At 59.4% G+C, this 45,095-nt stretch carries 34 protein-coding genes and 3 pseudogenes; 12 read left to right on the top strand and 25 right to left on the bottom strand.

Features of this window, described 5'->3' with window-relative positions; all coding sequences use genetic code 11:
* Positions 1 to 89: 89 nt before the first annotated feature.
* Positions 90 to 548, top strand: a pseudogene (locus tag WNE31_RS17245) (DDE-type integrase/transposase/recombinase); the annotation flags it as partial.
* 140 nt (positions 549 to 688) lie between these two features.
* Here WNE31_RS17245 and WNE31_RS17250 read toward each other — a convergent pair.
* The 3 genes from WNE31_RS17250 to WNE31_RS17260 form a co-directional block, all read right to left on the bottom strand.
* The gene (locus WNE31_RS17250) at positions 689 to 3,106 is read right to left on the bottom strand and encodes a GcvT family protein (protein WP_349981195.1); all 2,418 of its coding nucleotides are present in this window, start codon (positions 3,104 to 3,106) and stop codon (positions 689 to 691) included.
* Positions 3,103 to 4,605 (bottom strand): trimethylamine methyltransferase family protein, encoded by a 1,503-nt coding sequence (locus tag WNE31_RS17255; RefSeq protein ID WP_349981196.1) that lies wholly within the window; start codon positions 4,603 to 4,605, stop codon positions 3,103 to 3,105. Before WNE31_RS17255 ends, WNE31_RS17250 begins: the two co-directional genes overlap by 4 nt.
* 90 nt (positions 4,606 to 4,695) lie before the next feature.
* Positions 4,696 to 5,655 carry a GlxA family transcriptional regulator gene (locus WNE31_RS17260; protein WP_349981197.1) on the bottom strand — a complete coding sequence of 320 codons (960 nt, stop codon included), beginning with the start codon at positions 5,653 to 5,655 and terminating at the stop codon, positions 4,696 to 4,698.
* A 407-nt stretch (positions 5,656 to 6,062) separates the two neighbouring features.
* Between WNE31_RS17260 and WNE31_RS17265 the strand changes: the two are divergent.
* A pseudogene (locus WNE31_RS17265) lies at positions 6,063 to 6,209 on the top strand (IS6 family transposase); the annotation flags it as partial.
* A gap of 97 nt (positions 6,210 to 6,306) precedes the next feature.
* Here WNE31_RS17265 and WNE31_RS17270 read toward each other — a convergent pair.
* On the bottom strand, positions 6,307 to 7,212 hold the full coding sequence (locus WNE31_RS17270; RefSeq protein WP_349981198.1) for a LysR family transcriptional regulator: 906 nt from the start codon (positions 7,210 to 7,212) through the stop codon (positions 6,307 to 6,309).
* Positions 7,213 to 7,356: 144 nt separating this feature from the next.
* Between WNE31_RS17270 and WNE31_RS17275 the strand changes: the two genes are divergently transcribed.
* The 8 genes and pseudogenes from WNE31_RS17275 to WNE31_RS17310 form a co-directional block, all read left to right on the top strand.
* On the top strand, positions 7,357 to 8,163 hold the full coding sequence (locus WNE31_RS17275) for a gamma-glutamyl-gamma-aminobutyrate hydrolase family protein (RefSeq protein ID WP_349981199.1): 807 nt from the start codon (positions 7,357 to 7,359) through the stop codon (positions 8,161 to 8,163).
* 2 nt (positions 8,164 to 8,165) lie between these two features.
* Positions 8,166 to 9,758, top strand: a complete 1,593-nt coding sequence (locus WNE31_RS17280) for a peptide ABC transporter substrate-binding protein (RefSeq protein WP_349981200.1) — start codon at positions 8,166 to 8,168, stop codon at positions 9,756 to 9,758.
* 69 nt (positions 9,759 to 9,827) lie between these two features.
* Positions 9,828 to 10,766, top strand: coding sequence for an ABC transporter permease (locus WNE31_RS17285; protein WP_349981201.1), 939 nt, complete (start codon positions 9,828 to 9,830; stop codon positions 10,764 to 10,766).
* Positions 10,759 to 11,886 carry an ABC transporter permease gene (locus WNE31_RS17290; RefSeq protein ID WP_349981202.1) on the top strand — a complete coding sequence of 376 codons (1,128 nt, stop codon included), beginning with the start codon at positions 10,759 to 10,761 and terminating at the stop codon, positions 11,884 to 11,886. The genes WNE31_RS17285 and WNE31_RS17290 overlap by 8 nt, the downstream gene beginning before the upstream one ends.
* A 7-nt stretch (positions 11,887 to 11,893) precedes the next feature.
* Positions 11,894 to 12,805: a serine hydrolase gene (locus tag WNE31_RS17295; RefSeq protein WP_349981203.1), complete on the top strand. Its 912-nt coding sequence runs from the start codon at positions 11,894 to 11,896 to the stop codon at positions 12,803 to 12,805.
* Positions 12,802 to 14,415, top strand: a complete 1,614-nt coding sequence (locus tag WNE31_RS17300) for an ABC transporter ATP-binding protein (RefSeq protein ID WP_349981204.1) — start codon at positions 12,802 to 12,804, stop codon at positions 14,413 to 14,415. The genes WNE31_RS17295 and WNE31_RS17300 overlap by 4 nt, the downstream gene beginning before the upstream one ends.
* A gap of 515 nt (positions 14,416 to 14,930) precedes the next feature.
* A protein-coding gene (locus WNE31_RS17305; protein WP_349981205.1) for an IS3 family transposase occupies positions 14,931 to 16,057 on the top strand; the annotation gives its coding sequence in 2 pieces (ribosomal slippage) (positions 14,931 to 15,195 and positions 15,195 to 16,057; 1,128 coding nt in all).
* Positions 16,058 to 16,090: 33 nt separating this feature from the next.
* Positions 16,091 to 17,404 (top strand): annotated as a pseudogene (locus WNE31_RS17310) (FAD-dependent monooxygenase); the annotation flags it as partial.
* A gap of 13 nt (positions 17,405 to 17,417) precedes the next feature.
* On the opposite strand, the gene WNE31_RS17315 reads toward WNE31_RS17310, so the two are convergent.
* The 3 genes from WNE31_RS17315 to WNE31_RS17325 all read right to left on the bottom strand — a co-directional run bounded on the left by WNE31_RS17315 (position 17,418) and on the right by WNE31_RS17325 (position 21,660).
* The gene (locus WNE31_RS17315; RefSeq protein ID WP_349981206.1) at positions 17,418 to 18,446 is read right to left on the bottom strand and encodes an Lnb N-terminal periplasmic domain-containing protein; all 1,029 of its coding nucleotides are present in this window, start codon (positions 18,444 to 18,446) and stop codon (positions 17,418 to 17,420) included.
* A 116-nt stretch (positions 18,447 to 18,562) separates the two neighbouring features.
* Positions 18,563 to 21,148, bottom strand: a complete 2,586-nt coding sequence (locus tag WNE31_RS17320; RefSeq protein WP_349981207.1) for a hybrid sensor histidine kinase/response regulator — start codon at positions 21,146 to 21,148, stop codon at positions 18,563 to 18,565.
* A 29-nt stretch (positions 21,149 to 21,177) separates the two neighbouring features.
* Positions 21,178 to 21,660 carry a putative pterin-binding protein gene (locus WNE31_RS17325; protein WP_349981208.1) on the bottom strand — a complete coding sequence of 161 codons (483 nt, stop codon included), beginning with the start codon at positions 21,658 to 21,660 and terminating at the stop codon, positions 21,178 to 21,180.
* 300 nt (positions 21,661 to 21,960) lie between these two features.
* On the opposite strand from WNE31_RS17325, the gene WNE31_RS17330 reads away from it, so the two are divergent.
* Positions 21,961 to 22,560, top strand: coding sequence for a response regulator transcription factor (locus tag WNE31_RS17330; protein ID WP_349981209.1), 600 nt, complete (start codon positions 21,961 to 21,963; stop codon positions 22,558 to 22,560).
* A gap of 36 nt (positions 22,561 to 22,596) precedes the next feature.
* On the opposite strand, the gene WNE31_RS17335 is transcribed toward WNE31_RS17330, so the two are convergent.
* The 18 genes from WNE31_RS17335 to WNE31_RS17420 all read right to left on the bottom strand — a co-directional run bounded on the left by WNE31_RS17335 (position 22,597) and on the right by WNE31_RS17420 (position 43,550).
* Positions 22,597 to 23,241, bottom strand: a complete 645-nt coding sequence (locus tag WNE31_RS17335; protein WP_349981210.1) for a sugar transferase — start codon at positions 23,239 to 23,241, stop codon at positions 22,597 to 22,599.
* A gap of 26 nt (positions 23,242 to 23,267) precedes the next feature.
* The gene (locus WNE31_RS17340; protein WP_349981211.1) at positions 23,268 to 25,325 is read right to left on the bottom strand and encodes a GumC domain-containing protein; all 2,058 of its coding nucleotides are present in this window, start codon (positions 25,323 to 25,325) and stop codon (positions 23,268 to 23,270) included.
* 4 nt (positions 25,326 to 25,329) lie between these two features.
* On the bottom strand, positions 25,330 to 26,172 hold the full coding sequence (locus WNE31_RS17345) for a glycosyltransferase family 2 protein (protein WP_349981212.1): 843 nt from the start codon (positions 26,170 to 26,172) through the stop codon (positions 25,330 to 25,332).
* A complete protein-coding gene (locus WNE31_RS17350; RefSeq protein ID WP_349981213.1) occupies positions 26,169 to 26,708 on the bottom strand; it encodes a glycosyltransferase in 540 nt (179 codons plus the stop codon). The genes WNE31_RS17345 and WNE31_RS17350 overlap by 4 nt, the downstream gene beginning before the upstream one ends.
* A gap of 25 nt (positions 26,709 to 26,733) precedes the next feature.
* Positions 26,734 to 27,201: a UDP-N-acetylglucosamine--LPS N-acetylglucosamine transferase gene (locus tag WNE31_RS17355; RefSeq protein ID WP_349981214.1), complete on the bottom strand. Its 468-nt coding sequence runs from the start codon at positions 27,199 to 27,201 to the stop codon at positions 26,734 to 26,736.
* A 115-nt stretch (positions 27,202 to 27,316) separates the two neighbouring features.
* Entirely contained in the window at positions 27,317 to 28,543 is a 1,227-nt protein-coding gene (locus tag WNE31_RS17360) for a glycosyltransferase family 4 protein (RefSeq protein ID WP_349981215.1), read from the bottom strand.
* Entirely contained in the window at positions 28,540 to 29,475 is a 936-nt protein-coding gene (locus WNE31_RS17365) for a glycosyltransferase family 2 protein (protein ID WP_349981216.1), read from the bottom strand. Before WNE31_RS17365 ends, WNE31_RS17360 begins: the two co-directional genes overlap by 4 nt.
* A 21-nt stretch (positions 29,476 to 29,496) precedes the next feature.
* On the bottom strand, positions 29,497 to 30,798 hold the full coding sequence (locus WNE31_RS17370; RefSeq protein ID WP_349981217.1) for a hypothetical protein: 1,302 nt from the start codon (positions 30,796 to 30,798) through the stop codon (positions 29,497 to 29,499).
* A gap of 3 nt (positions 30,799 to 30,801) precedes the next feature.
* Entirely contained in the window at positions 30,802 to 31,782 is a 981-nt protein-coding gene (locus tag WNE31_RS17375) for an acyltransferase family protein (RefSeq protein ID WP_349981218.1), read from the bottom strand.
* On the bottom strand, positions 31,779 to 33,038 hold the full coding sequence (locus WNE31_RS17380) for a Coenzyme F420 hydrogenase/dehydrogenase, beta subunit C-terminal domain (protein ID WP_349981219.1): 1,260 nt from the start codon (positions 33,036 to 33,038) through the stop codon (positions 31,779 to 31,781). The genes WNE31_RS17375 and WNE31_RS17380 overlap by 4 nt, the downstream gene beginning before the upstream one ends.
* The gene (locus WNE31_RS17385; protein ID WP_349981220.1) at positions 33,035 to 34,315 is read right to left on the bottom strand and encodes an oligosaccharide flippase family protein; all 1,281 of its coding nucleotides are present in this window, start codon (positions 34,313 to 34,315) and stop codon (positions 33,035 to 33,037) included. The genes WNE31_RS17380 and WNE31_RS17385 overlap by 4 nt, the downstream gene beginning before the upstream one ends.
* Entirely contained in the window at positions 34,278 to 35,525 is a 1,248-nt protein-coding gene (locus WNE31_RS17390; RefSeq protein ID WP_349981221.1) for a polysaccharide pyruvyl transferase family protein, read from the bottom strand. Before WNE31_RS17390 ends, WNE31_RS17385 begins: the two co-directional genes overlap by 38 nt.
* 134 nt (positions 35,526 to 35,659) lie before the next feature.
* Positions 35,660 to 38,650 (bottom strand): calcium-binding protein, encoded by a 2,991-nt coding sequence (locus WNE31_RS17395; RefSeq protein WP_349981222.1) that lies wholly within the window; start codon positions 38,648 to 38,650, stop codon positions 35,660 to 35,662.
* A 303-nt stretch (positions 38,651 to 38,953) separates the two neighbouring features.
* Entirely contained in the window at positions 38,954 to 40,204 is a 1,251-nt protein-coding gene (locus WNE31_RS17400; protein ID WP_349981223.1) for an ABC transporter permease, read from the bottom strand.
* A complete protein-coding gene (locus tag WNE31_RS17405) occupies positions 40,201 to 40,896 on the bottom strand; it encodes an ABC transporter ATP-binding protein (protein WP_349981224.1) in 696 nt (231 codons plus the stop codon). The genes WNE31_RS17400 and WNE31_RS17405 overlap by 4 nt, the downstream gene beginning before the upstream one ends.
* A 6-nt stretch (positions 40,897 to 40,902) precedes the next feature.
* Positions 40,903 to 41,586, bottom strand: coding sequence for a zinc uptake protein ZrgA (gene zrgA / locus WNE31_RS17410; protein WP_349981225.1), 684 nt, complete (start codon positions 41,584 to 41,586; stop codon positions 40,903 to 40,905).
* A 226-nt stretch (positions 41,587 to 41,812) separates the two neighbouring features.
* Positions 41,813 to 42,922 carry a CaiB/BaiF CoA transferase family protein gene (locus tag WNE31_RS17415; protein ID WP_349981226.1) on the bottom strand — a complete coding sequence of 370 codons (1,110 nt, stop codon included), beginning with the start codon at positions 42,920 to 42,922 and terminating at the stop codon, positions 41,813 to 41,815.
* A 46-nt stretch (positions 42,923 to 42,968) separates the two neighbouring features.
* Positions 42,969 to 43,550, bottom strand: coding sequence for a cupin domain-containing protein (locus WNE31_RS17420; RefSeq protein ID WP_349981227.1), 582 nt, complete (start codon positions 43,548 to 43,550; stop codon positions 42,969 to 42,971).
* A 133-nt stretch (positions 43,551 to 43,683) separates the two neighbouring features.
* On the opposite strand from WNE31_RS17420, the gene gabT reads away from it, so the two are divergent.
* The gene (gabT, locus tag WNE31_RS17425) at positions 43,684 to 44,988 is read left to right on the top strand and encodes a 4-aminobutyrate--2-oxoglutarate transaminase (protein WP_349981228.1); all 1,305 of its coding nucleotides are present in this window, start codon (positions 43,684 to 43,686) and stop codon (positions 44,986 to 44,988) included.
* Positions 44,989 to 45,095: the final 107 nt, after the last annotated feature.

Genomic DNA, 45,095 nt, shown 5'->3' on the forward strand with positions numbered 1-45,095 from the left:
GTGACAATCTCTTCCGGCTTGTGTCGTTTGATTCCCATGTTTGATCCTCCGTTTCCCAACTATAGGGGCGGACCACTTCAGTGGGGGAGGATCAGATGTTCGTGAAGACTAACGGCGAACGGCACTACCTTTGGCGGGCCGTCGATCACGAAGGTGAAGTCCCGGAAAGCTTTGTGACAAAGAGGAGGGATAAGAAGGCGGCATTGAAAACTCTCAAGAAATCAATGTGCAGATTTGGTCGACCCGAAGTCATCGTAACTGACAAACTCCGCTCCTACGGTGCCTTGATGAAGGAAATCGGTAATGCAGACCGACAGGAAACTGGCCGCTGGCTAAACAATCGGGCCGAGAATTCTCATCTGCCATTTCGACGAAGGGAGAGGGCAATGCAGCGTTTCAGGAGATTGCGAAGTCTGCAGAAATTTGCTTCCGTCCACGCTTCTGCCCTCAACCTCTTCAATTTGGAACGCAGCCTCTATTCCAGACCCCATTTCAAGCTGAACCGTGCCGCTGGTCTCGCCGAGTGGCGCGGTCTCTGCGCAGAATAAAGGGCAGCATTTCTGTCCAAGCTGAGACTAGTTCGAATCGGTCTGACAGCACCTAGCAAGGTGATAGAGCGTCGAGCATCCCATGATGCCGCCACCGATCACAACAACAGAGGCGTGAGAAGGAAAAGATGTCATGGCGTTTATCCCAAGAGAAATTCGTTGTTCGGATCGTAGATCGGGTCGGCGGCGGCAGTTGCTGAATAGGTTTTTTTCAAGACCTGAACCTCAAGCGCCCCTCCTGTCTGCACCTCAGCTGCCTCGACAAAGGCCACGGCTAGCATCTTGCCGCTGCGCCAGCCCATGCCACCCGAAGTGACATAGCCGATCAGTTCACCGTTCTTCAGAACCGGTTCGGTACCCCAGCACGGGGGGGCTGCGGGGTCGACCTCTAGTGTAACAAGGCGTTTTTTCGGTGGTGTGCGACGCTGTCGATCAACGGCCGCGCGGCCGATGTAGTCCTTCTTGGAAGAGCAGAACCGTTCCAGCCCAGCAGCGTGAGGCGTGATTTCCGGAGTCATTTCCGCCCCCCAACTGCGATAACCCTTTTCAAGCCTGAGCATCCCCATGGCTCTCCCACCCATCAGAACCAACCCGTGATTGTTCCCTTCTTCCATCAGCGCATCAAACAACGCCTTCTGGTTCAGCATGGGGCAATGGAGCTCCCAACCCAATTCACCGGAGAAAGAGATGCGTATCGCTTTGCAACGTACGCGCCCGATCTCAACCTCCTTAGAAGTCATGAATGGGAAGTCTTCAAAAGCGCCACCAGATAATGCGTTCAGCAAAGCCCGGGAATTTGGCCCTGCGATACCGATGGCGGCATAGTGGTCGGTTATGTTTTCGATCACCACATCAAGATCACCTGTGTGATCCTCCATCCAACGCTGATAAAGCGCCACGCCCAGTGTCGCGCCTACGCAATAGAAACTGCCCTCGCCAGAATTTTCGATGGTGATATCCCCCACAATACCGCCGCGGTCATTCAGCATCAGAGAGAGTGCCATGCGGCCCGGTTTGCTCGGTACCTTGGCGGAACCGATATGGTTCAGGAAGGCTTCTGCGTCCGGGCCGGAAATCCGGAACTTTCCGTAAGATGACATTTCCGAAAGACCGCATCCTTTGGCCATTGCCTTGGCCTCGTCGCCAACATGGTCCCACCAATTGGGCCTCTGGAAACTGGGTTCATCCTTGGGTTCGACACCGTCAGGTGCGTACCAGAGCGGGCGCTCCCATCCATAGGCCTGTCCCATGACCGCACCGCGGCTTAGCAAATCGGCATAGATTGGAGTCGTCTTTAGAGGTCGCCCGGTTTTTCGTTCAATGCCGGGATAGATCAACTCATATCGGATCGGCAGGATTTCATGGGTGCGCTCGCGGGCGAATTCGCGCGTTGTCCAGTCACCGAAACGGGCAACATCGATAAAATGCAGATCCAGTTCGCTTTCACCTTCCAAGATCCATTGGCTCATCGCGAGACCAATCCCGCCGCCTTGCGCGATCCCTCCTAGAAAACCGCACGCCACAAAGAACCCCGGCACGCCCGGCATAGGTCCTATGATCGGGCGTCCGTCCGGGGCAAAGCTGATCGCGCCATTCACACCGCGCTTGATGCCTGTGCTTTCGAGAGCCGGAATACGATGGAAAATCGCAGCCAGACCGTCTTCCAGACGTTCCCAGTCGTCTTCGAACAACTCCTGCCCAAAAGACCACGGCGCGCGGCCTTTGTCGCGCTGCCAGGCAAGCCGGCAATCCTGCTCCCAGGGGCCAAGGAGCAGGCCGTGACCCTCTTGGCGCAGGTAATACTGGCTGTCGCAATCGCGGATCATCGGGAGCTCATACCCAAGTTTTTCAACCTCGGGCATGGTATCCGTTACCAGATACTGGTGTTCCATATTGGTGATTGGAAGGCGGGTGCCGACCATTTCGGCGACTTCATTTGCCCAGAAACCCGCGCAGTTGACGATGATCTCACATTCAAACACCTCGTCGCCCGCGGTCAATCGCCAATGGCCGGAAGGTAAACGCATGATGTTGTCAATCTGCGTGTTACGACGGATTTTGCCGCCGTATTTCCGCGCGCCTGCCGCCAGCCCCATCGTGACCGAGTATGGGTCGACATAGCCTTCTTCGGGATCCCATGCGCCGCCTTCAAGGTCGGAAACATTAAGCAATGGGTATTTATCTTTCATCTCGGACGGGGAGACCAGTTCATATTCCAGTCCCAGCGCGCGGAACTTACCGGCAAGGTGCTTGAACTCTTCCATCCGTTCTTTGGTTTGCGCGAGAAAAAAGCCCCCGACAACGTGGCTGCCAACCTCTTGGCCGACTTCCTCGGCCAGGCCATCGTACAGACGCAGCGAGTACGCCTGAAGAGCCGAGAGGTTGGCATAGGCGCTTTGCGTGTGAACGTTTCCGGCTGCGTGCCAGGTAGCCCCCGCCGTCAGTTCGCGGCGTTCCAACAGCAGCGCATCCTTTTCACCTGCTTTGGCCAAGTGATAGAGTGTCGAAACACCAACGATTCCGCCACCGATTATGATGATCCGAGCATGAGTGGTCATAGCAGTTCCTCTTTGCGCTTGGCGACATAGGTGTCGAGTTCTTCGCGGATTGAAGCTTCCATCGGCGGCGCTTCGAATTCGTTCAACAGCTGTGTGGCGATTTCGCCCGCCCGTGTTGTGGCGTCCTTTGCGCCAGCTTCGACCCAGCCGTCATAGGGTTTCCAGTCGCTCAGCATTGGCTCCCAGAAGGCGGTTTCATAGCGATCCAGCGTCATCGGGTCCGCGAAGAAATGTCCGCCCGGTCCGACCCGAGCGATGGCTTCAACGCCAAGTGCTTCATTCGAAAGATCCATAGGAGAGACCAGAGCCTGCATCATGCGCAGCATTTCTGCATCGATCACCGCTTTCTCGAAGTTGAAGGTCAGACCGGATTCCAACCAGCCGATTCCGTGCGCCATCACGTTGCAATGGCCCATATGCGTTGCCCAGAGTGCGTTCATGCTTTCGTAGGCCGCCTGCGCGTCAGGCGCGTTCGAGCTGTTTACGTTGGATGATTTGTAGGGCACGCCATAACGGCGGGCGAGTTGTCCTCCGGCAATTGCCGCCTGGGCATATTCCGGGGTGCCAAGCGCCACGGCCCCCGAGCGCATGTGCACATTCGATGTGAAGGCGCCATAGATTACAGGTGCCCCCGGTTTCACCAACTGGGTCAGGACCATACCGGCCAGACATTCGGCATTCTGTTCGACCAGCGCGCCGGCCATGGTGATCGGCGCCATGGCACCGGCCATGGTGAATGCCGAGATCACTACCGGCTGACCCCGAGATGACATCGCGATCAATCCGTTGCACATCGGCTCGTCGATCTTCAAAGGAGAGTTGGTGTTGCAATTCAGCATGAGGCTGGGTTCCGCCTCGAACTGTTCGGCGCTCACGCCCCTCGCGATGCGGGCGATTTCCATCGCATCGGTCATGTCCGACAAGGCATAGGCGCGCCACACCTTGTCGGATTGCGTGGCCAACGTGTGATAGGCATCGAGGTGGCGGGAAATGACGGGCAGATCCTGGGGTTCAACCGGATAGCCGTAAAAGAAATGCATCTGGTCGATGGACTGGCAAAGCTGCACTGCTTTTGTGAAAGTCTCCAAGCTGCCCGGCTGTCGTTGGAGCCCGGGCCCGCTGACATAAGGGGGAGTCGTGGCGTTGCAGTATGCCAGCCAATTGCCGCCGATCGGGACATTGCGCGCAGGGTTGCGGGCATGAAAAACCCACTCTGACGGGCAGGTCGCAATCTGGGCTTCGACAAGTTCCGGCGCAAGGCGCACACGCTCCGACGCCTCGTCCACTTCGGCCCCGGCTTCCCTGAACAGGGCGCGCGCAGGTGCCGACATGATCTCGATACCAGTTTCCTGCAACACTCTCAGGGATGCGTCATGGATCGCCTCGACCTGATCTGAACTGAGGATGGAAACCGGCGCCAGGCTAGACCGCACAGGCGCGGTCTTTCCTGATAAGCTTGGCGCGCCGCGATTTCTGCGCCGCTGTCTTCTTTTGGCCATGTCTACCTCCGTCAATCATTTCGAAGGTAGGTAACTAGGCCGAACTCTAAGCGGTCATTCTCGACGTCAATGCCGCCACATTACGACATATCAGGGGCAGTTTTTTCGATCTTCAGATGGAAGCACACCGAAGACACGACAATAGACCTTGCTGAAATTTCCTGCCTGATATCCGTAATCCATCGCAATATCGATCAAGGAGCGGTGCCCCGCCAAAACCTCTTGCCGCGCTTCATCCATACGAAGCTCCGCGTAAACCTTGGATGGTGTTTTTTGAAACTCCGTGCGGAACAGGCGTTCCAACTGGCGTTGTGAGACTCCGACTTCGCGGGCAATCTCATGCAACGAGAGAGCATCAAAGAGGTTTCTCTCCATAAGGCGAACCGCGGCAAAAACCGTCTTGTTCGATGTTTCAAAGCGCATTTGGGCGGGCAACGACTGTCTGAGCCGTCCATCCCGAACACCATCTATCACCAAGCGTGATGCAATGTCCTCTACCATTCCTGATGGGGCGTTGTGCTCAACAAACCTCAGCATCAGATCTGCCGCCGCTCCCCCGCCTGAGCAGGTTGGATGGCGTCCGTTATCAACAAATAGCGAAGTAGATATCCCGACTTTTGGATGATGCTCTCTCAGATACGGCACATCTTCCCAATGAGGCGCAACTGTGCAGTCATCAATAAGGCCTGCCTGGGCGAGCCGAACGACGCCCGAAGACAACGCCCAGATCGGACGGTTCTGCCGGGACCAATACCGCAATTTGGCAATCAACGCGGGGTTGGGATGCCTGTCCGCGCCCGCACCTGATACGATGACCAGAATGGCGTTTTTGGGCAGATTGTTGATGTTCCCATCAGGAACAATTGCGATGTCGTTGGAAGCCACCACAGGTTCGTGTTCCAGGGCGCAAACGGAATACGAAAAAAGGTCTGTGGCTCCAAGCTTTCGCCCGACACGCAGAACTTCGACAGCCGAGGAAAACGCCTGCATCGTGAAGCCGTTTTCGACGACAAAGACAAAGTGTGTCTTGGAACCGCATGTTTTGTTCACGACGAAGTTCCTATTTTGAAAAGCCGTGAGCATTACCCTAGTCAAACTAAGTGTTGTCAAGCAGCAAGGACAGCCGAGGCTTTGTCAGAGTATTGACCCTTGGGGTGAGAAAGGTGGAGAAGTAGTGTTCGGGCATGACCGCGAAATTGCCCATCTCCTGTCTCCATGCCGCGCCAGAATTCATCCGCCTGGCAGTCGTGATGTACCGCCGGTTTCTGCTTTCCCATAAACTGTGAAAGACTTGCTGCACGCACGACTCATCAACGCAAGCAATGACACAGTGCGCTTTCGATGGCAGCCAGTTTTCCCAAAGTTCGCTGCTGAAATCTGCAAGAAGCGATCTCAATCGAGGCGCAGGGTCTTGTCGGAGAAACTGGCTTGAGATGGGGGGCACATAGCGTCTCGCGATGACCAAACGCTCACCATTCCGCTACTTCAAAACCGGTCCGGAGATCATGTGATTGGCAGGGATGATATATATTAGATTTCCGCTTGCGCTTCGCAATGTTGAGGATCTCTTGCATAGGGACAGTCACACAGTCCAAACAGAAACCGGGTCGAATCCGTCTGACACTTGCCCGAGACAAGTTCGCATTCGTCGGCAAGCGCCTTTCGCATTCGGTCGATGAAATGCTCGTGTGTTGTTCAATCTCAGAGCGCTTCAACTCTGGCTTTCACGTCGGAGCAGGTTGTGCGCAGTGCTTCGATCAATTCTTCAACGGGTGGGGGTAAGGCACGGTTGGCAGGGCGCAACAGCGTCACCCGAAACGGCGAACTGACCGTGAAGCGGCGGACAATCATGTTTTCATCCTGTAGGTCGAAGGCGCTGAACGGATTGACGATGGCAATACCAAACCCCCGACGCACAAGGGCGCAGGCCGTAGCAGCACTTGTCGACTCGGCCGCGATGCGACGCTCGACATTGGCCGCGGCAAATACCTCGTCCAATCGCTTTCGATAAGGGTCGGTCGGTGAAAGAAAGACGAAGTCCTGCCCGTGCAAATCCTCGGGCGCAATCTCGGATTGGGTGGCCAAGGGATGCGCTGTGGGAAGGACGCAGACCTCGTCAACTTCTACCAATGTTTCAGCGATTGTCCCCGGTAAGGCGCGTTCGACTTCGACGATTCCGAGATCGAACGCGCGATCCGATATCTTTTCATCCAGCAAGTCAGCCGTTTCGATGGCCACGGTAATCTGACGCGGTTTGCTGTGAAACTGGGCGAGGGCCGCAGGAAGCATCGACTGCGCAAGCGCAGGTAGGCAGGTAATGGTGACGCTGCCCAGTTCGTTTTGGCGCAGGGCGGTGATCGTGCGCTGAATATTGTCCAGCCCTCGATAGGACCGCTTGACCTGTTCCAGCAATGAAAGGGCCTGCGTGGTAGGATACAGCTTTCCTCCGCGCCGATGAAACAAGGAGAAACCAGCAAGATCTTCAAGGCGCTTGAGGTCGCGGCTGACCGTGGGTTGCGAAGAGTTCATCAACCTTGCTGCGGCCGTCACGCTGCCTGCCATCATAACGGATCTGAAGACTTCGATTTGTCGGAACGAGATGGGCATGAGTGAGCTATCCTTTTCTTGACCCATATCAGAAATGAATAGGATGAGGAAGTTTTGTCATTTGCTGGATGGAGGTGTTGTCGCTAGCTTTTTGTAGACCAAAGCACGACGACCCTGTCGGCGATTTCTCTTCTGGAGGTAGGAGTGACCAAGACAAGACCGATTATTGGCGTAACGCTCGACTCGGAAGATGCGGGAGGCTACGCGTCCAGCCCTTGGTACGCGCTGCGCCAAAATTATTGCGGCAGCCTTGCGAACGAGGGCGGAATTCCCGTTGCCTTGCCGCATCAGCCTGACCTCGTTTTCGACTATTTGGACATGGTCGACGGGATCGTTGTCACGGGTGGTGGATTTGATATTTCCCCCGAGATGTTCGGTCAGTCGGGTATTCACCCGACGGTGCGTCTCAAGCCGGGACGGACCGAGTTTGAGCTGGCATTGGCCCGCGAAGCCTTGAAGCGGGACATGCCGGTACTTGGCATCTGTGGTGGACATCAGTTGCTGGGCGTCATTCTGGGCACGGGTATCGTGCAGCACATTCCGGATGAGATCGAAAACGCACTGGATCACAATCCGGGACAAAAGCTGCACGATCTGCTTGTCGGAGCGACGGGCCACGCGGTGCAAGTACAGCCGGGTACGCTTTTGGCGGAAATCTGCGGAACAAACGACATAACGACAAATACCTCGCATCATCAGGCGCTTTTGGGCCCGGCAGGCTCGGGTGCCGTTATCAACGCGGTTGCCGGAGACGGCGTCGTAGAGGGGATCGAAAGCTCGCGTCATCGGTTTTGCCTAGGGGTGCAGTGGCACCCTGAATATGCAGGCACAGAGCATGATCGACGCATCATTCAAGCATTTGTCAGTGCCTGTTCCGTCAGTGCGTTGACCCAGGAAACTGACATGCTGGCCACCGGGACGGCCGGTAACAAGAACCGAACAGGAGGATGAAGATGTTCTATCTATCAAAATCCCTGAAGGCTGCCGCTGTTCTGGCGCTTTTGGGTACAAGCGGAACCTTTGGGGCGGCGCAGGCCGAGACGGTTTTGAATCGTGACATGGGTGTTGAGTTAAAAACACTCGATATTCAAAAGATGCACTTGCTGGCAGAGCACGAGTTTGCAGCGGACTTGTTCGATGGGTTGCTGATCCGCGATGCGGACGGAAACATCAAGCCGGGCGTCGCTGAAAGCTGGGATGTCAGCGAAGACGGGTTGATCTACACGTTCAAGTTGCGTGATAGCCAGTGGTCGAATGGTGATGCGGTCACCGCAGGTGACTTTGTGTTTGCAATCCGCCGGATTTTGTCGCCGGAACTGGCGTCTAAATATGCCAGCACACTTTATCCAATCACCGGTGCCAAGGCTTTCAACAAAGGTGAATCCGCCGACCCGGACACCATCGGCGCTGAGGCCATTGACGACAAGACGCTCAAAATCACATTGAGCAGCCCGACCTCGTATTTCCTTGATGTGGTGACGACGACGGCGATGCTGCCCCTTCATCAGGCTTCGGTCAGCGCGTTGGGAAGCGAATACGCCCAGCCGGGCAAACTGATCTCGAACGGGCCGTTTCTGTTGACGGAGTCCCGTCCCAAAGAGTTTGCTCTTCTGACGAAGAACGAAGCTTACTGGGATGCCGCCGAGGTCGCACTGGACAAGGTGTACTACTACCAGATCACGGACGAAGCGACCGCCGTGCGCAAGTTCCGTGCCGGCGAGGTGGACATCACCCGCGGCTCGCAAGGCGACAACAACGCCTGGGCCAGCCAGAACATGCCCGAGGCTGTACAGAATGCCACGATCCTTGGGACCGAGTGGTACGATCTGGGGCATGCGACCCCTGCCATTCAGGACAGCCGTGTACGTCGTGCGATCAATATGGCGATCGACCGTTTTGCCCTGACCGAGGACATTCTGCAAACGGGAGAACAGCCTGCATTCGGTTTGGTTCCTCCGGGAATTCCAGGATACGAAAACGCGAGCGCCGACTGGGCCGACCTGTCCTATATCGAGCGGCTGGAAGAAGCGCGAAAACTGATGGAAGAGGCCGGATATGGCCCCGACAAAAAGCTCGAATTTACCATCAACTTCAACAGTTCCGAGTTGCATCGGAAAAGTGCGGTGGCCTTGGCGGACATGTTGGGTGAAATCTATATCGACGCCTCGCCGTACAATCGGGACAGCTCTGCCTATTGGGATTGGCTGATCTCAGCGCGGGGTGAATATGGTCTGGCGCGCGACAGCTGGGTTGCTGACTACCCTGATCCGGTCGTGTTCCTTGAACTTTACATGGGGCCGCTGGTCGCTGATGTGAACGGAAATATCGATGAAACCTATGATGCCCTGATGAACGCCGCATTGGCAGAAACCGATACCGCGAAACGGATGGCTGGACTCGCCGCGGCAGAGGCGCGTCTGATGGAAGTCGATACAATCGTTCCACTGTATCACTACAATTCGGTACGCCTTGTGAATCCGCAGTTGACGGGCTGGGGTAACAACCCCTATGCGATGCACCCCTCGCGCTATATCGCGTTCAAGTAAGTGATACTCTGAGCCCTGTCGCCCGCCCTTTTCCGGGTGGGCGATTTTGACACCTTCTGGGGGACATGGATGAACATCCTCATACTTCTGATACGCAGGGCTTTCTCGGCGTTTCTGACATTGGCCCTGACGATAACGGTGTCGTTCTTTCTGATGCGCTTGGCGCCGGGTGGACCGTTTGACCAGGAACGTCGGTTGCCCGCCGAGGTGATGGCCAATCTCAAGCAGAAATTCCACCTCGATAAATCACTGATCGAGCAGTTCTGGATCTACGTGAAGGGATTAACCCGGGGCGATTTCGGCCCGTCGATGATCTACTCGGATTTCTCGGTATCAGACCTGGTCTTTCAGGGGCTTTGGGCCTCCATGCAGATTGGGCTGGCGGCGATCGGCGTGTCGTTGGTGTTGGGGGTTCTTTTGGGGGCGCTGGCGGCCGTACGCATGGGCGGCTGGTTGGATCAGACGCTGATGGCGTTTTCTTTGGCGGGTATCGCGATCCCGACTTTCATTCTCGCACCGCTTATGTCGCTGGTGCTTGCGGTTCATCTGAAGTGGTTCGCCGTGGCGGGTTGGGGGGATGGCGGTTTCTATTACCTGACCCTTCCGGTGGTTGCGCTGGCCATCCCGCAGATCGGTATTATTGCCCGCCTCATGCGTGGTTCCATGGCAGATGTGCTGACCCAGATGCATATCCGTACAGCGCATGCCAAGGGGCAACATCCACTGCTTGTGGTATCCAACCACGCCTTTCGCCAATCCCTGTTTCCGGTGATCTCGTATCTCGGTCCGGCCATGGCGGCGATCCTGACCGGATCGGTGGTGATAGAACGGGTTTTTGCCATTGAGGGGCTGGGCCGACATTTCGTGCAAGGCGCCCTCGACCGGGACTATCCGCTCGTGATGGGGACGGTGATCGTCTACACGACATTCATCATGCTGTTCAATTTTGTGGCCGATCTTCTTTATGTGCTGATCGATCCGCGTATCCGGGAGACGGGCAATGAGTGATGGCGTGACACTCTCACAGACCAACGTGGTTGTCGGGAAAAGCCTGTGGCAGCTGGCCTTTGCCCGTTTCCTGTCAAGCCGTTTCGCGGTTATCAACTTGGCCATACTGGCGGTGATTGCCGCAGTGTCCTTTGTAGCGCCGCTGATCTATCCGCACAGCTATGCAACGGTTTATCGTGAATACATCCTCGTGCCGCCCAGCCTGACCGCCTATCCGGATCAGCCGATGACGGAGAAGGCGTTTTCGAGGTTGATGCGGGCTGGGCGCTATCAGGTCGAGTCTCTTGAGGTCGCTGAAGATGCTGTCTCGGCGACGATCACAGCGCGCAAACCGATCAAGGTCGAAACCTTGAACAAAGCATTCGCACTGGGTTCGATGTTTCAGGAACCGCAAATCATTACGCAGTCCGAAGACGGAAAACAGCTCGAAATCACCGCTGCCATCAATAGGCAGTACTTTGTCTTTGGCACTGATGAGAATGGGCGCGACCTGTTGGCCCGGATCATGGCCGGGGGGCGCATATCCATCCTGATCGGGATTGCCGCGACACTGACCTCGATCGTCATTGGGGTCATGTATGGCGCCATCGCGGGATATGTTGGCGGACGGACGGACGCGGTCATGATGCGGTTCGTGGATATCCTCTATGGCATTCCGCTGATGTTCTTTGTCATCGTGCTGGTTACGTTCTTTGGGCGCAATATCCTCTTGTTGTTTGTGGCGCTTGGTGCGGTGGAATGGCTGACCATGGCGCGGATCGTTCGCGGTCAGACCATGTCACTGATGCAGGCCGAATTCGTCACCGGGGCACGGGTTGCCGGGTTGCCCATGTGGTCGATCCTGCGTCGCCATGTGCTGCCCAATGTCATGGGACCAGTTGTCGTCTATGCGACGCTGAACATGCCGGCGGTCATTCTTGCAGAGAGTTTCCTGTCGTTTCTAGGGCTTGGCGTGCAGGAGCCGATGGCCAGCTGGGGGGTATTGATCGCTGACGGGGCAAGGCGGATGGAGACCGCTTCGTGGTTGCTGATCTTTCCCGGCATTTTCCTGATTTTAACGGTTATGTGCATCAATTTCGTCGGTGACTCGATGCGCGATGCCATTGATCCCAAAAGGTAGAACGGCCATGTCGGAAACGAGTCAAAACAAGATGGCTGCCGCAGGGAACGCGCTGATCAACGACGTGTTGGGCCGGTTTGGTCACATTGTGAGCAATGAGGATGTCGGGCTGACGTTTCGTCTCTATGAAACACCTCTCGCAAATCATGCAGGGCGGTATGTTGACGGCGCAGTCAATGCCATTGGAGCCAAGACGCCGTTTTACCCAGCCTCGGTCTGCAAGCTGTTCTACTTGGCTGCTGCGCATGCGTTTGAAGAAGCGGGACATGTGACACTGGATGCTGAGGACCAGAGGGCGATTGCCGCGATGATCCGCTATTCCAGCAACGAAGCCACCTGTTATGTGCTTTCGCGGCTGACGGGAACCGAGAACGGTGCGATTTTGGATGACGCGGCGATGGCTGATTGGTGGGCGCGTCGAAAAACGGTTCAGGCTTATTTCGATGACTTGCAAGAGCCCGCTTACGAAGGGCTGAGACTATGGCACGGCACCTATGAAGAAAGCCCCTATGGCCGTGAAAAGGCCGTGCGAAAGCATGGTGGTAACCTGATGACGCCTTTGGCCGCTGCCACGCTGCTTCACGACATTATGACTGGCCAAAGCGTGTCGCCAACGGCCAGTCAGGCGATGCGCGATCTGCTGTGGCGTGACTGGGAGCGGAGCGGGCCACGCGACCCCGGCCAACCCCCTGATCAGATCGAGGGCTTTCTGGCTCAGGACTTACCCGCCACAACACGGGTTTGGTCCAAAGCCGGTCTGACCAGCGAGACCCGACACGACGTGATCGCATTTGAACTTGAGAACGGGGCAAGCTGCGTCGCTGCGGCATTTACCAAAGGTGTCGCGGCAGCCGAAAGCACCGAAGTTCTGCCCTATATCGGAGCGGCCCTCCACCTACTGACAGAGCAAATGACATGACACGTCCGATTGTAAAAGCAAGCAACTTGTCACTGGCGCTTCCTACGCCCAATGGCCCATTGCAAATCCTGTCGGAGGTATCCTTTGAGATTGCAGCGGGCGAAACATTGGCCGTCGTGGGTGAATCCGGCTCTGGCAAGTCTGTGACCGCCATGTCGCTGATCAAACTGTTGCCGGCCGAGCTGGCGGATCGGTTGAACGGGCAGATCAGTGTCTTCGGAGAAGACCTGCTGTCTTTGTCTCCCAGGCAGTTACGGGCGATCCGCGGTAATCGTATTTCGGTGATTTTTCAGGAACCGATGACTTCGCTCAATCCGCTGGCCACGATTGGTCGGCAAATGATCGAGAATATCCGCATCCACAACAAGGTGAGCAGGGCAGAGGCCCGACAGCAGGCACTGGCGCTTTTGGAGCAGGTGCATATGCCGGACCCCGAGGCGCGGCTGAACGCCTATCCGCATCAGTTGTCTGGGGGACAGCGGCAGAGGGTGATGATCGCTATGGCGATTGCCAACAACCCGGAACTGTTGATCGCGGATGAGCCAACGACGGCCTTGGATGTAACGACCCAAGCGCAAATTCTCGCGCTTTTGAAAGAGTTGCAGGACCGCTATGGCATGGCGATTCTGTTCATTACCCACGACCTCGGGATTGTCCGGTCCTTTGTCGATCGCGTTCTGGTTATGAACCGTGGGGTGGTTGTTGAACGGGGCCCTGTGCAAGAGGTTTTTAACAATCCACAGGATGCGTATACCCGCCACCTGCTGAACTCTGAGCCCGAGGGTCACAAAACACCAGTTGGAGAAGACGCCCCGGTTATTCTGGACGTCGAAAACCTGCGTGTGACCTATTCTCAGAAAAAGGGGTTTCTGGGGGGCAAGAAAGTGGTTCGGGCGGTGGACGACATTTCGCTCAGACTGCGGCGCGGTCAGACTTTGGGTGTTGTCGGCGAGTCAGGGTCAGGAAAGTCGACCCTCGCCAAAGCCATCCTTCAAATTGTGAAATCGCAGGGCAAGGTGGTCTTTCTGGGTGACAGTGTGAACGGTCTGGATGACGCTGGATTGCGGCCTGTGAGACGCAACATGCAGGTTGTCTTTCAGGACCCCTATGGCGCTCTTTCGCCACGCATGCCGATTGGTGAGTTCATCACGGAACCCTTGCTGGTCTTCCGCCCTGAACTCTCCAAGACGGAACGCTATGAAATCGCCGCACGCCTTTTGCATCAGGTCGGGCTCGACGCGGCGCATGTGCAACGCTATCCGCACGAGTTTTCCGGAGGACAGCGTCAGCGTATCGCCATCGCGCGGGCCGTTGTGCTGGAGCCGAAGCTGATCATTCTGGACGAACCGACATCTGCACTAGATGTTTCTGTTCAGGTGCAGGTGCTCGAACTATTGCGCAGCCTTCAGAGAACGTTGGGTCTTACCTATGTGTTTATATCCCATGACCTTAAGGTGGTGCGCGCCGTGGCAGATGAATTGATCATCATGCAAAGTGGCAAGGTGGTTGAACGCGGCCCCACGGAAGAGACAATCCGAAATCCCAAGACTGCATATGCACGTCAGTTGCTGTCGGCCGCCTTTGATCTCACGGTCGCCGACCCGATTTGACGTAATCAGCTCAGTTTCGCGAAAGCGAGATTGGCCTGGGGAAACTGAGCTGTTTTCTGGTGCCGGTCAAGGTTGTGGTCAGGCGTACGCCGGCCACATCCATGCCCTGACGCAGTACCGTCAGTGCCCCGCTCTTCGCGAAGACAGCGACCCACGCCACAGACATGCAATAGCATCACTCGTTTGCAGCCTTGCTCAAACCAAGTTGGAACTTGCCGAGTGACATAAATCAGAAATCGAGCCACCTTGGCCGGCAACCATGGCTTCGCTTCAGCTCAAAGCGTAGGGCGATCAGTCGTCCCACTCCGCCCACATTTGTTGCATTTCGCGCCACTCGGTTTCGCTCATACCCTTTGAGCCACGCGGCAATAGCTGCGTACCCTCAAAATTGTGAAACGGTGGCGTCCAGGTGCTTTGTTCATAAAGCCGTTGGATGTTTTCGCGGTAGACCTCATCGACTGAGCCTTCCCAACTGAACTGGTCCACCGCTATGTTTAGGAAATGGAGGACCGAGAATGGCGAACAAGCGACCGAAGCCCGAAGAGATCGTCTCGAAGTTACGGCAGGTTGAGGTATTGATGGGGCAAGGTATGCCTCGTTTGGATGCGATCCGACAGATCGGAGTTGTTGAACAGACCTATTACCGCTGGCGCAAGCATTATGGTGGAATGGGCGTAGATCAATTGAAGGAACTGAAGCGACTCCAGAAGGAGAATGAACGGCTGCGACGAGCTGTGTCTGACCTGACGCTCGACAAGCTGATCTTGAGGGAAGCTGCGAAGGGAAACTTCTGAGCCCCGCTCGTCGTCGCGCTTGCATCGATCATGTGCGCAGCCAGTTCAAGGTGTCTGAGCGCAGGGCCTGCCGCGTGTTGGGGCAACATCGTTCGACACAAAGGCATGTTCCGAGAGGCCGTGCAGATGAGGACCGGTTGGTTGCTGACATGACCGAACTGGCCGGGCAGTACGGCCGCTACGGCTATCGTCGGATAGCGGCTCTGCTCAGAGAGGCGGGCTGGTCGGTCAGTGATGACCGTGTCGAAAGACTGTGGCGACGGGAGGGGCTCAAGGTTCCAGTAAAACAACCGAAGAAGGGACGGCTCTGGCTGAATGACGGATCATGCGTCCGCCTACGGCCCGAGTATCGCAATCACGTGTGGAGTTATGACTTCGTTCACTGCCGGACAGATGATGGAAAGGTTTTCCGGACGCTGAACATCATCGATGAGTTCAGCCGGGAATGCCTGGCGATCCGTGTGAAGCGCAAGCTGAACTCGACAGATGTGATTGATGCTCTGACGGACTTGTTCATCCTGCGTGGTGCTCCTGCCTTTATTCGCTCCGACAATGGCCCCGAGTTCGTTGCCCAGGCGGTTCGGGACTGGATCGCTGCCGTCGGAGCCAAGACCGCCTACATCGAACCAGGATCGCCTTGGGAGAACGGGTACTGCGAAAGCTTTAACGGACGAATGAGAGATGAACTGCTCAATGGCAAAGTCTTCTACAGCTTTCGTGAAGCTCAGATCCTGATCGAACAATGGAGGAAACACTACAACACAAAGAGGCCCCACAGTGCATTGGGGTATCGCCCACCGGCCCCGGAAACCATCATCCCGATGGATCACAGGCCGATAATGCACTAACAATCAAATTGGACCAGTCAGGTGAGGCTGCTCACCAGAACCGTCCGCGCGAACTATGTCGTCGGGTGCGATGGCGCGCGTTCAACCGTGCGTCTCGCCATCGGGGGCGAATTTCATGGGGATGCCGCGCACCAGGCGTGGGGTGTGATGGACATTCTTGCCAATACCGATTTCCCGGACGTGCGCCAGAAATGCTTGATCACCTCGGCTCACGAAGGCAATATCCTGATCCTGCCGCGCGAAGGGGGATACCTGTTCCGCATGTATGTCGAGTTGGACAAACTGCGAGAAGATGAACGGGTTGCTGAACGTGGCTTTGGCCAACACGATATGATTGCAGCCGCCAACCGGATCATGGCCCCCTACACGATCGACGAGAAAGAGGTGGTCTGGTGGTCGATCTATGAGATCGGACATCGCTTGACGGACCGTTTCGATGATGTGCCTGAAGGCGAGGCCGCGACCCGCACGCCGCGTGTCTTTACCGCCGGTGACGCCTGCCACACCCACAGCCCCAAGGCGGGGCAGGGCATGAATGTTTCGATGCAGGATACCTTCAACCTTGGCTGGAAGCTCGCGCATGTGCTTCAGGGGCGGGCCGATGCCAGCCTTCTACACTCGTATTCCGCTGAACGCTGGGTTGAAGCCAAGCGGCTGATTGATACGGATCACGCATGGGCCCGCATCATGTCGGCCCCGCCGGGTGAAAGCGAACTGGACAGTGGCGACGAGCCGCGCTTCGTGCGTGCATTCAAGGAGAATCTGGAATTTACTGGCGGTCTGGCCGTGAAATATGACCAATCCCGCGTGATCGGCGCGGCGACGTATCAGGATTTGGCCAAGGGGCAGGAAATTGGCCGGCGCTTCCATTCTGCGCCGGTTGTTCGCGTGGCTGATGCCAAGCAGATGCATTTGGGCCATGTGGCCTTGGCCGATGGGCGTTGGCGGATTTATGCCTTTGCGGGCAAGGATCAAGGTACGCTTCACACCCTTGCCAATTGGCTTGAAACCGACCCGGCTTCTCCGGTAGTGCAATTCACCCGCAAGGATGAAGATATCGACGCCGTGATTGACTTGCGTGCGGTGTTTCAGGAAACCTTCGAGCAGCTTGCTTATGAGGACATGCCGTCGCTTCTTAAGCCGATCAAGGGCAAGCTGGGCCTACAGGACCACGAGAAAGTTTTCTGTGTCGATCACAAGGGCGCGGGGGATATCTTCGATATGCGGGGCATTGACCGCGAGCGGGGCTGCATGATCGTTGTTCGCCCGGACCAGTACATTGCCCATGTGCTGCCGTTGAATGCGTTTGACGCGCTTTCAGAGTTTTTCTGCGGTATTTTTTCGTGAGTTGGCGATGTAGTCACTGCTCTGGCGCGCGCCCGTTGGCAGAGCTTTGCACGGGAACATCCTCGCGGATTTTTTCCGAGAATAGGGCATTCAGGCCAGCCTGCTGACCTTTCTCGGAAATCTTCGACCGTTCCCGCAAATCCGCAAGCGGGATTGCGTTGAAGACCGAGCCTCGTTCATAGCCATATTCCGGAAGGTATCCGTTTGCGATGATCCGCCAATCGAAGGGTTGTCCTTTTCCTATTGCCCGCATCATGTGGAATACCACCGTGGTACAGTTCGTCGTGATCGAGTTGTACCAGCGCGGCGATTGCGAAAGGGCATTGGCGTCCTCGACATATTTCAAAAGCAACGCGCGCGCCGTTTCCTTGTCAAAACGCAACCGGTAGAGTTGCACGTCTTCTTTGCGAATATTGGTCCTGACACCCACGACATCCGTTTCAGTGGCGGCAAGGATGGAAAGCGTATGTTCCTTAAACGCGTCAGCAACGGGCGAGAACCCGCTGTCTTTTTCGCGGCGCACTTCCACCGACCACGCAAGGTATTCTCCGTTTTCGAACCCGAAGCTGACGATCAGGTGGGCGATGGCTGGGTTTCCCCAGTAGGACAGGAACAGATCGGTCGAGATAAGTGAATTGAGATCATAGGTCTTTTCAATCCAGCGGGCGTCAAAATCGGTGTCGCTGCGCCAGTTGAAGTCGCGCTGGTCCGTCAGGATCAGCGTGTCTCCTTCCAGCCTGCCGGTCGTCTGTCGTGCTACATCCGCCGCCCAATCACCCGTCGAGGGCGGCACCAGCGACAGCCACCAGATCAGAACCGTGGCGGATACCAGACCAAAAGCTGTGGTCAGCAGGCGGGGCAATCGCTTGAAAGGCCGTATTGAAACCACCGCGCCCAGGCAGAAAAACACAGCGGCACAGAGCAGGCGTAACGGATCATCAAACGGGACACGAAACCAAAGGGCCAATGCCGCCCACAGGCTGAACGCCAGTAGCGCCAGTGAGGCGACAAGGGTGCAGACGAAAGACGCGAACCGTTTCATATTTGGCCGTTTCCAGACTGTGGCCCTTGTCAGTGTGAAGGCGATTGCGATCGTGGTCCAGCACCGAGGTCGTATTTGGATGGTGCCCTGGTCGCAAGGTCGCGAATTCAGGCGGTTTAATCAAGGCTTTGATCCAGACGGGCGCGCAGAGGGCGCTGCTCTTTCAGCCAGACGCTTGGAAAACCCTGCAAAATCTCAGGGGGAACATCGCCGGTCTCAAGCAGGGCGGTTTCCAGCCTGTTCAGGTGCGTGCGAAGGGTATCACAGCCCAGAACCGAGGCCGATCCAGCACATTTGTGCGCAAGGCTGGCAAGGCCTTTGGTATCCTTGCGGGCAGGGTCAAAGGCGGCAAGCCGTGCCTCCACCTCGTCAACTTCATTGATGAAGGTTTCGACAAGCGCGCGGGCCTCGGCGCGGCCTTTCGTGGCCGCGATGATGTCGATGACATTGTATTGCGGCGCTGGGGGCAGAGTCGTGTCTTGCGCGACCTGTTCGGCGATGGCCGCGTTCAGGGCCGCGGTTGACAGGGGTTTCACCACGGTGGCGTTGATGCCGACAGTATGGAACCGTTCCTGATCCTCGGGCAGGGCGTGCGCGGTCAGGGCAATGATCGGGGTGTGCCTGTTGGGGCCTGTGCCTTTGCGGATCATGTCGGTTGCGGCCACGCCGTCAAGTTCGGGCATGCTGATATCCATCAGGATCAGGTCAAACCGCTCCATTTCCGAGAGTTGCACTCCCTCAAGCCCGTTGACCGCCGTGGCCACTTTATGCCCTTGCGCGCGCAGCATGTCCTCGGCGACGAGACGGTTGATTTCATTGTCCTCGACCAACAGCACCGACAGGCCAGACATGTTTTGTGCCGCCTCGGACGCCTCACGCGGGGCATGCGGCGTTTCCGGGTAACGCGACTGCGGGGAACCAACCGGCAACCTGATCCAGAAAATACTGCCGACATCCGGTTCACTTTCCAGACCGATACTGCCACCCATCGCTTCGACAAGGCGGCGCGAGATGCCAAGGCCAAGACCGCTGCCCTCGGCCATGCGGCCATAGCTGGTGTCAAGCGTGCGGAAATCCTCGAACACGACATCGTGGTTCTCGGGGGCGATGCCGATGCCCGTGTCGGTCACGCGAAACTCGACCGTCTGGCCATCCGAAAGCTGGTCACATTCGACCGAGATGCTGCCGTCGCGGGTGAACTTGTTGGCATTGGCCACAAGGTTCAGGACTACTTGCAAGAGCTTCACCTTATCGGTCCAGATCTGCGGCGGGGCGTGTCTGGCATCGTAGGTGATGGTGTTGCCGTTGGCCTCGAAAGCGGGTTTCTGGCTTGCGACCAACTCGCGCAGGAAATCATCGGGCGCCAGTGCCTCGTGAGCGATTTCAAGCAACCCCGCATCCGCGCGCGACATGCTGAGCACGCCATTGACGTGGTGCAAAAGCAGTTTGGCGGATGTTTCCATCGCGGACAGGTACTTGCGTTGCGTGGAGTCGATTTGCGTATTTTCAAACAGGTCCATCGTGCCGATCAGACCGTTCAGCGGCGTGCGCATCTCGTGGCTCATGACAGCGATCAGATCCGCCTTGGCCTTTTCTCCGGCAACGGCCTTGTCGCGCGCCTCTATCAATTCCTGTTCGGCTTCGACGCGTGCTGAGATATCCCGCAGGTAGGACACAAAAATCTCGCGACCATTGGCCGTTGCAGACGAAATGGTAACTTCGACCGGAAACACCGTGCCATCCTTGCGACGTGCCTCAAGTCGCAGCAGACCGGCGCCTACGACCCGGTGTTCTCCGAATTCGCGATAGCGCGCCATGCCGGCCTCATGAGGTGCGCGCAGGTGCTCGGGGATGATCAGGTCACTCATCAGCGCGCCGATGGCTTCGTCGCGTGTGTACCCGAACACGCCTTCGGCAGCCCCGTTATAGTCAATTATGCGCCCGTCCCGCCCAATTGCAAGAATGGCATCGATCGAGGTCGAAATGACCTCTTGCAGGTGGTTGCTGCTTTCGGCGGCGCGCATTTCCGCCCGTGAACTGCGCCGGATCAGTTTCAAAAGGAACATCACCACGACGAAGAAGATCGCGACAAGGGCTAGGGTCAACAGGGCCATGCGCAAAAGCATCGCGCCGACCGAGTCACGGTGGGTGTCCGATGCCGAGGCGAAATCCTGTATCGCCGAGAGCGAGAAACGGCGCACTTCCGGTGCAAGGGCGCGAATGTCCGCCTCAAGCTGGGGCAGGTTCTGGCGGAGGGTCACGTCCCCGGAGTCGATCACGGTTTCGTAAGTGGCCAGAAACCCCAAGAGGGCGTTCACGGCCTCTTGGGTGTTTTCCTGTTGCCGCGTGATCTCGAATTGCTGGCCATAGGCCACGGTGCCGACCCGGCTGTAGAAGATGTCAAACTGCCTGCGCACCGTGACAAGGCTGCTGCGCTCTGTGACCGGGCTGTTGGTCTCTTCCAGCAATGCGGACAGAACCGCGACATGTAACCGTCTGAGATCGACTTCGGTCTGGGCCATCGACCAATGGGTGGTGTCCGATGTGGCCGAGGCCTGTTCGTCGATTTCCTGACGCAGGGTCCCCGCAACAAGGAAAATCAATGCAGCGATCACCCCGATGGAGAGCCCTGCCGCGAGCAAGCCAGCGCCCTGCAAGCCGCGCAGGGGGAACCTTGAAACGGTCTTTTTTATCGGGTCCAAAAATCTCTCCACCGGAAAACCAGGACCGCCTAGGGGTTCACGACGATCCGGTCAAGCTGCCAGACGCTGCGAGAGTACACGGTCTCGGTTCTGAATTCAGCTTTAGAATCGTAAGGATAAACAATCCACAACGGCCCTTTGTCGCGTACGGACATCGGGGCGCCATTGCGCAGATAGGCAATAACGGGCCCGTCTTTGAGGGCGTCACCCACCGGAAACTCCACCGCATAGTCATTGACCGCAGTCACAAGCAGCGTGCCGTCTGCCAGCCCGAGACCAGAGACCAGCGTTGCAAAGGGCACGCCGGTGAAACTTTGTTCGCCCTCGGTCCATGGGGTGGTGGTCTGAAAGGTCACCGCGCCCATCTCTTTGAGCTCTGCCAGCGAATACTCAACCGCTGCGCCACTGTCATCCGGGCGCTCAATCGTCAGGATCGTGTCGTCCGCCGCCTGACCCATCGTGCCGACCCAAACGAGTGTTGCGGTGGCAATCCATCCGGAAAAGTGTCGCATCTGTTCCTCCATAAGCGCACATCATCGCGTGGAGATGACAGTGCCATATCCATTTTCGCATTTCACATGCGCATAAGCAGAACCGACCTATACTTTAGGATAGGTGGGGGGCCAGATGCGCCGATTTTCCCCGGAAAGAGCGCGCGAACGGACGTTCGGAACCTGCTAGACCCTATGGCGTAACATCCCTCACGGGATTGCCATTCGCAAAAACTTAGCAGAGGGTCGACTATGAATATGATACACAGCCCACAGGGTGCGCATCTGCAACCCCCGGCAAGAAAGACTGGTACGGTAACCATGCGTGTTCTTATCGCCGACGACCATGATCTGGTCCGCGAAGCCATCGCGACCCTTCTGACGCAGGAAGGGATCGCAGAGGTCCAGACCGTGTCTGACCTTGAACAGGCGCTTGATCTGGTGCGTGACCAGGGTGCGTTTGACCTTGTCATGCTGGACTACAAGATGCCCGGCATGAACGGGCTGGAGGGGCTGGCAAAAATGCAGGCCGCGAACGAAGGGCGCCCGGTGGCGATTCTGTCCGGTAACATGTCGCGCGCGGCCGTGCAGGATGCGATTTCGCGCGGCGCGGCAGGGTTCGTGCCCAAAACGCTCGCCTCGCATTCTTTGGGCAATGCGGTCCGGTTCATGATCGCGGGCGAAACCTTTGCGCCCTACAATTTCATGCAGCAGGACGACACGCCTGTCGGCAACCTCAGCATGCGCGAAACCGAAGTGCTGCGCGGGCTTTGCAATGGTCTCTCCAACAAAGAGATCGCCCGCGATCTTGATCTTCAGGAAGCCACGATCAAACTGCATGTCAAAACTCTCTGTCGCAAACTTGAGGCAAAGAACCGGACTCATGCCGCGATGATCGCCCATGAACGCAACCTTCTCTGAGGTTTCCGCCCTGCCTTTGTTTGACGGCAGGGCGCTTCAATAGGCGCCCCGACCGCTGACCACGGCGCGTACGGTGCGCATCAGGATCATCGCGTCCGTCCCGACCGAGACGCGGCGCACATATTCCAGATCCAGCGCGATCATCTCGTCAAACCCGATATCGGCTCGCCCCGAGACCTGCCACAGCCCGGTCAGTCCAGGCAGCACGTTGTGGCGGCCATGGGCGTGATCGGGATATTGGGCTACCTCGCAAACCAGCGCCGGACGCGGACCGACAAGAGACATGTCGCCGGTCAATACGTTCAGGATTTGAGGTAACTCGTCCAGCGACCAGCGGCGTAGGAACCGCCCGACCGGCGTGATGCGCGGATCGTTCTTCACCTTCAGACACAGTCCGTCGCGGTCGCTTTGCGCGGCGACTTCGGCGCGGCGGGCCTCGGCATCTACATACATCGATCGGAACTTGAACATCTCAAAGGTTTCGCCCCCGCGCCCGACACGCGTTTGCACGAAAAACACCGGCCCTTTCGAGGTCAAAGCGACCGTAGCAGACAGCAGGGCAAAGATCGGGATCAGCGCGGGCAGCGCCACAAGGCAAATCGCCAGATCTAGAATCCGTTTCGGCGTCCGGTTGCGCGACGTCGGCTTGGGATACGCCGGTTCAAGGGTCGTCATGGTCATGGGCAGCACTCCTAGGGAAAACGGGGTCAGGTCTGAACCGACAGCCAGGGGTCGGTTGCATGCGCACGGTGCACGACAGCGATGCTGCCGTTGCGGGGCAAACTATCGAGACGGTCCACAAGGCCGGTCACGGCGCGACGGTCATCTGCCGGGGTCAGGGCAAGTACACCCACATCGGCATTTGACAGGATGAACTGGGTGGACAGGCTGTTGCCAAGGGCTCCGGCAGACACGATCACCACGTCGATCGAACGGGCGGCCCGTGCCAGTGCCGAACGCACCATCTGGGCTGACACCGTGCCGTCATCGACCTGCGTATCCGCGCCGGCCGGCACATGCCAAAGCTTGCCTTGTTGCGGGTAGGCTTGCGGTTTGACGCCCGCACCGCGCAGCAACTCGCGCCAACCAATGCCACCGGTCTCGTCCGCGGGGCATGTGATATCCGCCTCTATCAGAAGGGTCCGCATGTGCGCGCGTGCAAAGCTTTCGGCCAGCGCCCGCGCACAGGCAGAGCTGTTCGCTTCTCCCGCATTGGTGATCGCGATGACCGGCGCATCCCCGACAAGGCGGGGTTTGCGCAGACAGTGCATTTGCAGGTCGTTGCGCAACAGGTCAGCGGCGTGACGGTCGCTTTCGTCCGCTTCGGTGACTTGTCGTACCGGCAGGCGGTTTTCGACCGGCACCAGCGTTTCCGCGAACCGCAGGCGCCGTTCGGTCAGAGCCTTGTAAAGCATCAGGGCAAAGGCGATGAACAAGCCTGCCATCAAGCCGCCGGCAGCGCGCATCTTGCGAGTGTCCTCGGATGGCTCGAGCGGTTGCGACGGCGGCGACATCACCACGGCATAGCCGGGCAGGGCGCGACCAAATTCAAGGCGGATCACCTCGAGCGCGCGGCGCGTTTCGCCCAGAAGATTCTGCGCGGCGTCGATTTCAGTTTCGACGCGGTCCAGTTCGATCCGGCGACGGTTCAGATCACGGGCTTCCTGTCGCGCGATGTCCAATTGCCCCGAAACCTTGGCGTACAGCGATTTGATCTCGTCCACGGTGGTATCGTCACCGCCTTCGGTGACATCGGTCAGGGCGCCGGTTTGTCCAAGAACACGGATCTGTTCACGCCGGTTGTCCATCGCGGTTTCGATCACGTTGATTTCATCAATCTTCGCCTCGACCTTGCGTTGAAACCGCAGGTTGGTCTGGTCGGCATAGCCGGCGCGCAGGCCGGCCAGTTCGCTCATCAGCTTGGCGCGCTCAAAGTTCAGGTCGGCCATGGCGCGGTCCAAAAGCGTGGCGCGCATTATTTCCTGATCCGACGTGTCCGCCGAAGATGCGCCGTCCTCGGCCTCGTACGCCGCAAGGGTTGCTGCAACCTCGGACTTGCGTGCGGAAAGCGCGTCAATCTGCGCGATTTTCTCGATATGGGCCTTGGCAAGTGCGTTCAGCCCGAATTCTCCGCCGATTTCGAGTTGATCCGAGCGTAATGCCGCAAGCCGGTCCTGCAGTTCGGTTTCGCGTGCGCGCAGCTCTTCGAGGCGGACAGAGGTGCGTGTCTCTTCGGCCTCGGCCTTGCGGGCCAGATAGGCCGCGATGACGGCTTCCAGTTTCTGGCTGGCAAAGGCCTGATCCTTGCTGCGTGTTTTGAGCACGATCAGGCTGTCCGAACGTTTGATTTCAATCGATCGGGACATGTCGGACGCCTTGAGACCCTCGGCCAGATCGGGGCGTTGATTCTCCAGTATTTGCACCGAGCGTTCCATAACCGGGTGCGAGGCCACATAGGTTGTTTCGGCCTTTACGAAACTGTCAAAGGTTTTGAGAACCGAGTCCTCGCCGGTGGTGTAGAGAATGTTCGTTTCCTGTGGATAGACCCGCAGGATGGCCTGGGAATCATATAGTTCTACGCCGGTGACATATCCGACCGTGGCCAGAACCGGCCCCAACAGGGCCGCAGTGGCCACCCCCGCCTTCCAGCGCCCACGCAACGCACGTTTGAGCGCCGAGAGCGGGTTCGGCTGGACCTCGTCCGCCGCAGGCAGGGGTGCGGCCTCGAAGGCGTTTTCTTCAAGGCTGGAAACAACGGCAACCATGTCTTTACCCCGCCACACGTGTGGTCACATCGCGTTCCCACCGAACATCGGACGCGGGTTTCTCGGTCAGCAATTGCAGGCGCACCCAGGTGTTCACGGCAGCATAGAACAGGATCGACGGGGCGCGGCGCGGGTTGCAAAGTGCGCGGCCCAGCACGGTGCCGACGCTGCCTTGTTCCGGGCTTGTCAAACCCATCGCAGACAGGGCGCGTGCCCCACGCAGGCTGCGGCGGCGCACCTGGATCAGGCTTTTCAGAGTCGAGGGCGCGCGCGCCGTGAAGCGGCAATCACGGACAAAGGCAATGTCCGAGGCCGCAACGCTGCGACGCATGAATTCGTCATCGGCGGTGATGGCGGGCAGGGGAAACAGGCGGTCTGCGGTTTCGGCGGACAGGGCAACCAGCCCGCCAAACTTGCCACTGTCGAAATAGGGGTTGTTGCGCCAGCCGGTGTAGTAGGCGCGCACCATCGCCGAGGCGCCGGTCGTGCGCACGTCCATCTGCCCACAGGCCGCCTGCGCGGTCTGCTCTTCAAGCGGGGCGATCAGCGCGGTCAGAGATTCCGCGGTGACGTCCAGATCCGCATCCAAACAAATGACCGGACGCCCGCGCGTCGCGACCTGGGACCCAAGGTTCAGCGCATGGCATTTGCCAGGGGTGTCGGTTTCGATGATCTCGACATCGGGCAAGACCGAAAGGGCCCTGCCGACGGTGCTGTCGGTACAGGCATTGGCGATCACGACAAGACGGAACTTGTTCAGCGGCAGTCCCCGCGACAGGTGCATCAAGGTGCGCCCGATGACCGCCTCTTCGTTATGGGCGGGAATGAGGATGGTTGCGCGTGTCATGCCGCTCTCCTTGCCGTCGGTGCCCCGCGTTCGGTTTTTGGCGCGTCTTGCCAGACGAAATTGCGAATTTCATCGATCAGGGCCTCGCAGCCATGCGAGGCAGGGGCCGCGACTTCGGTGCCGCAGGCAAAGCCCTTCGAAACGGCCTTGTCCAAGGCCTGGTGCAGCGCGTCGGTGTCTTCGGCCACGGTTACGTTAGACAGGCGCGCCATTTCGGTGGCCGTATCCATCTGGTGGTCGTTGCGGTGCTCCTTGAAGGCAGCACGCCGGGGCATCAGGATGATAGGTTTGCCAAGTTCCGCCGCCGCAAGGATGGTGCCCATCCCGGCATGGGCCACGATCAGTTTTGCCGCCTCGAACTGGGCCTGAAAGTCCGGCAGGCCGAGCCGGTCAACGGTTTTGACCTGTGACAACACCAGCTTGTGCGCGCCGCTTTGGGCAAGGACCGGCACCTCAGGGTTGCGCAGGGCCCAGCTTTCGAGACCAAGCAGAAGGCGATCAAAAGGCAGTTGCGTTCCAACAGTGGCAAAGATCATGACGGTCTCCTTTTGGGGGGTGGGGTCAGAGCACGGCGCCGCGGAATTCGGCTCCCGTTTGCGCGGCCACGTTTGGCCATTGCGAAAGGACTCGATCCGCAACCCCCATCGAGAGCTTGGCCGAAATCGAGAGCTTGCGCGCATTGGCAATCGAGTCGATGAACATGGTGCGAGCGCCGGTCAGTCTTGCCAGCCGGATCGCCAGAAACCCGCCTGCCGCCCCCGTGGACACGACCACATCGGGGCGCACCTTGAGAACAATCCAAGCCAGCTTCACGGCGCAGACGGCAAGGCGCAGCGGTGTATCCTTGTTTGCATCAGGGTAGACATGCAGCCGCGCGGCGCCCACATGGGCCCGCGCAGTTTTGTCGGTGGTGGCATAGTGCAGGTCAGCGCCGGAAAACGCCGGTGCGAGGCGTTGCATTTGTGTCCAATGCCCTCCGGCCGACGATACGGCCAGAACGACGGGGCGGGATCTTTTGAGGCGTTTCATGTTGCGGTTTCCCTCTTGCCGAGACCTGTTTCGACAATGAGTGTAGTCCGCTTTAAGGTGTTGATGTTAATGCGTAAAAGGTGTTTTTCCGGTCCGAAGGAAGGAAGCGTATACCCTAAAGTAGTAGGGCAGTTTTCTTTTGGTCAGCCAGCACTGAACTATAGAGATCCAACAGCGATTCAGCCTTCTTGTGCCAAAGCCCTTCGCGCAAAACCTTGTCGCGTGCCCCCTGTCCAAGTTGCTGACGCAGGAAAGGGTCATTGGCCAGGTGGCGCAGCGCGGATGCGATATCGCCGGCATATGCCTCGGGTGTGGTCACGGGAAGGCGCAGGCCTGACTGATCGTCGATGATCCAGGCCGGGCCACCTCGTCTGGCCGTGATCACGGGCAGGCCATGGCGCATCGCCTCGTAAAGAACACCGCCCGCGGGTTCGCGGAAAGACGGGAAACAGAACACGTCATGGGTGCGATAAAGGTCCTCGACCGTTTCGCGCGGCACCTTACCCAGAAAGGATACACGATCCGCGACGCCCAGCCGCTCGGCCTCGGCCTTGCATAGGGCAATCTCTTCGCCGGCGCCCGCACTGGTCAGCGTAACGCCCGGCATATCCTGCAGCCGTTCCATGGCGCGCACCACGTCGCGCAGCCCCTTGGTGCGCACGCCGCGACCTACGTGCAGCACCTTCAGCCGTCCGAGTTTGGTCTGACGGCGCACGACCGGGGCGACATTGTCGATTCCAAGTTCCAGCACGGGTTCGAACCGGCGCAGGGGCACGTCCTGCAACACGTCTTGCACATAAGGGGCAACGCCCAGAATGCAGGCCGCCCCAGTATAGGTGCTGCGCAGCCACGGATCGTGGCGGAACCGGTACCGGTCCAGCGCGCGCAGCCGGGTGAACAGCGGGGCGCTGGCGGCCTCCTCCCGGAAGGGGGCCGGCGTGTCGAGTGCTCCGCCAAGGGGGCCGATCACATAGGGAATATCGAAATGGCGCAGGGGGGACGCATACCGCGCCGCCTGTGGCATTAGTTGGTGGCTGATGTCGAACCGTTCGCCACGGACCAGCGCCGCGCGCATCCAGTCTCGCACATGGCTTGCAAAGGCGGGCCAGGCCGGTTTCATCATCGCGTTCAGCCGTTCGTGCCGTCCCGCCCAGGCGGGTTCGGGCCAGGTGATGACGCGGGCCTTGGGGAGTTGTGTCTTCAGGTCTTCGCGACCGGCGCGCTGAAAGGCCAGTACGGTCAGGTCAACGCGCTCGGACAGGGCGGCGGCCCATTTGTAGGCCACAAAAGCTTCTCCGACATCCTTGGCGTCGATATTCGGGGCGATCACCAGAACTTTCATGCCTTTGCCTCCTTGGGCTGGGTGGGCCACGCCTTTGGCAAGTCGCGTGACACTTTTGCAAAATGCCGGGCGCGGTCGCGGGCCCCCGGACGCATGGTCAATCCGAGCACCGTCCACAACACGGCGCGCGAGATATTGTGGACGGACAGGATGGCAAAGCACACCAACGCGGCAGGCCGCCCCCCGTGTTTGCGATGCAAGCGTGTCGTGCCCTCGGTCATCAACACGTCGCGCCTGTGGTCAAGTTTGCGGACTGACCCGTTGCCGAAATGCGTGACCTCGGGGACGGGCGCAAACACCACCTCCCATCCGGCCCGTGCAAAACGGTGGCACCAGTCGGTTTCCTCGCCATAGAAAAAGAAAGCTTCATCCAGCAGACCAACTTCGTGCATGGCCGCGCTGCGCACGAACATCGCAGCCCCCGAGATCACCTCGACCCGGCGTTCGGTGTCGCGGTTCCAGCCCGTCATCCGGTAACTGTCAAGGCGCGCAAATCGTGTCAGGCCAAGGGTTTGCATCGACAGGTGGCGCAGGCTGGGAAAGGCGCTGCAAGAGGCCTGAACGCTGCCATCTTTGTTCAGGACGCGGGGGCCCATGACCGCAACCTCGGGGTGGCGGTCCATCCAGGCTACGGCGTCGCACAGAACCGTGCCATGCACCAGCGTATCGGTGTTGAGCAGCATCACGTAACGCCCCTTGGCCCGGTTCAGGGCAAGATTGTTGCCGCCCGCAAACCCAAGATTGCGGTCGCTTTCAATCAGCGCCACCCATGGAAACGCCGTTTTGGTCATCGCGACCGAGTCATCCTCGGAGGCGTTGTCAACGACCAGCACCTCGATAGCCAGGGTCTCCAGCGTCGGGGCGATTGACTGCAGGCAGTCCTGCAACAGGTCCCGGGTATTCCAGTTCACGATCACGATGGACAGGTCCATGGTCTTTCCTTGGGTTGAGTGTCAGAAAAGCCGCGCAGGGCGGTAGGTAAGGGGGACAGACCGGCGCACCGGCGCGGCCCGTTTCGGCTTGGCATCCAGCAACCATGCGCCGCTTCCGATCAGGAAGAAGAACAGCACAAACAGGGCGTTCCACAGATGTACGGTGGCGGCGGCGACAGCGATGCCGAACAAGGTAAAGGCCCAGGCGTGGCGCGCGCGCCGCCATGCGGGCGGCAGACCCTTGCGCTGGGCCACAGTCCAAACCAGACCCAGCAACAGACCGACCTGCAAAAAGAAGGCCGGCAGGCCGTAACGCACCGCTGTCACAAGCCAGAAATTGTCCATGCTGTCGGACATCCAGACTGGGCGGATCCAGTCACCAAGGCCGATGCCGAAAACCGGGTGCCGGACGACTTCGGCGGTGCCGTATTCGAAAATGATGATCCGGTTGTAGGCGGACTGTTTCGAGAATGTCAGGTATTCCACAAAGACATGGAACGGAGTCCGGTTAGACAGAAGGTCAATCCCGAGATAGACAATCGCGAACAGGCCAAACAGGGCCGCCCAGCGTCCTTGCATATTGCCAAAGGCGCGTTCCCATCCGGCGACGAACCCTTGCATCATCAACACCACATAAGGTCCGCCCGAAGCCGACATGAAGGTCGCCAACACCACGCCCATGACCTTGGCCATGCCCTTGAGGTTCGAAAGCCGGCGCTCGGCAATCACGAAATAGGCCAGTGAAAAGGACGAAGCGCAGAACACGCCATAAAGGATCGGATGATCGAACGGCCCGAAGGTGCGCTCGATCCCCATGCGTGGCTCGATAAAGGCGGCGCGCGGCCCGCCGACAAGGCTGGAGATGCCGTCATGCAGGATGTGGATGCCGGTCAAAGCCTCGGGGACAGTGAACAACAGCGTGGCCAGCACCAGTCCCACATAGGCCCGCGCCATGGCGACAAAATCCTCGTACGAGCGGATATAAAGCCGCCCGATCAGATAGGCCCCCGCGCATTCGACCACGTAGATGCCGCCCGACTCGAGCCCCTGGATCAGCCCGCCCCATTTGATCAGCGCCAGCAGCGCCCAGGCACAATGTGCGAGAAGCAGGACATCAAACAGATGCACCTGCCCGCGCCGCCCAGACAGCAGTTGGAACAGCATCGGCAGGAACAGGATCAGCAGCACCACGCGATAGGCCGAAAGTCGCATGCCCCCCAGATTGAGAGAGACCGGGGTCGGCAGCATCATCGCAAACAGGAACAGCGCGACGGCGACGGGGACACCGATGATGGTGCGACTGCGAGGGACGGCGACGGCCATGTTTCAGACCTCTGCCGGTCGGGCGATCAGGGCCGGACGTTCAATAAAGCGCCAACTGAGGACGGCGAAAGGATAGGTGGCCAAAACACTGAGCAACGCAAGCGGCAAGGGGGCGACGCCCGGCAGCAGAAAGACCAGCATCTGGGCGACAGGCCAGCCATAGATATACATGCCAAAGGACACGTCTTGTGTCAGCGGCATCTCAGGCAGGCGGAGAACCAACATGACCAGTGCAAGGCCCATGGTCCCCATCGCAACCGACCAGCCGCCCAGCACCCAAACAGTCACGGCAATTGCGACAAACAGGGCGGGCCGGAGGGGGAGGTGGTCTCGGAACTTATGCGCGGCCATCCCACAGGCGAAGGCTGCAAACAGCGGGGCAAAGCTGGCCAGACGAGCGGGCAGGTGATCGTGAAAAATCGCCGCCAGGCTCGCGATCCCCAGAAGGCCGAAGACCGCCGACGCGTTGCGCGCGCCCCCCACGGCGACGAACCCGGCGCAAACGGCATAGGCGGCCACCTCGTGAAACAGGCTCCAAAGCGGGCCGTTCACGATTTCGGGGAACGGGTTGGTGGCAAAGGCGCCGGTCAGCCGGTGTTCGATCGAGACCAGCGTCACGGCCCGAAGTCCCCAAATCAGGCTCTCGCGGGCATCGGCGGTTGCGCCGCTGGCAACAGCCAGTGCCAGGGTGACCAGCACGGCCGCCCCCAGCCCGGGCAGAATGCGCCGCGCGCGCGCTGTCCAGAAACGGCGCGCAGGGCGGCGCTCGGCGCTGGCGGTGATCAGAAGACCGGACAGAAAAAAGAAGCCCCCGACGGCCCAGCCGCCAAGCGAGCGTCCCGTGAGTGTGTGCAGCGGCTCTGGCGTGCCCGCCCCCAGCGCCAGGGGCCAGGCATGGCTGACGATTACGGCGGTGGCGAGGCCCAGCCGCAGCAGGTCGAAGTTGCGGCTGCGCCCCGACAACAGGGCCTCTGCCAGCGTCATTGGACCCGATCCGCAATGCGGACACGGCGCCAAAGGCGATCCCGGAGCACGCGTTTCCAGGTGCCCAAGACCGATTGCATTTTCTGCTTGGCGGGCAGGGTCATCCACAGCGGCAATAGCTTCAGGCCGGTGTCCTGCGGGGCCGCAAGGCCAAGCGCGCGCATGGCCACGCGCCGCCCCCAGATCGCGCCGCCGGTTGCAACAAGGTTGGGTTGCGCGCGCGCGATGACATCCCGGTCCCGCGCGATGGCGACAAGGGCGCGTCCCTGCATCGCGGCCTCGACAAAGGCTTGGCCACGGGCCGTGCGCGCCACGATCAGAGACCGTCCTGCATCCGTGTTGCCCTTGGGCGGCGCATGCCACGGGTCTCCGACCGAGATATCGGCGAAGGCGCCGGTGTGGTCTGCGCACACCCGGCATCGCCAGCGACGATGAGCTTGCAGAATGCGCCCCCACCCCTCGCCATAGGGAATGCCCTTACTGTCTGTTTCGGTTCCGTCCGGTGTTTGGAAGCGCGCCTGCATCAGACCCGGCCAACCATTACCGCGATAGCGCAGGTCGGTCACCTTAGCTGTTTTCGGCACCTCCAGCGTGTCCAACAATTGTTCCGTGGCGTTCAGGTTCGGCGCCCCCGCGCAGAAGATCGCGATCGTCAGGCTGATATTCGCCGCCAGTTGCGCATCATGGCGCATCGCCTTGTTAAGCGAGGCCACGTCACAAGGTTTGCCGATGAAAACGATTGGCGCATCGCCGGACTTGATCTCGGGAATGGCTTCAAGCGGACTGGCCTGCGCATAACGCGACCCGGCCCCTCGCAAGAGGCCGGCGTGATCGCGGCTGATGACGGCCTCATTCAGGCGCGGATCCTCCGTGCGCGCAGCGATATGGGCCACGCCTGCCGCAAAACCGGTGTCGAGGGCATAGGCGGCCAGACCGGTGACAGCCCCGCCCGAGGACCCGCGATGCCGGATTTCGGTGTCTTGCGCCCAGCCTTCCCAGGTTTTCAGCACAGGGCCCCACATCCGGTCGATGTCGTCGATCAGCGCAAGCTTGGACCAGTCGGTCGCAGCTCCCGCGCATCCCTCCAGGGCCACCTTTGCCGCCTTGTGGCCCTCGGGCGTTTGGGCCACGACCGGACGCCGCCCGTTTTCGGGATCATCGACCATGCGGATGAAATCGGGAAACTGCCCGGCACAACCACCACAGCCCGTGCACAGGTTCTTTTGAACAATCGAGGTAATGGGGTCAGATCTCATGCCGGCATCTCCTTTTGGGACGTGTTCGAACTGTGGCCGCCAGCCAGTTGCACGGCCCGCAGCGTGGCCGCGACTTCGCCCACGGCTGCGGCCACGGCGATCAGGGTGAGTGGGCCACCTGTTGCAGCGCAAAATGCGGCCAGCGGCAGGGCCAGCACCCGCAGCAGGTTGGCACGTGCAGGGTCGGCAGTCCGTCCCATGGCCACAGCCAGTTGGGAGTAGGGGGTGCGCAGGATGCGAAATCCGGCGGCCACGGCCACGGCAAGCGCCAGCCCGGCTTCAGGTCGGAATTCAGGACCATAAACCAGTGCGATCAGGACAGGGGCCAAAGCGGTGAAGGCAAGCACCAGCGCCGCAGCAAGGATGGCGTGGCGCGTCAGGATGCGCTGCCACACCGCTTGGAAGGCGCCTGTACCAAGGGTCTCGCGCAGGCTTGGCAAGACCAGCGATCCCGCCGCACGTCCGACGATCTGGGCTGGCAGAAGTGCCAGTTGCAGTACCACGCCATAAAGGGCAAGCGTGGCCCAGCCATAGCCCCGGGCCACGATCAGGCGGTCTGCATAAAACACAAGAAACAACAAGGCCGCGTTGACAATCAACGGCGCGCCAAAGCGCCAGCAGCGCAGCATCACGTCCGTACTGAACAGCAGGCGATAGCGCCGTGTCGCCACCATATGAGACAGCGCAACCCGCGCCACCGCGTGGCAGATCAAAACGGCGGCCATGACGCGGTAATCTGCAAAAACCCAGATTGCAGGGATCAGCGCCACAAAGGCCATCAGCGTGGCCCCGCCTTCAACCACGGCCATCTGGCGATAGGCAAACCGGCGTTCGGCACGGCGATAGTCGAGGTGCATGAACCCGCCAAGCAGGGGCACGATGGAAAGGCTGGCATAGGCCGCGACGCTGGGGCCGTCGACAAAGGCCCATGCCAGAACGGGCGACAAGGCGAGAAGGACAAGAGACATGATCGTGCCACGGATCAGGGCGACACCCTGAAGACCCGCCTGAAGCCGCCGCGTGGCGCCTTCAGGGGCTTGCACGATCAGTCGTTCCACACCGAGATCGCTCGTCATTTCGATCAACCGGAGAACCAGGGCCAGCATCATGGCCTGCCCAAGCGCGCCTGCGCCAATAGTCCAGGCCAGCGCGATGGACCGGCCAAGTGCCGCAGCTTCGGCCAGGATCGGCACGCCCCAGGCCAGCGCCCGTCCGGATGTTTTGAAACCCGCCATCAGATCAGCAGCCCGCTTGGGCGGCGATGCAATCCATCTCATGTGCGGCACGCGCGCGGATGGATTTGAGGCGGTTTTGCAGGTCTGCGCGGGTTCTGGCGCGATCGTCGAACGAGGCTACCGCCCGCATCGCCAGCGTGCGGGCGTCAAGCCGGCGCAGGTCGGCCACCTCGTCTCCGATCCCGCATTCGTCAAAGACGCCCTTGGCCTTGTCTGTATAGCCAAGGCCAAGCGTTGGCACACCCGAGGAAAACGCCCCGATCGTGGCATGCATCCGTGCGCCTGCGAACCAGTCAAGCCGCGCCAGCACCCATTTCAGCTCCATTGCGTCGGGCTGCCCGTCCAGAACGGCGACCCGGCGCTCCCCCGCCGCGCCAAGCCGCCGCACCAGATCGCGCGCGGCAGAAACATCGCTTTCCGCGTCGCCGTCCGGTCTGTGGACATGCGGGATCAGCAGGATCCGCGCACGTGGGTCTGATTTCAAAAGGCTGCGCGCCATCGCCTCGATCTGGTCGCGATGCGATGCGGCAAGCCCGAAACGGGTTTTCATCTCGTCAGGCGCGTTGCACAACAACCCCGAGACGTTCAACCCGATCAGGGGAAAGGACCGGTTGGCCAACAGCCATTGTCGGATGTCGCCATCCAGTACGCTTGGTGCTTTTTCCGGCAGCGAAACGGCCACATCGACGCCAAGCCTATGCTTGGCCTCGTCGAAATGCGGGCCCAGTTCGTCTTGCAGGAAACGGTGGCTCAGGGCATCGCGTACCCAGACACCGCTGGCGCGGCGCAGGATGTCCACCGCCTGTGCCTTGCGAATGGGGCACTCAAATGGGCCCAGTTTCTGGGGCAGCAGGATGAGTGGCACGCCCGCGTCCAGCGCCATGCGTTTGGTCAGGATCATCGCCTCGAACCGCTTGGGGCCGTAGATATCTGTGAAGCTGTCGCCGCCCGAAATGTCCATCACTACGCGCGATCTCAGAACCGCACGGGCCGGGGCGCTGTGGCCCCCGCGCACGGCCAGCATCTTGTGCGCGGTGCGCAGACTGTCGCCGCGCCAAAACCGGCGATTGTGGGTCAGGCCGACAAGATCGACCTTTGCATAGTTCCAATCCGCCTGACGCCGTCCACGTCCGTGGTCCGCCACGGTGACATGATCCGCACCACGAGTGGTGAGACCGGCCACGACCGAATGGCAAAGGGCGCTGACCCCTTGGTTTCCGGTATCAGGTGCGGCGTTGAGAAGCGTAATCATGGCAGACCTCCGTTGGACTGCTCTATGGATACGAAACCGCGCCTTTCACGTCATTTGCGCAACGGGCCAACGCAAATCTCTATGGGGGTAAGCCCCCTATACTTTTGGATAGGAGGCTAGCGTTTCTGATGGGCTTATACAAATTCAAAGTTGGCAAGCGCCACATCCTCGACGCTCACCCTCAACAACATCAGGCTGTCACCGGTGCCATAGGACAGGATTGTGCCACTTTGGGCTGCCGTGAACGCGATGTCATCCTGCGCCAGTCCTTCAAACCGCAGCGTGTCTTCTGCGACCGAAAACGCACGCAGGGTGTCGGCACCGTCTCCCGCGCGGAACACGAAGACATCCTGCCCGTCATCCCCATACAGGCGGTCATTCCCCGATCCACCATCGAGAAGGTCATTTCCATCCCCGCCCGCAAGGGTATCATCCCCCACACCGCCCGAGAGCAGGTCATTGCCCGACCCTGCATAGAGAGCGTCCTGCCCTGCGCCCCCCGCAATCGTGTCATCACCGGTGCGGCCATTAAGGTGATCATCGCCAGCCCCCCCCGAAAGAGCGTTGTTACCCGCATTGCCGATCACGCGATTGTCGAGGTCGTTGCCGCCCCCGCCAATGTCGGCATTTCCCAGAAAAACGATGTCCTCGACATGATCCGACAGCGTCACATCCGCCCAGGCGTGCACGACGTCGTGACCTTCGTCCGCGTATTCAACAATCGTATCAAGGGTATCAATGACAATGTATCTGTCATTGCCTGCGCCCCCATAGACGGTGTCGGCCCCGGCATTGCCCGATAGAAAATCATTGCCGGCCCCGCCGATCAGCAGATCGTCGCCCAAGCCGGGACACAGCGTGTCGTTGCCATTGCCCCCGAGGACGGTGTCGTTGCCCGAGCCGCCATGCAGCTTGTCGTTGCCATCGCCACCGGAGAGTTCGTCTGCGCCGGCTCCGCCATGCAACTTGTCGTGGTCCGCCCCTCCGAACAGCGTATCGTTGCCACCGCCGCCGATCAGGTTGTCGTTCCCATCCAGCCCTCGCAGCACATTGTTGTTGGCATTGCCTACGATCATGTTGCGCAGGGCGTTGCCAGTGCCCGCCACGGATGTGGCCCCATAGATGAGCCAGAGGTTTTCCAACCCGTCGCCCAGCGTATAGTCGATCCGGGAGGAAACCCTGTCGATGCCATCTCCGCCGGTTTCCGAAACAACATCGCCGGCATCGTCCACGAAGTAGATATCGTTTCCAGCGCCGCCGATCATGGTGTCCGCGCCGGTGCCACCGTCCAGCACATCATTGCCGTCCTCGCCTTGGATCAGATCATCTCCGGCCTCGCTGCGGACAAAATCGTTGCCCGCACCGCCATAGACGTCGTCATCGCCCGCGCCTGCAAAGATCTTGTCATCTCCCCCATAGCCCAAGATGACATCGCTCAGACCGTCGGTCCCGTCGATGGCTGTGCCATCCGCATCGGTGAACCCGACCATCTGATCCCGTTCGACAGTGCCTTGGACCGGCGATGTGGTGACCGTGAGTGTGGCGGCATCGGTGATGCTGCTGTCATTGCGCACCGTGTAGGTCAGGCTGGCAGTCACATCGCGTGCATGGGCCTCGGGGGTGATTTCTATCAACCCGTTGCCAAGGTATTGCGCGCTTTCGCCGTTCTGAAGAACAACGGTCATTCCGACGGACACGGTCTCGCCATTGATCTCGGTGAGGGTCAGGGTCTCGCCGTCGCTGACGCTGTCATTTGCAAGTAGGTCGATGACGACAGAATCCCCTTTGGCAGCCAGCGTGATTTCGTCATCTTCCGCAATCGCGACTGAAAAGCTGGGCGCGCGCAGCAGCACGGTCGAGGTGCTGTCGATCCCAAGGAACGGATCAACGCCACGCACGTCCATGGCCCCGTCATTGCTGGAAACGCTTGGGGAATCCGCGAGCAGTTCCATGAAATAGTCGCCACTCGCATCGGTGACGATCCGGTAAAAGCCGCCCGAGTTCGGCGTGGTCGCGTCGAGGTCATGATCTGCGTTGTTTGCGCCGACATAGACGTTGCCATCCCCGTCCACCATGGTCGCCCCAAAGGCGCTGGACGGGATTCCGTCGCGGGTTTCGCCGTCGACGATGGTGCCGATGATCGACTGGTGGGTGACAATGGGCTGTCCGCCAAGCGCGACTTCGGACACGTCGATCGATACCAGCGCGCCGGGTTCCCCGGCGGTGCCGGAATGCCCGACACCGAAAAAGGTTTGCGAAGGCGGGTGATAGGACAGATCTGCAAGCCCGCGGGTTGCCACACCTGCCGCAGGAAGGGCCAGTTGCGTGACGTTCGGGGTGCCGTCCGCACCTGTTTCCGAGATGTCATAGATGATGGCGGTGCGTAGGTCGCCGCTGAAGGTCCACAGGTTGCCGCGATCGTCCATATCCCCGATATACGACCCCGCAAGGCCCCCTGAGACCAAGTAGGTCGCGCCTCGCGCATCCATGGCAATCACATCATTCTGGGAAATGGTACGCCCCGTGGCGTCCACCCCAGTTGAGCGCGCAAGGCCGTAGATCAGGTCGTCCTCGATAGAATACCCGATGGCGTTGACGTTCACTGCAGCGGCATTCTCGGCCTGTGTATAGCTGTTGGTGTCCAGGTCGAATTTAACCAGTTGCCCGTTCAACACCTGGTAAACAAAGCTCTGCCCGGCGGCAAAGGCCTCGACGGTGACGTCCTCGCCCATGAACCGCATGGTTTTGTCATAGGACGGAATGACGCCCGAGGCATCGATCCCGCCAGTAGCTCCGTCCGAGGCACCGGTGATCCGGAACGACAACTCGGCGCTGCCACCAAGGCCGGTCAGCGCGAAACTGTAGGCTTCAAAAACGCCACCCGCGTGGGTGAAAGCCCCAACCGTTTCGCCAGCCCAGTATACCTCGACCGTCACCGTGTCGACATTTGCTGACAGGTTGGCGGCAAGGTTGAATTCCAGCTCATACGGGAGCCCCGCGACCGTTTCGACCATTGTCGAAAGTCGGGGAAGGCCATCTTCATCCGTGTCTTCGGTCCAGTATTCAGACACGGTGTACTGGTCAAAAGTCAGACGCTCGTCGGCGTCTTGCAGGAGGTTCTCCATCTTCAGGTTCGCCTTTGGAACAGGCCATCCTCTACCTGAAGATGGCAAAGGTACGGCGGATTTCACATACGCTTCGCCATCCTAGATCCGCACCTTGGGCGACGCGCGGGCGCAAAAGTAGAGGTCACCGTTAAAATGAGGGGGTGGCCATCGACAAAATGGTTGGCGTGCTTATCCGTTTTTGGGCAAAGCGTGTCTCATCACATCAATAGAACACCGAAAGGATGCCGGACGGGTATCCGCCCGCAGTTTGACAGCCAAAGACGCGTGCTTTGAAAAGGGTGTATCGGGCGTTGTGCCAGCCTACATCTTGACCATCATGCCATCGGCAACCGAGATCCCGTAGGCACGAAGCGCGGGTACGAGGCTGACAAACGCCCCTGCGCAGACCACCGCGCCAACGACCCAGAGTTCGCGTAGGGTGGGGGGCTCGATCGGCAGCCAAAGGCCAAAGATGCTGTCAACGACAGGCTGTGCAATGATCAGCCCGAGATAAAGCAGGGCCAGCCCCAAGAGCGCCCCTGCGGTCGCCATGACCATCGCCTCGAACACCAACATCCCGAGGATGGTCACCGGGCGCGCGCCCATGGCACGGTAAATGGCCATTTCGCGGCGGCGTTCGTTGAGGCTCGAGAAAATTGTGGCCATCATTCCGATAAGCGCGGTGACGACAACCATGCCCGAGACCGCCAGAAGCGCGGTTTCGGCCACGCCAACGATACCCCACAATTCCTGAAGCGCGACGCCTGGCAGAATGGCCTGCAAAGGTTCCTCGGGATAAGTGTTGATCGCGCGTTGTAGGCCAAAAGTCTGGATCGGGCTTTTCACTCCGACAAGGGCCGCGGTCACTGCCTTTGGGGTCAGGTCCATGCCGCGCACGACCTCGACCGGGGTGGATTGACCGGGCACCAGTGCACCGCTTTGCCAGTCGACATGAATCGCCTCGATCGCCTCCATGCTGACGATTACCGTACGGTCGACCGGCGTGCCGGTCTTTTCCAGAATGCCCGAGATGCGAAACGGGTAATCGTCGTGTTTGCTGAACGAGGCCATGCCATGCGCAACGATGATCGGATCGTCCAGAGCATAGCCCAGCGTGACGGCAACATCCGCGCCGATAACGGCATCGAACAGGTCCGACATGATCTCTCCGTCGGCAAAGGCAAGCGACCGATCTTGCCGGTACTTGTAGTGCTCGAAAAACGCCGCGCTGGTGCCCATTACGCGGAATTGGTGGTGACTGTCGCCAAGCGAAATGGGCACGATCCATTCGACCTCGGGGCGCGTGGCGATATCCTGATAGCTCTGCCATGTAACGTTGTTCACCGCGTTGCCGATCCGGAACACCGAATAAAGCAGCAACTGCACCGACCCCGACCGTGCCCCGACAATCAGGTCGGTGCCGGAAATGGTGTCGGCAAAACTGGTCTTGGCACCGGTACGGACCTTTTCAACCCCCAGAAATAGGGCTACCGAAAGCGCAATGGCCAGAATGGTCATCCCGACGGTCAGAACCCGCGCAAACAGCGATGCAATGGCAAGCCGGAAAATCATGCTGCGGCCCTTTTGATCTCTGCGATCTCTTCCATGCGGATCACCCGGTCAAACCTTTCGCCCAGCCGGGGGTCATGGCTGACCATCAAAAGCGCGGTCGCATGTTCCGCCGCCTGCGAAAAAAGCACGTCAAGGAAGGCCACCTGGCTGTCGGCATCAAGGGCCGAGGTGGGTTCGTCGGCAATGATCAGCGGCGGGTGCCCGATCAGGGCGCGGGCTACGGCAACCCGCTGTTGTTGACCCACGCTGAGCGCGTGTGCCTTGGCCCGCAAAACGCCCTCGGGCAGCCCCAGCGCGCGGCACAGCCGCGCCGCTTCCGCGCTTGCGTTGCCCACATGTTTGCGGCGCTCGGGCGCAAACCGCAGCGGCAAGAGGATGTTGTCCAGCACAGTGCCAAAGGGCAGAAGGTTGAACTGCTGGAAGATCACGCCGATCTTTTCGGCGCGGAACCTGTCGCGCGCGCCCCCTGACAGGTGGGACAGATCCGTATCTGCGACCTGCACCTTGCCCCGGTCTGGCAGAATGGTGCCGCAAATCAGCGATAGCAACGTGGACTTGCCCGATCCGCTCTCGCCCAGCAAGAGCACGGTTTCCCCTTCGGCGAGGCTCAGCTCCGGAACGGTCAGGGAAAATCCGGACCGCCCTGGCCATTGGTATGCGAGATCCGCAAGACTGAGAACCGCGCCAACCATGCAGGATTAGCGTCCGAGATCCAGAACAGGGGCGTCGCGTTCGACTTCAAAGGCTATGGCGCCGTTTGCCGTGATCATTTTTACCTCGACCTCTTTGGCGTTCGGGAAGGTTTCGAAATAGGCGAATGTGACGCTGTTCAGAGCATCGGGATTGTCACAGGTCAACATATATTCCGCGTGAAACTCGGTATGTGACGCCATTTCGCCGTGTTCGTGATCGTCATGGGCGTGTTCGTCGTGGTGTTCCGTGTCGTGTTCATCATGTGCGTGCTCATCATGATGTTCCGTGTCGTGGTCATCATGGGCGTGTTCGTCATGATGTTCTTTGTCATGATCATCATGCCCATGGTCGTCGTGATCATGCCCTTCATGGCCGTCTTCGGTTTCTAGTTCAGCCTTGGCCATGGTCACAGCACAGCCTGCGGCCTCGGGCAGTTTGAAGAGGGCCAAAGGTGCCTCAAGCGTTTTTAATGCGGCTTTGACAGCCGCGCGGTCTTTTTCGCTCTTGGCGGCGTATTCGAACCCGACAATATCCGCACCCGGAGCCTTCAACTCCATGGCCACCGTGGTGTTGTCGATCGCGATGTTCAGCGCGCCGACCCCGTGTTCATGGGCGTCAAGTTGACGTGTGCTCTCGGCCAGGGCAGGGGCTGCGGCAAGAAGGGCGAGGATCGAAAGAGTTTGTTTCATGGACAACCTGTCTGTACTGATTTGGTTAAAGCGGTGCATTCCGTATGGCGTTTGTGTGTTTGTGTTATGATATTACATACCGTTCAAGTCTAACCAAGAGGGCATTTCCAACAAATTGGTGTGCTTGAAAGGTTTTGCGTAGTAAATGCATATAGAATGCAGGGCACTTGAAACCAAAAAGCGGCCGCCAACACGGCGACCGCTTCAATCCGCGATATGCAGTCTTTTATTCCGACTTCGGCAGGATCGGGGCCGAGCGGTCCAGAACCAGGTCTGCGTCCGAGAATTTCCACGGCCCGCGCACCCCTTTGACGCCCTCCGGGGCAATCACCATGCCGCGCGCCTTGATTTGCGGGTCTTCAAAAGCCTGTCCAATGGAATTGATCGGGCCTGCCGGAACGGTGGCCTGTTCCAATGCCGTCAGGATCTCTGCCGATGGCCACCCCGCAAGCGCGGCTTCCAATTCGGCCGTCAGCGCCTCGCGGTTGGCGACCCGCAGGCCATTCGTAGCATAGTCGGGGTTTTCCGCTAGGTCGGGCCGGTCGATCACACCGCAGAACCGTTGGAACTGGCCGTCATTGCCAACCGCCAGAATGATATGCCCGTCCGCCGTTGGCAGAACCTGATAGGGCGAGATATTCGGGTGGTCATTGCCTTTGCGCATCGGGCTTTGACCCGTGGCAAGAAAGTTCATCGCCTGATTGGCCAGGAGGGCCGTGGCACAATCCAAGAGGGACATGTCGATATGCTGCCCGCGCCCTGTGCGGTGGCGTTGCTCGACAGCTGCCAGAATGCCAATCGTTCCATAGAGCCCCGTGACCACATCGGTCACGGCCACACCCACCTTCTGGGGCTGCCGGTCGGGCTCGCCGGTGATAGACATCAGCCCGGACAGCCCCTGGATCAGGAAATCATAGCCGGCGCGCTTGGCATAAGGGCCGTCCTGTCCAAAGCCGGTGATCGAGCAATAGATCAGGCGCGGGTTCACCTCTTTCAGGCTGTCATAATCCAGCCCGTACTTGTCAAGTCCGCCCACCTTGAAGTTCTCGATAAGGATATCGGCATCGGCCACAAGGCTGCGCACGTATGCCTGCCCTTCGGGTGTGCGGAAATCGGCGACCACGGCCGTTTTGCCCCGGTTCGCTCCATAGTAATAGGCCGCGGTCCGGTCGCCGTCGCGTTCGATAAAGGGCGGGCCCCAGCCGCGCGTATCATCCCCGCTCTCGGCCTCGACCTTCGTGACTTCGGCGCCAAGGTCGGCCAGGGATTGCCCAATCCAGGGACCAGCCAGAATGCGGGCCAGCTCGACCACTTTCAAACCTTCAAGGGGGGACATGTCGCGTTTCCTTCGATGATGGCCGCAGGGGCCGTGGGGAGGGGGGTTACAGGTAGGGCGGGGTGCAGGCCGAGATGACTTCGGCCGGACGATCCGAGATGTTGCGGAAGCGGTGGGGTTCGCGGCTGTTGAACAGGTAGGCGTCTCCGGCCTTGAGAACGCGCACTTCTGCGCCCACGGTGACCTCGATCTCGCCCGAGATCACGATCCCGCCCTCGCTGGCCTCGTGTTCGATCATAGCATCGCCGGTATCTGCGCCGGCTTCGTAACGTTCGTGCAGGACCTGCAGCCCGTGGGCCTTGGCATCGCCCACCTGCTTGATGGTGATCTTTTCCTGCGCGCGGTCATCGCCCTGATACAGCAGCGAGGTCAGGTCGCGCATTTCCGACGGGGTAAAGAAAGGCTGGGCATTGGTCACAGATTCGGGTTCAAAAAACTCTGACATGCTGATGCCAAATCCGCCCAGAATTTTGCGCAAAGAGGCGACGGATGGGCTGCTGCGGTTGGTTTCGATCATGGAAATCTGCCCGTGCGGTACCCCGGCGGCCTCGGCCAGCTGTCGTTGAGACAGGCCGTATTGCGTTCGGAGCGCCTTGAGGCGCCCGCCTACATCAAAATCATCGGTCATTCATGGGATTCCTGTAGTGATTTCCCTCAGATTACGCGAATCTTGCGATGTTGCGCAAATTATTCCTAGCAATGTTCAAAATAATGAGCAATATGGTTTCAAGAATCAAAGCACGAACACAGGAGAGTCGTCCATGACTGTGACTGAAGAACTCAAATCGCGTCGCGAGGCGGCCATCGCCTCGGGTGTTGCAACCCGCGGCATCTATGCGGCCCGCGCCGAAAATGCTGAATTGTGGGATGCCGATGGCAAACGTTTTATCGATTTTGCCGCCGGGATCGCGGTGAACAACACCGGTCACCGTCACCCCAAGGTCATGGCGGCGGTCGCGGCGCAGGCCGAAGCGTTTACCCATACCTGTTTTCACGTAGCCCCATACGAAAGCTATATCGCACTGGCCGAGCGTCTGAACGCCGCGACGCCTGGTGATTTTGCCAAGAAAACCATGCTGGTGACCACTGGTGCCGAGGCGGTGGAAAACGCCGTGAAAATGGCGCGCGCCTATACCGGGCGGTCGGGCGTGATCGCGTTCAGTGGGGCCTTTCATGGTCGCACCCTGATGGGTATGGCGCTCTGCGGTAAGGTGAACCCCTATAAGAAAGCCTTTGGTGCGATGCCACCCGAGGTGCTGCACGCGCCCTTCCCGAATGCTTTTCACGGTGTGTCGGTCCAAGACAGCCTGAACGTGCTGGATAACATGCTGCGCTCGTCTATCGACCCCGAGCGTGTGGCAGCCATCATCATTGAGCCCGTGCAGGGCGAGGGTGGTTTCAACATCGCACCACCGGAATTTCTGCGCGCACTGCGCAAGATTTGTGACGATCACGGCATTGTCCTGATTGCCGACGAGGTGCAGGCCGGGATTGCGCGCACCGGTACGTTGTTCGCCTTCGAACATGCAGACGTGGCCGCCGATCTGGTGACCATGGCCAAGGGCCTGGCTGGCGGGTTCCCGCTCTCAGCCGTGACCGGTCGGGCCGATATCGTCGATGCCGCCCCTGTTGGCGGCATCGGCGGCACCTATGCGGGCAACCCGCTGGCGGTTGCGGCTGCCAACGCGGTTCTGGACGTGATCGAAGATGAAGACCTTTGTGCCCGCGCGGCGGAAATCGGCGACAAGATCAAGGCGCGTTTGACCGACATTGCCGCCCGTCAGGGCAACGAGGCGATTGGCGACGTGCGCGGGCTTGGCGCGATGGTGGCGTTTGAACTGGTCACGGATCGCACCACCAACAATCCGGATCCGGCGCTGACGCAGGCCATCGTGGCCGAGGCCGAGGCGCGGGGCCTGATCATCCTGCCCTGTGGTACCCGCGCAAATGCCGTGCGCCTGCTGCCGCCCCTGACCACGCCCATGGCGCAGGTCGACGAGGCGCTTGATATTCTCGAGGCCTCGATCGAGGCCGCCATCAATGCAACCGCGCAAGCCGCGGAATAAGGAGACAGAGCCATGCCGAAAGATCTGGCCCCCCAATCTAAACCCGACCTTTCCTCTTTCACGTGGGAGGATCCGTTTCTTCTTGAAAGCCAGCTTGCCGAGGATGA

Source organism: Shimia fortis (assembly GCF_040225985.1).
Classification (GTDB): Bacteria; Pseudomonadota; Alphaproteobacteria; order Rhodobacterales; family Rhodobacteraceae; genus Shimia.

Coding starts and splice junctions, on each gene's coding strand:
- WNE31_RS17415 (WP_349981226.1), bottom strand. CDS start 42,922: ATGTCCCCCCTTGAAGGTTTGAAAGTGGTCGAGCTGGCCCGCATTCTG.
- WNE31_RS17325 (WP_349981208.1), bottom strand. CDS start 21,660: ATGCGACACTTTTCCGGATGGATTGCCACCGCAACACTCGTTTGGGTC.
- WNE31_RS17300 (WP_349981204.1), top strand. CDS start 12,802: ATGACACGTCCGATTGTAAAAGCAAGCAACTTGTCACTGGCGCTTCCT.
- WNE31_RS17345 (WP_349981212.1), bottom strand. CDS start 26,172: ATGACACGCGCAACCATCCTCATTCCCGCCCATAACGAAGAGGCGGTC.
- WNE31_RS17390 (WP_349981221.1), bottom strand. CDS start 35,525: ATGATTACGCTTCTCAACGCCGCACCTGATACCGGAAACCAAGGGGTC.
- WNE31_RS17360 (WP_349981215.1), bottom strand. CDS start 28,543: ATGAAAGTTCTGGTGATCGCCCCGAATATCGACGCCAAGGATGTCGGA.
- gabT (WP_349981228.1), top strand. CDS start 43,684: ATGACTGTGACTGAAGAACTCAAATCGCGTCGCGAGGCGGCCATCGCC.
- WNE31_RS17290 (WP_349981202.1), top strand. CDS start 10,759: ATGAGTGATGGCGTGACACTCTCACAGACCAACGTGGTTGTCGGGAAA.
- WNE31_RS17385 (WP_349981220.1), bottom strand. CDS start 34,315: ATGAGATGGATTGCATCGCCGCCCAAGCGGGCTGCTGATCTGATGGCG.
- WNE31_RS17375 (WP_349981218.1), bottom strand. CDS start 31,782: ATGACGCTGGCAGAGGCCCTGTTGTCGGGGCGCAGCCGCAACTTCGAC.
- WNE31_RS17400 (WP_349981223.1), bottom strand. CDS start 40,204: ATGATTTTCCGGCTTGCCATTGCATCGCTGTTTGCGCGGGTTCTGACC.
- WNE31_RS17250 (WP_349981195.1), bottom strand. CDS start 3,106: ATGACCACTCATGCTCGGATCATCATAATCGGTGGCGGAATCGTTGGT.
- WNE31_RS17270 (WP_349981198.1), bottom strand. CDS start 7,212: ATGCCCATCTCGTTCCGACAAATCGAAGTCTTCAGATCCGTTATGATG.
- WNE31_RS17340 (WP_349981211.1), bottom strand. CDS start 25,325: ATGGTTGCCGTTGTTTCCAGCCTTGAAGAAAACGCCTTCGAGGCCGCA.
- zrgA (WP_349981225.1), bottom strand. CDS start 41,586: ATGAAACAAACTCTTTCGATCCTCGCCCTTCTTGCCGCAGCCCCTGCC.
- WNE31_RS17395 (WP_349981222.1), bottom strand. CDS start 38,650: ATGGAGAACCTCCTGCAAGACGCCGACGAGCGTCTGACTTTTGACCAG.
- WNE31_RS17420 (WP_349981227.1), bottom strand. CDS start 43,550: ATGACCGATGATTTTGATGTAGGCGGGCGCCTCAAGGCGCTCCGAACG.
- WNE31_RS17350 (WP_349981213.1), bottom strand. CDS start 26,708: ATGATCTTTGCCACTGTTGGAACGCAACTGCCTTTTGATCGCCTTCTG.
- WNE31_RS17365 (WP_349981216.1), bottom strand. CDS start 29,475: ATGGACCTGTCCATCGTGATCGTGAACTGGAATACCCGGGACCTGTTG.
- WNE31_RS17295 (WP_349981203.1), top strand. CDS start 11,894: ATGTCGGAAACGAGTCAAAACAAGATGGCTGCCGCAGGGAACGCGCTG.
- WNE31_RS17355 (WP_349981214.1), bottom strand. CDS start 27,201: ATGAAACGCCTCAAAAGATCCCGCCCCGTCGTTCTGGCCGTATCGTCG.
- WNE31_RS17280 (WP_349981200.1), top strand. CDS start 8,166: ATGTTCTATCTATCAAAATCCCTGAAGGCTGCCGCTGTTCTGGCGCTT.
- WNE31_RS17330 (WP_349981209.1), top strand. CDS start 21,961: ATGCGTGTTCTTATCGCCGACGACCATGATCTGGTCCGCGAAGCCATC.
- WNE31_RS17370 (WP_349981217.1), bottom strand. CDS start 30,798: ATGGCCGTCGCCGTCCCTCGCAGTCGCACCATCATCGGTGTCCCCGTC.
- WNE31_RS17285 (WP_349981201.1), top strand. CDS start 9,828: ATGAACATCCTCATACTTCTGATACGCAGGGCTTTCTCGGCGTTTCTG.
- WNE31_RS17380 (WP_349981219.1), bottom strand. CDS start 33,038: ATGAGATCTGACCCCATTACCTCGATTGTTCAAAAGAACCTGTGCACG.
- WNE31_RS17255 (WP_349981196.1), bottom strand. CDS start 4,605: ATGGCCAAAAGAAGACAGCGGCGCAGAAATCGCGGCGCGCCAAGCTTA.
- WNE31_RS17335 (WP_349981210.1), bottom strand. CDS start 23,241: ATGACCATGACGACCCTTGAACCGGCGTATCCCAAGCCGACGTCGCGC.
- WNE31_RS17315 (WP_349981206.1), bottom strand. CDS start 18,446: ATGAAACGGTTCGCGTCTTTCGTCTGCACCCTTGTCGCCTCACTGGCG.
- WNE31_RS17405 (WP_349981224.1), bottom strand. CDS start 40,896: ATGGTTGGCGCGGTTCTCAGTCTTGCGGATCTCGCATACCAATGGCCA.